Origin of the sequence: Aquimarina sp. 2-A2 (assembly GCF_045505135.1) — a bacterium.
GTDB classification, from domain to species: Bacteria; Bacteroidota; Bacteroidia; order Flavobacteriales; family Flavobacteriaceae; genus Aquimarina; species Aquimarina intermedia.
Map to the genome: position 1 here is coordinate 1 of NZ_JBJKFI010000007.1, position 57,671 is coordinate 57,671.

Here is a 57,671-nt window from a genome sequence, read left to right on the forward strand (position 1 = left end):
ACTATTAACGGGGATGTCGCTGGAACTGGACTTGTACAAAATATAACTACCGGTGCTTTAGAAGTGGATCCTACTGCCTTTAATGGGGATGGTAACATTACTTCCGGTGATTTAACTGTAGGTGGTGATGCCAATGCATTACTTGGAGATGTAACGCTTGAGATCGCGGCTGGTGCTGTAGGGAATACCGAGCTTGCTGCCAATGCAGTAACCACTGATAAGATTCTTGATGGAACCATTGCTTCTGCGGATATTGCTGCTGATGCAGTTAATGCTGCAACTATTAACGGGGATGTCGCTGGAACTGGACTTGTACAAAATATAACTACCGGTGCTTTAGAAGTGGATCCTACTGCTTTTAATGGGGATGGAAATATTACTTCCGGGGATTTAACTGTAGGTGGTGATGCCAATGCATTACTTGGAGATGTTACGCTTGAGATCGCAGCTGGTGCTGTAGGGAATACCGAGCTTGCTGCCAATGCAGTAACCACTGATAAGATTCTTGATGGAACCATTGCTTCTGCGGATATTGCTGCTGATGCAGTTAATGCTGCAACTATTAACGGGGATGTCGCTGGAACTGGACTTGTACAAAATATAACTACCGGTGCTTTAGAAGTGGATCCTACTGCCTTTAATGGGGATGGAAATATTACTTCCGGAGATTTAACTGTAGGTGGTGATGCCAATGCACTACTTGGAGATGTAACGCTTGAGATCGCAGCTGGTGCTGTAGGAACTGCTGAACTTGCAGATGGTGCAGTTACAAATATTAAACTTGCTGCTAATGCAGTAACTACTGATAAAATTCTTGATGGAACCATTGCTTCTGCGGATATTGCTGCTGATGCAGTTAATGCTGCAACTATTAATGGTGATGTAGCTGGAACTGGACTTGTACAAAATATAACTACCGGTGCTTTAGAAGTGGATCCTACTGCTTTTAATGGGGATGGTAACATTACTTCCGGGGATTTAACTGTAGGTGGTGATGCCAATGCATTACTTGGAGATGTAACGCTTGAGATCGCAGCTGGTGCTGTAGGAACTGCTGAACTTGCAGATGGTGCAGTTACAAATATTAAACTTGCTGCCAATGCAGTAACCACTGATAAGATTCTTGATGGAACAATCGCTTCTGCGGATATCGCTGCTGATGCAGTTAATGCTGCAACTATTAATGGTGATGTAGCTGGAACTGGACTTGTACAAAATATAACTACCGGTGCTTTAGAAGTGGATCCTACTGCTTTTAATGGGGATGGTAACATTACTTCCGGGGATTTAACTGTAGGTGGTGATGCCAATGCATTACTTGGAGATGTAACGCTTGAGATCGCAGCTGGTGCTGTAGGAACTGCTGAACTTGCAGATGGTGCAGTTACAAATATTAAACTTGCTGCTAATGCAGTAACCACTGATAAGATTCTTGATGGAACCATTGCTTCTGCGGATATCGCTGCTGATGCAGTTAATGCTGCAACTATTAATGGTGATGTAGCTGGAACTGGACTTGTACAAAATATAACTACCGGTGCTTTAGAAGTGGATCCTACTGCTTTTAATGGGGATGGTAACATTACTTCCGGGGATTTAACTGTAGGTGGTGATGTCAATGCACTACTTGGAGATGTTACGCTTGAGATTGCAGCTGGTGCTGTAGGAACTGCTGAACTTGCAGATGGTGCAGTTACAAATATTAAACTTGCTGCCAATGCAGTAACCACTGATAAGATTCTTGATGGAACAATCGCTTCTGCGGATATTGCTGCTGATGCAGTTAATGCTGCAACTATTAATGGTGATGTAGCTGGAACTGGACTTGTACAAAATATAACTACCGGTGCTTTAGAAGTGGATCCTACTGCTTTTAATGGGGATGGAAATATTACTTCCGGGGATTTAACTGTAGGTGGTGATGCCAATGCATTACTTGGAGATGTTACGCTTGAGATCGCAGCTGGTGCTGTAGGGAATACCGAGCTTGCTGCCAATGCAGTAACTACTGATAAAATTCTTGATGGAACAATCGCTTCTGCGGATATTGCTTCTGGTGGAAACGATAAAGTTTTAACAACAAGTGCTACAGGTGTAGTTACTTGGGAAGATAAAACTGCTCTAGACACAGACGCAACTAACGAAATTCAAACATTAAGCAAAACAGGTACGACCATTTCGTTGTCAAATGGTGGAGGATCAGTTAACGAGACTGTGACAACGCTTACTCAAAATGATGTAAGCCCTACCGGAGAAATAACCTATACTAATGAGGCTGGAACTGCTACTACTGCGCAAGTTGTAAGTGCTAACGCTGGTAATCAAGTAACAGCAGGTACAGATGGAGGAGCATTTTTTGCAAGTCCGGTGAAAGCTATTGGTAAAGTTTTAGGAACAGGAGTAGCTGCAAAAATTAGAAATGCTACAGTTACAAGACTTGATGAAGGAGATTATCAAATTACTTTTGCAAGCGCTATGCCTGATGCTCATTATATCATTCAATTGTCAATATTAGATTGTGGTGGAGATTGCCCAGGTAACTCAACGTCTAATTATGATGATCCAGGTATTTCGTACTATGCACAAACGACAACTGGTTTTAGAGTAAATATTGGCGATAGTGATAACGGTACGAACCAAAAAGATGATATCGATTTAGAGTTTATGTTTACTGTATTAGATTATTAAAATAAAATTTTATAAAAAATTATCTCTAAAGCCTCAAATAATTTTAGACATACAAAACCTATGAAAAATATACTTATCCTTTTAATTAGTCTTGCTTCTTCTTCGCTAGTTGCACAAATTGACGCAAATTCGGTGATGGGATTGCCAACTGCTACAACTGTAGAAATGACAGGAATTGTCGGACCAGCTATTGGTGCTTCATTATTCAATACGGATGATCAATCCATCTATCGCTATACTACAACAGGTTGGCAACGCAGTACAGATGATCAATTAGATTCTGAAGTCAATCTCACGACTCCAATAGATGTTGATGAAGGTGGTGTAGCAGCACCCACAAACGAGACCAATGTACAAGAGGTAATAAACGCTATCGCTCCAATTACCTCAAAAGCTGCAAGAGTTTTTTATCCACCATCCATTGAAATAGATGCCTCCAGTAATGGTACGTTTACTGTGGATTTGTATGCGCAGTATACAGCACAATTCGCCACTCCCACAGCATCTAGCCCCGCTGCTCCGGCTGCCGTTCCTGTGTATGGAGCGACCGATTTGTATTACTATGTAACGTATGCAGATCCGGCTGTATTTAATACAGGTACCATGTCTATAACAGCGGATGGAAAATTAACCTATACTGTGACCAATCAACCAGTAGACTTTAATTCACTTATTAATGTTGTATTTGTTGTAAAATAATTATTTATGGGGAAGTGTGATGTAGTAAAAAATACAATTAGTCATAAAAGAATATTGTTTTTACTTTTTATGGTAATAAGTGCTGTGAGCTTGTACTCACAAGCAACGGTTACTATAAATGTAAACTGGAGAAGCTATGCCGAAGAAAATTTAATACAAATAAGAGACGCTGGAAATACTATTTTGTACCAACATTGTATTCCTGGTAACTGCTTTGTAAGTAATAATGCAAATATTCAAAATTATACTAACAGTGACAATATTGTTTTAGGTTATGGAGAGTACACAGTTGTGGTGGCCGACAGGTTTCCAGACAGCTGGAATGGATTCGGCTCCAATGCCACTATTTTGGTAGATGGTGTTCAAGTTTTGAACGTAACAAAATCAAATGATGGTGGATTTACAGAAACATTTACTTTTAAAATAACAGACCCTAGCATCCCAGAAGATGTTCCTCTCACTTTATTTGATCAGTTTGATGGTAACTTTGATTATGCTGTAGCCGGTGGTTCTTTTAGAACCAATAATAACACTGTAGATCCATGTTCTATTGCAGCTACATCAAGTGGTAACTTGACAAGTCCTATTCCGGCCGGTGCGACCATCGAAAAAGCGTATTTAATGTGGGCACATTCTAATCCTAACGTTGATACTCAAGTAACTTTTGAAAACACACCCGTCACTGCTGATATATCTAGTCAATATGTCCAGGGTGGTGTATTTTATGGTTTGGTTAGTGATGTCACCTCTATAGTACAGGGTATCGCATCCCCATCAACAAATGTATATGATGTCACTGATTTAACTATTGACACATCGAACAATTACTGTGCACCGAACACTGTCTTAGGTGGCTGGAGTTTGATGATTTTCTATTCTGATCCCTCCTTACCCGCTACCAGTATCAATTTATACAATGGTTTTGATGGACAAAGTGATAACACTACAAGCTATACGCTAACCAATTTTTATGCGAACGCTATTAACGGATCCAAAACTACGGTTTTGTCTTGGGAAGGAGATCAAACCCTCGCCAATAATGAAGTGCTAACAGTTACCAACGGATTAGGTGTTACCTTTGAACTTACCGGAGATGGTGATAACGATGGGACAACAGTTGACAATCCCTTTAACTCTACTATTTTTGACAATACTGTAGTCCCTAATGTAAATAATACTACTAGTTATGGAGTAGATTTAGATACCTATGACCTATCAGCTTACATAGGTATTGGAGAATCTTCTATTACCACCAACGTTCAGGTTGGCCAGGATCTAGTCATGCTGAATTCTGTTATTTTAAGTGTACCCAGTAATTTAATAACAGGAACTGTTTTTGAGGACACTAATTATGGTGGTGGCGCCGGACGGGATCGTACTACAGCTTCAGGTACTCCGGTAGTGGGTGCTACGCTTGAATTATATAACAATCTAAATACACTGGAACAAACAGTTACCACGGATGCTTCAGGAAAATTCACCTTTGGCGGTATGGCCAACGGAGATTATAAAATTAGAGTTGTTAATTCAACTGTTAAATCTAATCGTGGTGGCGGAGCGGCATGTACCACATGTTTTCCTATTCAAACCTTTAGAAGAGATTATAGTGGGGGAACTTTTACAGATATCACTCAGGAAATTGGTGGCGCTGCACCTTCTCAACAAGATGGTGGCACAGGTTCTATTGTGGGAGCACAAACCATTGCCTCCATCACAGTCGCAGATGAAGGTATTACAGATGTTGATTTTGGTTTTAACTTTAATACAATTGTAAATACTAATAGTGCGGGACAAGGATCTTTAGAGCAATTCATTCTCAACAGCAACGCGCTCGATAATGCTGGCTTGGATATAGAACCAAATAGTATTTTTGATCCTGCAATAGGAGAAGATACCTCAATTTTTATGATACCTCCTACGGCAGATCCACTAGGAAGACCAGCGGATCCAAATTACGCCACAGGGTATTTCAATATTTTTGTTACAGGATTTGGGGTGGATCTTTCTCCTATAACTGGTGATGCTACTTTTATTGATGGAAGAACACAAACGGCGTACTCTGGAGATTCGAATGCAGGTACTATTGGTGCAGGTGGCGGCTCAGTAGGAACGACTGGCTTTTTATTATCTACTTATTCCCTTCCGGAAATTCAGGTACACCGAGATGCTGGTGATGTTTTTATTATTCAGGCTGCAAACACTACGATACGTAATTTAGCTGTCTTTGCAGATAATAATGCCGGGATCAGACAGGACTCAGGTGCTAATTCTCTGATTACAGAAAATTTATTAGGTGTTAATGCCGCTGGCACAGCCTCAGGAAATATAGATCAAGGTTTTGAAATTACGGGAGGAACTTCAATTATTTCAAGCAATTATATTTCAGGAAATGGCGCTGCAGGAATCTTGGTAAATGGAGGGACGAGTACACTAATCGAACAAAATCATATTTCCAATAATGGAATAACAACCTGTAGTAATAACATCAGGTTGCAAAGTGGTTCTGGTATAACAATACAGAATAATCTATTGGACAATGCGACCGGAGTAGGAATAAATGGCGATGGTATTGGTGGTAACGTTTCTTTAACCAATAATACAATTACTACTTCTGGCACACGTGCAGCTTGTACAGATAAAGAAGGATTACTTCTAACAGGTAATAATTCTTCTATTACAAACAATATCATACATACCAATGGTAGTACAGGAGTTGCAATTACGGGAACAAACTCAGGAAATCTTATTTCACAAAACTCTATTTATAACAATGGTACTGCCGAAGATGCACTTGGTATTGATCTATACAATCCAGTAGTTTTAACAAATCCTAAAGGTAACGGAGTAACAACAAACGATACTGGCGATACCGATACCGGGCCTAATGGAAATTTAAATTTTCCAATTTTGGAATCTGCCGCTGTATCTGGTAATTCTTTGAAGGTCGTAGGCTGGGCCAGACCGGGATCAATTATTGAAATTTTTCTTACTGACATTGATCAAGGTACTGCTGTTGCAGGAGCTAATCAACTAGGACAAACTCTGGACTATGGTGAAGGACAAATTTACTTAACAACTGCTACTGAAGGAAGTGGTACAGATCTGGATGCTACAAGTTCTGCATATGCAGTGGATGGTAATACGGACAATACCGCGCGTTTTAATTTTACGTTTACTTTGTCAAGTCCTATCCCTGTTGGTAGTAGCGTGACAGCTACTGCTACCTTAAGCAACAGTACCTCTGAATTTTCAAGCACCTATACTCTGGGCGCAAAATCAGTGATCACTAACCGTAGAATAACGCATCGTGTTAAAAAGAATTAAAATGAAAGCACTTACACATACAATAGCAGTACTGGCTACCTGTTTCTTTTCATCGGTTACGGGACAAGAAGCTTTTCATAATTTTGGAAACGTTCAAATTCATGAGCAGGGCGCTATGGGTTTTCATCTGGATGTAATCAATGACGGTACATTTAACCAAAACTTAGGTTTAGCAGGATTCTATAATTATGATGGAAGATTAACGGTTAGCGGCACTGAAAAGCCGGTTTTCTATGACCTGGAAATCGATGTGGATGATGATTTATATCTTGAAGTCGCTGTGGGCAGCACAAATTTTCAAGAGTTTATTAATGGACGAGTGATTACTCCCAGAGATCAAATCATGATTTCCCTTGACTATGATAATGACACACCTTATCTTGGAGCAAATGACGATCGTCACGTTGATGGATATTCCGCGGTAACTGGAGATTTGGATTTTAGATTTCCGGTAGGTGATGATTTTAGATTACGACCTATGGCTGTCGAACGTCAAGCCGCAACCAACACTGCTAGAGGGGCCTATTTCTTTGAAGACCCTAACAATCCTAACTTTTTTCCTAAAGGTTTTGACACGGCTACTTTTGAACCTAATCTTTATGGAGTAAGTATTTTTGAGTTTTGGGATTTAAACGGTGCTATAGAAACAAGAGTTACTCTTACTTGGGATGATAATAGTAACCTACCAACGCTCGTTGAGAATCTGGAAGATCTGCGAGTAGTAGGCTGGGATACAGAACAGAATATTTGGGTAAATTTAGGTAATACAGGAACGATAGGTGATCTGGATGATGGTGAAATTATTTCAGCTCCCTTTACCCCTGATGCATATACCATCATAACTTTTGGTTCATCAAGTGAACTATTAGATGGTGAATTTGAAATTTTTAATGCGGTATCACCTAATGGGGACGGTATCAACGATACTTTTGTTATTCAGGGATTAACTGCGTATCCTGATAACACAGTCGAAATTTTTAATCGATGGGGTGTAAAGGTCTACGAAAAAAGTGAGTACCATAAAGTGCAGGAAACCTCTGCAGGTTTTGCGGGTAGATCCAATGGTAGAGCTACCATAATGCAGGATAATGAACTTCCTGTTGGGACTTACTTTTATGTTGTTAAAATAAGTGGAAGAAAAAGTTTATCCGGTTATTTATATATAAACCGTTAAAAATATACCCCACAAAAAACTACAACTTTTTGAAGAAGTGATGTGCCCATATCTCATACCCTTCATTTAGGTAAAACTTATGTGATGGATAATTAGAAACATAGCTATTTAATTCGCAGCTTTCGCATCCTTTTTCTTTGGCATACGCATAAATCCAGGTAAAAACTTTTTTTCCAATACCTTGTCCTTGATACCCTTCATCAATAAATACATGATCCGGTTCGCAGGATCTCCCGGCATAATGCCGCGTCATAAACCACATTCCAAATACTCCTATGAGTTTATTATCTAAATAGATCCCCCTACATTCATAATTCTGATCAAACATTTCTCCAAATCGTTGAAGTAAGGTTTCGTCAGGAAATTGATTTTTCATCAATTTTTGAATGAGCGGAAGTACCTCTGGGAAGTCTGCCTTTAAAATCTTGTTAAATGCCAGATTCATTTCGTGATTTTTTGCTAAAATAATTATACTTTTACTTTTTGTCACACTCTTTTTCTGTATAAATTAGTGTAGCAACACATTTTGTTTTGTTCAAATGTATAAGAACTTATAATCTCTCTCTGAAAGAGAACAATTTAAATTATATGAAAAATAAACCAGGTAAGATACAAGATCTAATCGAACATAAATTTTTAGAAGAACGCAGTGTTTTTTTATGGAGTCAGGTTGATGATAAATCTGCTAAACATGTGATCGATCGTTTGATGTATCTTGATATGATTAATGACAAGGAAATTAAATTATACATTAACAGTCCTGGAGGGTATGTCACTTCCGGATTCGCAATATATGATACTATTAAAGCATTAAAAAGTCCGGTATCTACCATTTGTACAGGTCTTGCAGCTTCAATGGGCTCGATCCTGCTAAGTGTAGGTGAAAAAGGAAAGCGTTTTATCCAGCCTCATGCAAAAGTTATGATTCATCAACCTAGCGGTGGTGCAAGAGGACAGGCATCGAACATAGAAATACAGGCGACCGAGATACTAAAAACCAAAGAATTGAGTGCTCGAATTTTAGCAGAAAACTGTGGTCAAGATTTTGAAAAGGTGCTCAAGGATTTCAATAGAGATTATTGGATGGATGCGCAAGAATCTCTGGAATATGGGATTGTAGATGGTATTTTGTCTTAATTTATATTGTAAAAGTTATCCAGCCGACAATTTAAAAGTTGTCGGCTTTTTTTTATGTTATATTTATAAAATTTTCATTACAATTATTCGTTTAAGATATACGACTATTATCAAAAAATCCCTTTTAAATGGCAGCAATAAAATCTTATATCAAAATTAGATTCCTGTTTTTACTAACACTATTACTTACAGCCATGAGTTCTGCGCAAGAAGTTTTTAAGAAAGAGGACCTAATGGGAAAAAGTGATATCTCTTTTTATGGTGATGGGACCTATCAGTTACGCAAAGAAGCATATGAAGCATTTTTAAAAATGAAGAAAAGTGCGGCCACAGCAGGAATAGAGATCAAAGTTGTCTCCAGTTATCGAAGCTTTGAACATCAAAACAGCATTTGGACACGTAAATATAATCGCTTTACAGCAGCCGGCATGTCCCCGACTAACGCTATTAACAAGATTATTGAATATTCGACAATACCAGGAACCTCTAGGCATCATTGGGGTACAGATCTCGATGTAGTAGATGGAAAACCTAAACAACCAAAGGATGTTTTATTAAGCAGACATTTTGAAGGAAACGGTCCCTATTGTAAATTTAAAGAATGGATGGATCAAAACGCTGCTTCCTTTGGCTTTTATTTAGTTTATACAAATAATCCTGAAAGAAAAGGTTTTAAATATGAGCCTTGGCATTACTCTTATGCTCCGCTATCAAAACCTATGCTTACAGCGTATCAAAAAATCAATCTCAAAGAAGCTTTAGCACAACTTGACCTTATTGGAGCTAAACATATAGATGCCAACTTTATCGAAAAATACGTTAACTTTAATATTTTGGATATCAATCCCGAACTAAAAAACTAGTCGTTTAAAACCCCCAAGAATCATGAAAATTTATGTAAAACAATTCCTTTTATTATTTGTAACAATTACTATTCTCTCTTGCTCTAAAGATAACGATGATCAAATTGACGAAAATACTAAAACCCAAGAATCTGAAATTTCTGTTGAATCTGAAATTTTGAGATTGGTTAATGAACATCGAATTAGTTTAGATTTACCTGTATTGGAAATAACCTCGATAGCCAATACCTTAGCCAAAGAACATACTACCTACATGATTGAAAAATCCGCAATAAGTCATGACAATTTTGACGCGAGGTTTACAAAGCTTCGTTCTGAAGTAAACGCTACTAACGCAGCAGAAAATGTAGCTAGTTTTCAACCTACAGCTCAAAGCGTAGTAACAGCGTGGTTAAACAGCTCCGGACACCGTAAAAATATTGAAGGAAATTTTGTGTTTACCGGCATTTCTGCAGTTAAAGATAGTGAGGGACGCTATTACTACACCCAAATATTTCACAATTGAAAATTGAGATCCAAAGAAATTAGTATCTTGAACGTATAATTTTTACAAATTTTATTTTCAATGAGACGTGGGGGTTTAACGATCAGAATTTTGATAGGGCTAGCAATTGTTGCTTTTGCATTTTTTAAAAAATGTAATAATAAAACAGTAAACCCTTACACGGATCGTGTTCAAAATATTAGTATGACAACGGATCAAGAAATTTCTATTGGACTACAAAGTGCTCCAGAAATTGCTCAACAACACGGCGGACTCTATCCGGATCAAAAACTACAGACATATATTGATATGGTTGGAGGTAAATTGGTGAATTCAACTATGGCCAGAGAAACACCGTATCGTTATGAATTTCATCTTCTGGCTGACGAGAATACGATCAATGCCTTTGCGTTGCCGGGAGGTCAGATTTTTATAACCTATGCCCTACTCTCAAAGTTACAGAGCGAAGATCAAGTAGCAGGAGTACTAGGTCATGAAATCGGACACGTTTTGGGCAGGCACTCTGCAGAGCGTATTGCTGAGCATGAATTTTGGAAAACTATATCCACCGGAGCATCAGTAGGAGCGGATGCTGGGAATTTGGTAAATAGTATCGGGCAAAATGTATTGCTAAAGAATGGTCGAGAAGATGAGCTAGAAAGCGATGAATTAGGGGTGCAATTTATGATTAAAGCCGGCTATAATCCTGAAGAAATGATTGAGGTAATGAAAATTTTGAAAGAGGCTGCTGGAACTAACCGTACCCCGGAATTCCAAAGTACGCATCCCGATCCAGAAAATCGAATTGAAAAAATTCGGGAAGCAATAAAAACCTATAAGCAAAATTAAACCTTCAATCATAGTGATTAGCTATGATGAAGGTTTCTTTACTAAAAAAATCAACGTTTTACGCTTTTTTACTCAATAGTTCTACTGCTTCTTGTGCGTTAGAATGCTTGGCAAATTGAAGAGCCGTATTACCCTTATCATCTTTTGCTTTTACATTGGCTCCATGCTGTTTTAAAAGCTTAATAATTTCTACACGATTATAACGCGCAGCATACATTAAAGGGGTCATGCCTTCAGACGATTCATTGACATCAGAACCTAAAGCAATCATTTTTTTTACCATATCTATATCGCCCTTGACAATTGCCATGCAAAAAGGATCAACTTTTGCCTTAGAAGTTACTACTTCGTTCTCCTCATACGTATTGAGCGCATGGATGTTATCTACTAATCCTATCGAAAAGCAAATAACTAAACCTAAAATTAAACCAGTTCGTTTCATATTATTGATTGTTTGAATGTTATACGTATATAAGACCTGATGAGACAGGAGATTGTTACATTGTAAATTACTAAATAACAATTGTTTAACTTTTCTATAACATTTCAGCATTAAACTGGAAAAATATATAGTAACGATAATATTTTCCAAAATCTTTAAGTGACAATAAAGTTCTTTAAGATAAAGAAGCATTAGTTCGTTGTAAAGCTTAAATTGAAATTGTAATTTTACTTTTTTAACCACATTGTGAATTCACATTTTTATACTAACCAAGTAACTAAAAGCTAACTACCACATGACTAAAAAAGTAATCCTTATGATCCTCGATGGCTGGGGAACTTCTCCCGATCCAAAAGTTTCTGCTATCGATCATGCAAACACTCCATTTATAGACAGTTTATACACCAAATACCCCGTCGCTGCACTGCGTACAGATGGCTTACACGTGGGATTACCAGAAGGTCAAATGGGAAATAGTGAAGTAGGACACATGAACCTTGGTGCTGGGCGTATTGTTTATCAGGACTTAGCCAAAATTAATCTCGCGATTAAAAGTGACACCTTAAAAAATGAAAAAACATTGGTAGATGCCTTCAATTACGCAAAAACCAATAACAAAAAAGTACACTTACTGGGACTTTTAAGTAATGGTGGTGTACATTCTCACATAAATCACGTAAAGGGATTATTGAGCGCTGCGCACACATATGGATTACAAGATGTATTTTTACATGCTTTTACGGATGGTAGAGATGTGGATCCTAAATCGGGTATCTATCACATCGAGGATATTGAAAACCATATGCAGAAAACAACCGGTAAGCTTGCATCAGTTATAGGTCGATACTACGCTATGGATCGTGATAATAGATGGGACCGAGTAAAACTGGCTTATGATCTTCTGGTGCACGGACAGGGAGAGAGAACGCAGGACATTAAAGCATACTTAGAAGCAAGCTATGAGCAAAATGTCACTGATGAATTTATTAAACCCGTAGTTGTATCTGATACTGCCGAGCCGACGGCTGTTATTGATGAAGATGATGTTGTTTTATTCTTCAATTTTAGAACTGATCGCGGGAGAGAACTCACATCGATGTTATCACAACAAGATATGCATGAATACAATACCCATAGGATTCCGTTGTATTATGTTACAATGACTAATTATGACGAAACTTTTAAAGGTATCAATGTTATCTACACTAAAGATAACATTACCCAAACCTTAGGCGAAATTATATCGAATGCTGGCAAAAGACAAATTCGTATTGCGGAAACTGAAAAGTACCCACACGTAACTTTTTTCTTTTCCGGAGGACGAGAAGAGCCTTTTCCTGGTGAATCTAGAATATTGAAGAGCTCCCCAAAAGTTGCTACCTACGATCTTAAGCCCGAGATGAGTGCATTTGAACTACGAGATGCGTTACTACCAGAATTAAGAAAAGGTGAGGTGGATTTTGTCTGTCTTAATTTTGCTAACGGAGATATGGTTGGACACACAGGTGTTATGGAAGCTGCAATACTAGCGTGTGAAGCAGTTGATGCCTGTGTTCGTGACGTAGTAAATGCTGGTTTAGAAAACGGATACGCTACCCTATTAATTGCTGATCATGGAAATTGTGAAACAATGATAAATCCGGATGGCACCCCGAATACAGCTCATACCACCAATCCGGTTCCTTTTATACTTATAGACAACGAATCAATTCCAATCAAAAATGGTGTTTTAGGTGATATTGCCCCTACTATTTTAGAATTGATGCAAATTGATAAACCAGAAGTTATGACAGGACATTCCCTTTTGGCAAAATAAACGAGGATGACAACCTGTGTCTTAAAGGCACGAAAATTGCACCTTATATCGCGAATAAATAGCTCAACCCATCTAATTAACAGTAAACCGTAGATTTCTAATGAAATTAATTTTAAATTCTTTGCTATTATTAGCACTAGTAGCTTGTAAAAGTAGCAGTATTACTCCGCAAAAAGATTCAACACTTGATGTTCTGGATACGGCCGAAAAACAAGCGACTACCAGTCAAAACGAAACTTCAAATCCTACTGGGATGTTGTTAGGTATTCAAGATAGAGCTGCCTTAGAGCGCGAACCTCATGATTATTGGTTTAATGATAATTATGATAGTTATGAAATGGACACAGAAGCAGTTGCTCAATTACAACCCTTATTAGAGGATGTTAAAATAAAAGCTTTTATGGGAACTTGGTGTGGTGATAGTCAATACGGCGTACCCGCTTTTTATAAAATTATGGATGAAGCTAAGTTTGATTATAATAATCTAACGCTTATTACCGTAACCCGCAATAAGGATACCCCTGAAAAACTCGAAGAAGGCTTAAATATCATTCGCGTACCTACCTTTATTTTTTATAAAGATGGAAAAGAATTAGGGCGATATGTCGAGTATGCACGTGAGTCTTTAGAGAAAGATATGATCACCATTTTGTCCGGAGAGCCTTATAAGCACTCCTACGAAGATTAGGAGTTGCGAATATTGAAGATCCTTTTATTCTTTGTAAATTTGTCGCCTGCATAAAGTAACAAGCACATGATTATAGTAAAAACACGAGAAGAAATAGAATTAATGCGAGAAAGCGCATTAATAGTGTCTAAAACTTTAGGTATGTTAGCTTCAGAGGTAAAACCGGGAGTGACAACACTTGAGTTAGATACTTTAGCAGAGACTTTCATTCGAGATCATGGTGCAGTTCCGGGTTTTTTGGGCTTGTACGATTTTCCAAATACATTATGTATGAGTCCTAATGCGCAAGTTGTGCATGGAATCCCTAATAAAACTCCATTACAAGAGGGTGATATTATATCTATTGATTGTGGTGCTATAAAGAATGAATTTTATGGGGATCATGCCTATACATTTGCGGTTGGAGAAATTTCCGAAGAGGTAAAGCGACTATTAGATGTCACCAAAAAATCTCTCTATGTCGGTATTGAGCAGTTTAAAGTAGGTAATCGTGTAGGGGATGTTGGTTATGCTATTCAGAAATTTACCGAAGATGCCGGATATGGAGTGGTACGAGAACTTGTAGGTCACGGTTTAGGTCGAACCATGCATGAAGATCCCGAAATGCCTAATTATGGAAGACGAGGTCGTGGTAAGAAGTTTATTGAAGGTATGGTGGTGGCGATCGAGCCTATGACAAATATGGGTACACATCGTATCAAACAGCTTCGTGATGGTTGGACTATTCTCACTGACGACGGCAAACCTAGTGCGCATTTTGAACATGATGTTGCTATCATTGATGGTAAACCTGAGATTCTTTCTACCTTTAAATATATCAATGAAGCTTTAGGCATTGTTACCAATGAAGAAGATGCTTTTAGGCAAGAACTACTTACCGTATAATTATCGCTTACGCGAACTATGAAAAAACTATTTAAATTTGTTTTAAACACTGTTCCAAGACCATTTCTAATACGATTAAGTTATATAGTACGACCTTTAGTAGCTTGGTTTTTGAGAGGATCAAGATATACTGATCCTATCGATGGTAAGCAATTCTCTAAATTTTTACCGTATGGTTATGTGACACCCAGAGAAAATGTCCTCTCTCCTTCTACGCTATCGCTGGAAAGACATCGTCTATTATGGTTATATCTGAAAAACGAAACTGACTTTTTCACCGCCACGTACAAGGTTTTACATTTTGCTCCTGAACAGGCTTTTTTTAAACGTTTCAGGAAGTTGAATAATCTGGAGTATACAACTACGGATTTAAACTCTCCTTTGGCGGACATAAAAGCGGATATATGTGACCTACCTTTTAAGGATAATAGTTATGATATAATTTTATGTAATCATGTATTAGAGCATATCCCTAACGACACAAAGGCAATGCAAGAATTGTTTAGAGTATTAAAACCTGGCGGAATGGCAATATTACAGATCCCACAGGATTTAAACAGATCGGTGACATTTACGGATGACAGTATTACAGATGCAACTGAACGCGCAAGAATATTTGGTCAATATGATCATGTAAGAATCTATGGACGCGATTATTTTGATAAACTACGTGCAATTGGGTTTAAAGTTGAAGAAATCAACTACTCCGAAAAATTAACCCCTGAGAAAATTGATGAATATCGATTAGCTCCGGGAGAAGTTTTACCGGTTTGTTTTAAGCCTTAACTTTCAGGAAAATCATTTACGGACAGCGTTCTTAACAGGCCATTGGTACTCTCATAGATAAAAAAAGCTTTCAAGTCTTTATTAGACTTCAAATAGTTTTTTGATCGATAAAGTCCCATTGACATAAAAGCCGTTGCATAGGCATCTGCCTCCATGCAGGTGTCAGCAATAACAGATACACTTAATAGATTTGACTTGAGCGGATAGCCAGTGTTAGCGTTTATGATATGAGCATATCGATTACCATCACTATCCAATTTAAATTTACGATAACTCCCTGAAGTTGCCATAGCTTGATTAGTAAGCGGAATCACTTTACTATATGACTGTGTATAATCAAAATTAGGATCTTCTACACCAATGGTCCAGGGCTTATTCTTATAGACATTGCGTCCCTTGACTCTAATCTCTCCACCAATCTCCACTAAAAAATTATCAAGCTTAAGTGACTCCATATAATTCGCAAAAACATCAACTGCGTATCCTTTTGCCAACGCATTAAAATCTAAAAAAGTGTTTTTGAATCTTTTCTGAACTTTATTATCAACTAGCTCCACATTTTCCAAGCCCACTAACTGTAATAAACTGTCTATTTTTAAACTATCAAGTGAAACAACACTTCCAGAAGGCCCAAAATCCCAAGCATTCACCAAGATTCCGATAGTAGGATCAAAAGCTCCGTTAGTTTGCTCATGTATAGTTTTTGCAGTCTCAAAAACTTTCTGAAAATGAGCATCTACCACCACCGTAGAATCACCAGCGTTAATTTTAGATATATCAGAATCCGTTTGATAAGTAGACATCGATATATTGATTTGCTCGACGATACTGTCCAGACAAGAGGCAACATTATATTGTTGATTATCAATAAACTTCACAGAATAAGTAGTACCAAACGCTTCACCAATCGTAGTATTCACAAACAATTCGTTACCCTTGTTTTTACATCCAATCAAATAAAACACAGCTATAAACAGCCATAAATATTTAGTATACCGCATATTAGTTATAATGAGTTTCTATAGTTTGTAAACCGGCATAATTTAATAAATAATCTTCATTTAAGAGCAATGGATCCATAGGATTTACTGCATTCTGCAGCCCAACTCCCGCATAGAGTACTTTTGCATTTTTTGTAGAGGCATGTTTTTTAAAAGTTTCCATCCAAACCATGTCGTAATTATTTGGATTATCCGGATAGTTCACCACCTTTACTAATACAAAATAATAGGTTTTGGTTGTATCAATACAAACAAACTGGGGATGCTTTCCTAATTTACTGTTTACAGCAACAAATTCGTAACCAAGTTCCTCCAGTTCCTTTCCAACAATGTTCATTGCTAAATTATGAAGTTCTTGTTTTGTCAATTCTCTAGACATACCAAAAGTAATTAGGTTTATGTTTTAAAGTTCAACATATAAAAAAATGAGCATATAAAAAAACCGACATTAAGATGCCGGTTTTTAATAATATAATTGAAGATTATCCTCCAAAATCATCAAATCTGATATTCTCATCAGGAATTCCGAAGTCTTCTCCCATCTTTTGAACAGCTTTATTCATCAATGGCGGTCCACAGAAATATAACTCTATATCCTCTGGCGATTCATGATGATTTAAATAATTATCAATAACCACGTTATGAACAAAACCTACAAACCCGTCTCCCTCTGTGTCGTTGATATCCTTTTTAACTTTCCAGTTATCAACTTCCAACGGTTCTGACAGTGCCAAATAAAATTTGAAATTAGGGAATGTCTTTTCTAATTGATAAAAATGATCTAAGTAGAAAAGTTCTCTTTTAGATCTACCACCATACCAAAACGTAACAGTACGTCCTGTTTCTAAGGTTTTGAAAAGATGATATAAATGTGATCGCATTGGTGCCATACCTGCTCCTCCACCTACATATAACATCTCAGCTTCGGTCTCATTGATAAAGAACTCTCCATAAGGCCCTGAGATAATAACTTTATCTCCAGGTTTTCTAGAAAATATATATGAAGATGCAACTCCAGGATTCACATCCATCCATCCGTTCTTAGCGCGATCCCATGGCGGGGTAGCAATTCGAACATTCAACATAATGTCTCGACCTTCAGCAGGATAAGAAGCCATCGAATAAGCTCTCTCAACAGTTTCATTATTCTTCATCACTAATGGCCACAAATTGAATTTGTCCCATTCCTCTTGAAATTTATCCGGAGTTTCATGCTCTTCTGGGTGAGCAGTGATATCCATATCTGCAAACTTTACTTCACATTGAGGAATTTCAATCTGGATATATCCTCCTGCCTTATAGTTCATATCTTCTGGAATACGAACTACAAATTCTTTAATAAAAGAAGCGACGTTATAATTACGCACAACTTCTGCCTCCCATTTTTTGATACCAAAAACTTCTTCAGGAATCTCTATATTCATATCCTGCTTCACTTTTACCTGGCAAGCTAAACGAGCACCGTGCTGCAGTTCCTTACGTGAAAAATGTGGTGTTTCAGTAGGCAAAGCCTCACCTCCACCTTCTAAAACATGACACTCGCACTGAATACAAGTCCCACCACCACCACAAGCAGATGGTAAGAATATTTTTTGCGCTCCTAATGTAGATAACAAGCTACCTCCAGAAGCTACTTCTATTTCTTTTTCACCGTTAATCGTTATTTTAACAGGACCTGACGGCAGTAATTTATCTTTTGCAAATAACAAAATCCCAACCAATACCAATGTCAACACCAAAAAGGCGATTACGGTAATTACGATGGTTCCAACTGTTGACGCTAAAAATATCATATTATTTAAGTATTGTAACGTTTGTATTATCAGCTACTTTTTTGGTAGCATTTTCTTCTTTTACTTCCACCTGAACACTCTCAGCTGCTTTTACATCTTCTTCATCGTCCCCTCCGGTAAGCATTCCACCAAAACTCATGAATCCAATAGCCATTAAACCTGTTAAAATAAAGGTGATACCTAAACCTCTAAGCGGTGCAGGAACATTTGAGTACCTGATTTTTTCACGAATAGCTGCTATAGCTAATATCGCCAAAAACCAACCAATTCCCGATCCTATACCGTATACTGCGGCGTGAGAAATTGCAGGAAATTCTTTTTGTTGCATAAATAAAGACCCTCCCAAGATGGCGCAGTTTACTGCAATCAATGGTAAGAAAATACCTAAAGAATTATATAAAGATGGTGAGAACTTTTCAACTATAATCTCTACCAATTGCACCATCGTTGCGATAGTTGCAATAAATAGAATAAAGGTAAGAAAACTTAAATCATAGCTTGCATACTCTGGCCCAAGCCAAGCTAGAGCACCATCCTGTAACAAATACTTATCAAGTAAAAAGTTAAGAGGTACTGTTATGGCCAAAACGAAAATAACTGCTGCTCCAAGACCTACGGCGGTTGATACTTTTTTAGATACTGCAAGGTATGAACACATTCCCAAAAAGAATGCGAATACCATGTTATCTATAAATATTGCTTTTAAAAACAATTCTAAATATTCCATTTTATATTGCGTTTATATTAGTATTACTTTTATTAGGGATTATGACATGCAACATACTCCCTGGTTTCAGTAATTATAACTTTTTAATGATCTTCGATTAAAGCTTTATTTTTACTACGCTGTACCCATATTATGATTCCTACTGTAATTAAAGCCATAGGTGCCAGTACCATAAAACCATTGTTTTCATATCCAAACGCGTACAATCCCGTTTTTTCAATTGGATCACCCAAAACTTTAAATCCGAATAGCGTACCAGAACCTAAAAGTTCTCTAAAAAAGGCAACAATTATCAATAATAGTCCATATCCAGCTGCATTACCTACACCATCCAAGAAAGATTTCCAAGGACCATTACCCAAGGCAAAAGCTTCAAAACGTCCCATAATTATACAGTTAGTAATAATCAAACCAATAAAAACGGATAATTGCTTACTCAGTTCATAGGCAAAAGCCTTTAATACCTGATCAACGATAATAACCAAAGCGGCTACCACTACTAATTGAACAATAATTCTAATTTTGGATGGTATCACATTTCGCATCAACGAAATAACAACATTACCGATACCAAGTACAAAGACAACCGATATTGCCATCACAATCGATGGTTTAAGTTGTGCTGTGATCGCAAGTGCAGAACATATCCCTAGTACCTGAATGGTAATCGGATTATTATCTGCTAAAGGATCGGTTAGCAACTTTTTGTTTTTCTTTGAAAATAAAGGCTCCTTCGGCTCTTTTACTTTAACTTCTTCTGTAGTTACTTCAGCCATTATCTATTTTTTTAAAGTTTCAAAATAAGGTAAATACATCTTAATCCCTTTTTTAACCATGGCAGTTACACCATCACCTGTAATCGTAGCTCCAGCTAAGGCATCTACAGCGTTATCATCTTTACGATTATTTTTTGGATCAGAATTTCCCTTTTTCACCTCAATACCACGATAATTACCATCAGCATCTAGAATCTTTTCACCAAGAAAATCTTCTCTAAAATACGCTTCGGTAATATTAGCTCCTAAACCGGGAGTTTCACCCTTATGATCAAAGAAAGCTCCTTTTACTGTGTCAAAATTGTCATTAAGCGCGACATAACCCCAGATAGCATCCCATAATCCATTTCCTCGAACAGGAATGATATAGAATTTTTCTCCATCCTTTTCCCCTATAAATAGCGGCAATCTTCTTTTGTAATCAGCATCTTGTTTTACCTTATCTGCTTCTTTTTTAATGTCAATTTCAAAGGCATCAGTAGTTTTAGTAGCATTTCCATCTACAATAACAAATTGCTCACCTCCAACATACTGATCAAACAGCACCTGTGCTTTATCTGCAGGCACGAAGGCATTAGGATCCTTATCATCTGTTACATTCATAGCAAACAAAATATTTTGTTGCTTCTCTTTCTTTTTATTGATTGCTATATCTGGCTTAAGTACCGAAGATACACCAGCCAATAAAGCTCCTACAACAAACACCATTATCACAGAGAAAATGATCGTGTAGTTATTTTTATCTGTATTCATCGCCATGATTACGCTGTTTTTAATTTTAAACGTTTCATTCTCTTCTTTATATTTCCTTGAACAACATAGTGATCAATTGTCGGAGCAAAAACATTCATTAAAAGAATTGCTAAAAATACTCCTTCTGGATATGCAGGGTTAAAGACACGAATAAGAATTGAAATAAATCCAATTAAAAATCCATATATCCATTTCCCTTTATTGGTTTGTGATCCGGAAACAGGATCTGTAGCCATAAAAACAACTCCAAATGCAATACTACCAATTATTAAGTGCTGCCAGAATGGTGTACTCATTAATCCATAGAATTTACTGGATTCTGAAATCCATCCTGCATCTACAACTCCATTGAATAAAAGTCCCATAAGTGCTGCACCTACAAAACCACTCAAAATTATTCTCCAACTCGCTACTTTGGTAAAGATCAAAATTGCCGCTCCGATCAAAATCAATAAAGTAGAAGTTTCTCCTACGGATCCAGGAATGTATCCGTAAAACATATCTGATATAGAAAACTGCACAGGATTACTTTGCGCCAATGTACCAAGAATAGTTTCTCCTGATATTGCATCTGCTGTACCCGCTCTTTCAACAGCCTCATGTACCCATACTTTATCGCCTGACATCCAGGTTGGATAGGCAAAGAATAAAAATGCTCTGATCGTCAAGGCAGGATTAAGAATATTCATCCCTGTACCTCCAAAAACTTCTTTTCCGATCACAACTCCAAAAACAACTGCTACCGCAAGCATCCATAATGGTATATCTATCGGTACGATTAAGGGAACTAACATCCCCGTAACCAAATATCCTTCCTCTACTTCATGTCCTTTAATAACGGCAAACAAAAACTCTACAGCCAATCCTACCCCGTAGGATACAATTACTAGCGGCAAAACCGTCCATGCCCCTAAAACAAAATTCTCCCAGTTAATAAAATGATCAAAAAGAGAAAAATCAGCAGGAAAACCATTAATTGCAGAATAATGTTGATATCCAGCATTAAAAATACCAAAAAGCAAACAAGGTACTAACGCCAAAATCACGGTGTTCATAGTACGCTTTAAATCATCTGCAGCTCTAACGTGTCCTCCAGAATGTGTGGTCTCGTTAGGCAAATACAAAAAAGTATGGAGTGCATTAAATGCAGGCGCCATCTTTTTATCCTTATACTTAAGTTTTAATTGATGTAATTTATTTTTTAAGCTCATAGCTACCCAATTTCTTTTAACATTAAATCTAAACCTTCTCTAACAATTTGTTGATGCGGCTGCTTTGACACACACACAAACTCAGTAAGCGCAAAATCCTCAGGAGCTATCTCATACATTCCCAACTGTTCCATCGCATCCAGATCGTTAACCACACATGCCTTCAACAATTGTAACGGATAAATATCAAAAGGAAAAACTTCCTCATAATTACCGGTCACCACAAAGGCACGGTGCTCACCATTTGTATTAGTATCTAATTCATATTTTTTATTAGGAAACAACCAAGAAAAGGTTAAAGCTCTAGAAGTAGATATTTTATTAAAAATTGGTTTGTTCCAACCAAAGAATTCATAATCATTGCCTTCAGGAATAACCGTCACAGTGTTATGATAAAACCCGATATGCCCGTCAGGCTTAACATTATCACCGGTTAAAACATCTCCACTGATTACACGAATATTCTCATCCTTAACTCCGGAGTCATATACTAATGTTGAAACCTCTGCTCCAATACGTGTTTTATAATATTTTGGAGTTTTAACAGACGATCCTACTAACGCTATTGTACGTTCTGAGTTAAATTTACCAGTTAGCAATAATTCACCGATAATAACTAAATCCTGAGGCGTAACAACCCAAACAGTCTCTCCTTTGTTGAGCGGATCAATGTTTGCTATCTGAACACTCACATTCCCAGCAGGATGTGGTCCGGATACGCTGTAAAGCTGTATATCAGTAAGTTTAGCAAAAGGCGATGAACTTAAATCCCCCGCAGAAACATGAACACTTCCCGGAGTCATTTTACTAAGCGCAGTAACCGCAGCTTGAAGCGCTGATTCTTTACCTTGTAAAATATAGTCATAAGAAGCCGCCAAAGGAGCTGTGGCATATGCGGAAACATAAATAGCTTTAGGCTCAATACTCGGGTCAGCAATTACATCATATGGACGTTGCTTAATAAAGGGCCAGCATCCAGAAGCAAGTAGATGATCTTTCACCTCTTCACCTGACATGGTTCCTACATTTTTAACTCCAAAATCCTTATACTGCTGTTCCTTATCAGCTAAAATTTTAAAGGCTAAAATCTTACGCTTTGCACCTCTAACAATTTCTACTACCTCTCCACTTACGGGCGAAGGAAAAAGTAATTTGTCATTAGCCTTAGAATGAAAAAGAGGTTCCCCCGCTTTAACTTCTGTGCCTAACTTAGCCATAACCTTGGGCACAATGCCATGAAAATCATCAGGCCTAATCGCGTTGATATTACTTCGAGTGGCCTCGACAGTAATTTTCTCTGCTTCGCCAACAAGCTTAATATCTAAGCCTTTTCTGATACGAATGTCTTTTGACATATTTAAAGTCTATGTTAATTAACTAAAAAAATCGTGCAAATTTACTAATTAAAACATGCAAGTGAAAGGAGGTTGTGTTATAAGATTTTATTTATATTCTTTCTAAATAAATAATTTCTGTTAGTCATGCACTTTAAAGTTTTTAGGTATAACTTTTGATTATCTTTATCCTCAAAACGAACACAAATGTCAAATTATATCTGTAGACATCTAATAATTTTTGTCCTTTTGACCACGTCCAATTTACAAAATATTTTAGCTCAATTACAAACAAATGAAGCTGCATTACCTTCTCACATAAAATCTGTTCAGTTTTTTAGAGCAGCAGACAAAACCGGAATACCCATACTTCAACTAGGCGATCCTTTACGTATGACTTTTGACGACATTAATGGAGATGAGGCCGACTATTACTATAAAATTATTCATTGTGACTTTAATTGGACTCCGTCACAATTATCAAAGAATGAATACTTGGACGGCTTCGATGATATTAGAATCACCAACTACGAAAATTCTTTTAACACCTTACAAATTTATAGTCACTACACGGTAAATATCCCTAATGAAGATACTTATGGATTGAAAGTTAGCGGTAATTATATACTTCAGATTTATGATGATAATGATCAGTTCGTTTTTTCGAGAAAATTTATTGTATATGAAAATATTGCTTCTGTCGGTGTTAAAATAAAAAGATCCAGGACTTTGGCTCACATCAACACGAAGCAAAGCGTACATTTTGAAATCAACCCTGGTAAATCATTTTTTTTTAGAAATCCCGAGCAAACTGTAAAAACATTAATCCTTCAGAATGGTGATCTGCAAACCAGCATCACGAATTTGAAACCCCAGTACACTTCGGCCAATAAACTTGTGTACCGGTATGATAGCGAAGCTAGTTTTTGGGGTGGCAATGAATTTTTATTTTATGATAATAAAGAAATACGCTCTTCTACAGCCAACATCAAACGGGTAGCCTTAGAAGATCTTTATCATCATTACTTATATACGGATGTGGTACGAGCGAATCGTAATTACACCTACAATCCAGATATTAATGGTGGATTTGTGATACGCAACCTGCGCTCCGAAGACAGCGACACTGCTGCAGATTATGTTTGGATGCATTTTACACTTCAGTGTTATGAACCTATAGGAAAAGGCGAACTGTATTTATATGGAGATTTCAACAATTATGAACTAAACCGTAATAACCAACTTGTTTACAATAAAGAATCCGGATTTTTTGAACTAAAAATTCTACTCAAACAAGGTTTTTACAATTATAAATATGTATTACGCACCGAAAGTAATGCTATAGAACCCGGTTTTATCAGCGGAAATTTTGATGAAACCGAAAATATTTACACCGTTATATCGTACTACACCGCTCCGGGAGCCAGATATGATAGAGTTATAGGTATTGGAGAAGCTAATTCCTCATCTATTAGTAATTGATACACAACTAAAACAGCAGTCAATGCAAAATCCGCGGCTAATCACTTACAAACTATTGTTAAATTAGCTAAACGAATTATTGATTATATGTATATTAGCTTAAGTCATCATTCAAGGTCCAAGGAAAAAACCTTTTACTATGGTCGAACAAATTACCAAAGGCATAAAAATTTCAGTTGACACTACGTTTGAAGGTACGTTTATTAAAAATAATCGTGTATTCTATGCTTTCGCTTACATTATATCTATCGAAAATCAAAGTAGCGATGTAGTTCAACTAACATCCCGATTCTGGAAAATCAAGGATGCACTAAACTTTGTGGAAACTGTGGAGGGCGAAGGAGTCATCGGAAAAAAACCAGTTTTACAACCTGGAGAAACCCACACATACAGCAGCGGTTGTTTGCTTCACTCCCCGTTTGGCTCTATGAAAGGTTTTTATAATATGATCAATTTTACTTCTACCGCCAGATTCAAAGTATTTATCCCTAGCTTCAAATTGAGCACTCCTTTTGCACTGAATTAATAAGTACGCTTAATTCGCTGTAATCTATAAATTTCACCCTCTTGTTTTACGTGACAAAATAAACAATTAGAGTCGTGGATTATTTCAAAATCCTTTTGAAAATTAAATCCTTTTTTCTCAAGTATAAACTGACCTTCAAAATCTGTAACACCTTTTTCTGTATACCGTCGAATGGTGTATACCTCCTCATTTTGGGTGTCCTGTATATAAAAATAAGCACTACTACCAATACCGCTTAAAAAAAATAAATATCTGGAATCAAGTTTCAATTCATGAGCTGATTCATCGAGAGATACAGGTATTTTTTTATCAAAATAATTCACTAAATTCTCTCGGATCACTGATCCGGTATAAGATTGTAAACATCCATCGGTAACGGTATAAAGATCTTTTTTTCTAGATGCATACAGCACGTTACCCAATGGACTTGGTGTAAAGATTTTTATTCTCTTTAAGTACAGTTTGATAATTGCATCTGTCGTACTTCGAATAAGGGTATCTGTAACCAAACGAGAACAATTACTTCCTTTTTTACCAAAAGCTCGATATGGCAGGCTACCCTGCTCCTGCATCGACATGAGATACCCATTAGCACTCTCAAAGTTAATTGCATAACATAACGAAGCCACAAGCCGACCTTCACCATGAGTTTTTTCAGGATTTGCCTCAAGCCACACTAAAAACTCTTCTAAGTTATCCAAATTTCCTGCATCGTCAAATTTTGCATCGAACGGAAGCTCCAACTCTACGTCTGTCGCAGCACTACGCACCCTTCCCGTCCCCGGCGGAGTCACGTAACGACCAAAATCATAATAGGAGGCCTTACCCGTAGAATTTTCGATAAGTACTAAAGCCGCATGTCCCGCCTTAATAAACTTATTTTTACCTAAACCCAAATAAGGAAAAACATGTAATGCTGATTCATCAGAATAGCGAACAAAAGTATCAGGAAATGCTAAAACGATAATAGTACCGGTATTCATTTTTTAACTAATTTAATACCTCTCCTATTTAGAAATAACCTCAGGTGAAGCATCTTGCAACGAACAATAGGTTACCAATGAGCTTGTATCAATCAAATCTTCATACCGCATCGATAATTCTTGAGAAGTTTTCATAATTTGAGCAACACTTCGGGTTTTTAAAAATCCACGATCTATTTGCAGTCCAATATTCTTATCCCCTTGACCTGCTGTCTTGTGAAATTCTAAAATCTTCTCAGGACTTGTATCTTTTTGTTTTAAAAAATTTTCAAACCAAAATTCACGTGTTTTTTTTGCATTTTGATCATATAGCGTAGAAGAAGACCATATGTATGTAGAAGCATCTAATGAAGTTATATTTGATTGCACACCATCCCAGACAAGTTCATAAAATTCATGTTCACCTTTCCATTGCGCGGCTACAACCGTGAATGGCTCTATACCTTGATAATTAAAAGATCGTAACCTCTCTAATAAATTTTCAGCGCGTAACAAATCTTTTACCACTACACCTCTACTTAATCTATAAGGAGGCTTGGAAATATGCCTATCATTACCTCCGTTCAAAAGACAAACCATACTATTATTATCACTTATGCCAATCCATGTACCTCCGGCCAACATGTCCTTTGGATAAATCAATTCATGATCATTATCCTTATACCTATTAGGAGCAAGCGTTTGTCGATTAATGGCTTCGTCTCTATTAGACGTGAGAATAAAACCCTTATTAGGCTTTTTAATTAAGGTTACTGTACACATGGGTAGATTTGTCGTTTTAAAGCTACGAAACTTACAAAAAAAAGTTGAGCTCAGCAGGTATTAATAAAAGTTAAACCAAGTATAAGCCTTATTAATTTTCTATCTTTGTCGACCAAGTTACTAACACATAAAAAATATCTTAACATGGGAAAAGGTTTTTTTCAAGTACCTACCGCAATTAACGAGCCGGTAAAATCATATGCTCCTGGAACCCCAGAACGCGAAGAAGTACTTGCTACATATAAAGAAATGTACAACAGCACAGTAGAGGTGCCTTTATATATCAATGGTGAGGAAATAAAGACAGGAGACACGGGAACGATGTCACCTCCTCACGATCATAAACATGTTTTAGGAACCTACCATAAAGCTCAAAAGAAACATGTTCAAGAGGCTATTGATACCGCACTCGAAGCTAGAACAGAATGGGCAGATCTTGTATGGGAACAACGTGCAGCTGTATTTTTGAAAGCTGCCGAGCTTATTGCAGGCCCTTACCGAGCTAAGATTAACGCTGCAACGATGTTGGCGCAATCGAAGAACATTTTTCAGGCAGAAATAGATGCTGCTTGCGAACTAATTGATTTTCTACGTTTTAATGTAGAATTCATGACACAGATTTATAACGATCAACCTGCATCCACCTCGGGCGCTTGGAATCGTTTAGAATATCGCCCGTTAGAAGGGTTCGTTTATGCAATTACTCCATTTAACTTTACTGCTATTGCTGGAAATTTACCAGCTAGTGCTGCATTGATGGGGAATACCGTCATCTGGAAACCTAGTGACAGTCAAATCTATTCTGCAAAAGTGATCATAGATATTTTTAGAGAAGCAGGTGTACCGGAAGGTGTTATCAATGTGGTATATGGTGATCCGGTAATGATTACAGATACGGTATTAGCTAGTCCTGATTTCTCAGGAGTACATTTTACAGGGAGCACGCATGTATTTAAAGATATTTGGTCCAAAATTGGCGCTAACATTAATACATATAAAACATATCCTAGAATCGTTGGTGAAACCGGAGGAAAGGATTTTATTGTTGCGCATCCAAGTGCTAATGCAAAACAAGTTGCTACAGGAATTTCTCGTGGAGCTTTTGAATTTCAAGGTCAGAAATGTAGTGCTGCTTCTAGAGCTTACATACCAAAGAGCATGTGGGAAGATGTTAAAAACTATGTCATTGAAGACGTAAAATCCTTCAAAATGGGATCTCCTGAAGATATGGGTAATTTTATTACCGCTGTAATTCACGAAGGTTCTTTTGATAAGCTTGCAAAATATATAGATCAGGCAAAAACTGATACTGATGCAGAAATTATTGTGGGAGGAAACCATGATAAGTCCAAAGGTTATTTTATAGAACCTACCGTTATTCTTGCTAAAGATCCTAAATATACAACGATGTGTACAGAGCTTTTTGGCCCTGTAATCACTATTTATGTTTATGAAGATAAAGACTGGAACAAAACCTTAAAATTGGTTGACGGAACGAGTGAATATGCTTTAACAGGCGCTATTTTCTCAAGAGATCGTTATGCGGCAGCCGAAGCTACAAAGGCACTTCAAAACGCAGCAGGTAACTTCTATATCAATGATAAACCAACAGGAGCTGTTGTAGGTCAGCAACCGTTTGGAGGCGCGCGCGCATCAGGAACCAATGACAAAGCAGGTTCTTACCTGAATCTGTTACGATGGGTTTCTCCTCGTACAATTAAAGAAACTTTTGTTACTCCGGTGGATTATAGATATCCTTTTTTGGGAGAGTAAAAAAAAGATTTCCTAATATTAACCGCATAATTAGCTCTAATTATGCGGTTTTTTATTTATAAATTTATCTGTATGAAAGAACTACTTATTAGAGAAGCTACACAAAAAGATCTTGAAACGCTACTAGATTTTGAACAAGAGATTATTCGTACCGAAAGACCTATGGACAGAACTTTGATTCAGGATAAGAAAATCAGTTACTATGACATTGCCTCTTACATTGATCAAAAAGATACACAGGTTCTGGTAGCAGAAGCAGAAGGTCAGCTTATAGGGAGTGGTTACGGACAAATAAGAGAAAGAAAGCCATATTTTAAAACCGATCTATTAGGGTATATTGGCTTTATTTATGTAGAAGAAAACTCTAGAGGAAAAGGCGTAAGTCAACAAATTTTAAAAGCTCTTACAGAATGGTTTCAAAATCAAAATATTACTGAAATTAGATTAACGGTGTATTCGGAAAACCCAAGAGCAATAAACGCATACGAAAAAGTTGGGTTCAAAAGTCATATCATAGAAATGCGACTTGATAACTAATTCAACAAACAACTCTTTTTAAGATTACAACCGCACCTCTATACCTACAACTTATATTTCACAGGTAGATACACCACTTTTTTTGTTTCAAAAAATTCTTCCTCAAAATAATCAGATAACTGATATTCTACAGCTTTTGGAAACATGGACAATTCTTCTGTAAGATCTCCACCTTTTAAGTATAAAATACCATTGGCCAGTTCATGTTGATTTTTCTTTTTGATATTTTTACGGATCCATGAGACAAAATCCGGCATATTGGTGACAGCCCTACTCACGATAAAATCAAAACGCTCCTCAAATGTACCCGCTCTGCGTTGTTCAGCCTTTACATTACTCAATCCAAGACTATTGGCTACCTCATTTACAACTTTGATTTTTTTTGCTATGACATCTACAAGATAAAAGCTGGTTTCAGGAAAAAGAATTGCCAATGGTATCCCGGGAAAACCACCACCAGTACCAACATCAAGCACAGAGGTTCCTGGCTTAAACTGAAGAATTTTTGCGATCCCAAGCGAATGCAACACATGTCTGGTATATAAGGTTTCTATATCCTTTCTTGATATTACATTTATCTTCGCATTCCACTCAAAGTACAAAGCTTCTAACCTATTAAATTGATCCTGCTGCTCTTCGGTTATATCCGGAAAATATTTTAAAATCTCGTCCATTGGCCTTTTTATTAGTCGGCAAAAATACATCTTAACATTATAAAATTTATACTTTTAAGAACTTTAAAAAATATAATACTTAAATTTACAAACATTTAATGGTAAACACCGTTATGTCATAAATTTACATCCCATGACTACACCCAACATACACTTTAGCCGAAGTGATTCTGCCAAGTTTTTCAGAACACTCAACAAGCGTGTAAACACCTACTTTAAGGAGAATAATATTAAACGAACTGGTAATTGGAGACTTTATCTGAAAACCATTGTCATGTTCTCATTATTCTTGAGCCCGTATTTCTTAATCCTTACTTTAGACATTTCACAATGGTGGATGCTGCTATTGACTGTGGTTATGGGGATTGGTATGGCAGGAGTTGGTATGAACGTTATGCATGATGGTAATCATGGTTCCTATTCGTCAAAAAAGTGGTTAAACAAACTAATGGGCAGCAGTCTCTATATTTTGGCAGGTAATGTATATAACTGGCAAGTACAGCACAATGTTTTACACCATACCTATACGAACATTCACGGACATGATGAAGATCTTGATGCGGGCAGAATCATTCGATTTACAAAGCATGCTCAATGGAGACGCTTTCATAAATTTCAACAATATTATTCAGTGTTCTTATACGGTCTCCTTACATTTAACTGGGCTTTGACTACTGATTTTAAACAAACTAAGCGATACCTGTCCCGTAAGCTATCCTACGGAAAACTACCCACGGCATGGAAGCAATGGAGCAATGTTGTGATCACTAAAATTATTTATGTTTTAATATGGATTGTAATCCCAATGCTAATCTTATCTATCGCCTGGTGGAAAATTCTTATTGGTTTCTTTATCATGCATTATGTTGCCGGATTAATTCTCAGCATCGTATTTCAGTTAGCGCATATAGTTGAAGCAACGGAGATGCCATTACCTGATAATACAGGGAGCATGAAAAATACTTGGGCTATCCATCAACTATTTACGACAGTAAACTTTTCAACAAAAAACAAAATCGTAAATTGGTTTACCGGTGGTTTAAACCATCAAGTCGAACATCACATTTTTCCTCATATTAGTCATGTTCACTATACCAAGATTTCTAAGATTGTTAAACAAACTGCTTTAGAATTCAATCTACCTTATCACGAGTACAAAAGTACGCGTAAAGCCATAATGGCGCATTTCAGACATTTAAAAGAAATGGGGATGAAACCCGCAATATAATCGCTAACCTTTATTCACCAATCATAATGAGTATACAACTCTCAGACAGAATTAACAATCTGGCTGCATCCGCTACGCTTGCAATGGCAGCAAAAACAAGAGAATTAAAAGCTGAAGGCAAAGACATTATTGGACTCAGCCTTGGAGAACCGGATTTTAATACTCCTGATTACATCAAAGACGCAGCTATACAAGCTGTAAATGACAATTACAATTCCTACACTCCAGTTGATGGGTATGTAGAGTTAAAAGATGCTATCATCACTAAGTTTAACCGTGACAATGGTATCAGCTACGATCGATCACAAGTCGTTGTCTCTACTGGTGCCAAACAGGCGTTGTATAACATAGCACAGGTTTGCATTAATCCTGGGGATGAAGTTATATTGCCATGTCCGTATTGGGTGAGCTATAGTGATATAATTAAACTTGCTGGTGGAATTCCGGTAGAAGTTACCACTTCTATTGATAATGACTTCAAAATGACACCCGCTCAATTAGAGGCGGCCATTACATCAAAAACTAAGATGATTTGGTACAGCTCTCCTTGTAATCCCAGCGGATCCATATACAGTAAACAGGAGCTGAGAGCGCTTGCAGACGTGCTTCAGAAATATCCCGAAATTGTTGTCGTAAGCGATGAGATCTATGAGCACATCAATTATGTTGGTGGACATACATCCATGGCTCAGTTTGAAGACATGTATGAAAGAACAGTGACTGTCAATGGAGTGGCCAAAGCGTTTGCAATGACCGGATGGAGAATTGGTTACATCGGTGCTCCTGCAACAATTGCACGAGCGTGTAATAAAATACAAGGTCAGGTAACCAGTGGCGCGAATTGTATTGCACAACGCGCCGTAATCACCGCCTTAGAATCTCCCGTAAGCAATATAAAGTATATGGTGGATGAGTTTAAAAACAGAAGAGAATTGGTATTAAAATTACTTCGTGACATCGAGGGCTTTGAAAGCAATACTCCGGAAGGAGCATTTTATGTTTTTCCAAATATTTCTTATTTCTTCGGAAAAAATTTAAATGGGACAACTATTAATAATGCCACCGATTTTTCAATGTACTTGTTAGAACACGCAAACGTGGCTACGGTTACCGGAGAAGCTTTTGGTAATCCCCAATGCATTCGTCTGTCTTACGCAGCCAGTCAAGAACAAATTAAGGAAGCTTTAGCTCGTATAAAAGCAGCAGTAAGTTAACACTTGATACATCATTCTATTTAAAGCGCTACGAATCGTAAGATTTTTGGCGCTTTTTTAGTAGATAAAAGAGAAGTTTTAAACTTTTTTTATGAATTACAGAATACATTCAATAACTAATTAAAGTATATTTGTATCATACTTTCCCGAATACCCCTTAAATAAACTATTAAAACATTAGTTTATTTTTTAGATTTAAGAAATACGTTGGCTTATCCAAATAAGAAGTGTTATTAACCAAATAAAACACCATGTTATGGATATTAAAGAAAAAGAACGCATCGTACAAACCAACGTGCTACACATTTTTAAGGAAAATTTTAAGGTTCGAAAGACGGATTCAGAAATTTTAGACATCAGTCCGGAAAAAGAATTTGACAAGAATTTTATCAAATACTATCAATCCATTTTAGACATTTTCTTTATCGAACAGGAACACCTTGGAAAAATCACAGGCAAAGTAAAGGATACTGTAAAAAAGGTTGCTCGTTTATGGCAAACTAACCCACACTCCTACAGCCCTTTTGAAATGCAGTAAACATTATAAAATTATCTGTTTCTCCAAAAGAACGGAGTCAGAAGTATCAGCACGGTAAACAATTCTAATCTACCGATAAGCATTAGGAAGGAACACCACCATTTTCCGAATGCCGGCAAGACATCAAAATTGTTTACCGGGCTTAATTTTCCAAACGCGGGCCCCACATTACCCAATGAAGAGGCTGCTCCACCAATTGCAGTTTCAAAATCTAACCCTAAAGCTCCTAAAACCAATGAACCAATGATAAAGGCCAACATGTAAAGTATAAAAAAGGCTAGGATATTAAACACAATTTCTTTGGATACAGACTTTTTATTATAACGTACCGGGATGATAGCATTGGGATGTAGTGTACGTTTGAACTCCATCACCCCATTTCGTATTGTTATAAGATGTCTTACTACTTTCATCCCACCCGCTGTAGAGCCGGCAGATCCTCCTAAAAACATTAATCCAAAGAAAAAAACTTTTAGAAACGGCGACCACAAGGTAAAATCAGCGCTTACAAATCCGGTCGTGGTAACGACAGCAAGCACTTGAAACAATGCGTGGCGAAAAGCACTTTCTGCCTCTCCCCAAACCATAGGATGATCTATCAATGATAAGGAAACATCTGCTTTATAATATATAATTACTGCCGAAATCAAGGAAAATATTACAATAAAAAACGAATAGAGCTTAAACTCTTCATCCTTAATAATTTTTTGAACTTTACCCTTAAATCCAAAATAACTAAGTACAAAATTGGCGCCCGCCAAAAACATAAATAATATAATAATATATTGTATCAAAGGCTGGTCATTCCAATACGCTACGCTTGTATTCTTTGTAGAGAATCCACCAGTCGACAGCGTACTTAAGGAGTGATTGATCGCATCAAAAAAGCTCATTCCTGCTAATTTTAGCAATACAGTTTCAGCGGCAGTATACCCAACATATATATACCATAAACGTTTTGCTGTATCCGTAATTCTCGGATGTAGCTTATCAGCATTAGGTCCGGGTGCTTCGGCAGCAAATAACTGCATTCCACCAATACCTAAAAGAGGTAGTATTGCTATAGCCAACACGATAATACCCATTCCGCCGATCCAATGCGTTAAACTTCTCCAGAATAAAACACCTTTAGGTATGATCTCTATGTCATTGAGAATTGAAGCTCCGGTTGTTGTATACCCTGACATTGTCTCAAAAAATGCATTGGTAAAATTAGGAATCGCACCAGAAAAGATATAAGGTAAAGTTCCACTAAGAGACATCAGTATCCAGCCAAATGTTACTACAATATAACCCTCGCGTTTATTTATTTTCTTTTGATGATCCCTCGTCAAGAACATAAGCACAATGCCCACAAACATGGTTGCAAGTGAGGCGAGCATGATCTCTGTAGTTACCCCATCATCACAGATCAGACTTACAATTGTAGCAATAAGCATAAACCCACCATTACAAAGCAACAATAGCCCCATAATATGTGATATTATTTGATAGTTAAGTTTGGACATGCCTATAGAAAGAGTTTTTCAATTTTCTTAATTGATTTAGGCAAACAACACACTACCACCCTGTCTCCCGCTTTGATATAGAAGTCTCCTAAAGGAATAACTCCCTTCCCATCCCTAATTACACCTGCAATTACAGCAGAACGGGGAAAATCTAAGTCCTTAATAAGATTGTCACTAACCTCTGAGGTAGGCTTTACTATAAATTCCAACAACTCTGCATTCATGTTGTTAAGCTTTGTCATAGCAACCACGTCACCTTTTCTAATAAATCTGAAAATATTATTTGCAGCTAACAACTTTTTGTTAATAAGCGTATCGATCCCGATGGAATGTGATAACTGAAAATAATCCATGTTTTCAACCAAAGCTATCGTTTTACGAACTCCTTTCGATTTTGCCACCAAACATGACATAATATTAGTTTCAGAGTTTCCGGTAACTGCTATAAAAGCATCCATCTCACCAATGCCTTCTTCTTCTAAAAGCTCCACGTTTCTCCCATCACCATTAATGATCAAGGCATTAGGACAATCATCTGCCAAATCAAAAGCCTTCTCCTTATCATTTTCGATCAATTTTACTCTAAACTTATGATCACACAGATCTTGAGTAGTCTTAAGACCAATCTTACTACCGCCCAAAATCATTACATTACGTATCTGTTCTTTGAACTTGCCTGTCAGTTTATACAACTCATCAACACCACCGAGAGAAGTTACAAAATAGACTTGGTCTCCTTCTTTAAAAACAGTATCACCTCTAGGAATCAACGTATATTGCGTCCCATAACGCTGTATTGCGATAGGCATAAAATGTAATTCCTGAAAAATCTCAGCAGCTTGACTTACGGTTTTCCCAACGATTAACGCTTTATCTGATAAACTTGTACCAACCATTGTGAGTGCACCATTCTCAAACTCATAACTATCATTGAAAGCAGATTGATTTAACAATAACTCAATTTCACTGGCAGCCAAAGCTTCCGGCGAAATTAATTCATCGATTCCAAATCTAAAGAAACCAACCTCTTCTTTATTCTCTATAAACTCTGTATTTGAGATACGTGCTATCGTTCGCTTCGCGCCCAATTGTTTAGCAAGCACACAAATAGTAATATTAGTAGTTTCACTTTCGGTAACCCCTATAACCATATCTGCCTCATCAACCTTTGCTTCTTTTAAGATAGCAATAGACGTTGCGTCTCCCTTAATAACCCGAATATCCAAATGCGTATCCGCATAACTCAGACTATCTTTATTGGTATCGATTAAGGTAATATTTTGAGATTCAAAAGAGAGTAACTTAGCCAAATGAAATCCAACCTCACCAGCACCGGCAATTAAAATTTTCATTTGTTTTGTTTCAGGTTTATCATAGATAAATTTATTTCAATTTAAGATACACCTAGCAATCAAAAAGAGAGAGCATCGTTGCATTTTAAAAATAAAGAAATACAAAGATAACAGAAATTAAATTAGTTCTAAAATATTACGTAAATGATCTAAAATGTTCTTATTTAGTATCAAATTAGTAAAAGCTAACATGCCATATAAAGTTACAAAAGTCCTAACCTACGAAGTGGAAATCCATAACAAATACCAACTGCTTATCATCCAAAACTGTATATTTGCAAAAATTTAATGAGATGTCAGAAAAGATAACACCTTATAACGATACTTCACGAAGCAAAAAAGAGCAGGTGACCGAAATGTTTGATACTATTTCTGGTAATTACGACGGTCTCAATCGTGTTATATCGCTTGGAATTGATATCAAATGGAGAAAACGACTGGTATCATTGATCGCAAAAGCTAAACCGCAACGTATTTTGGATGTAGCAACAGGAACGGGGGATCTCGCTATCAATTTGGCAGAAACCGGGGCTTCTGAAATAATAGGCCTTGATATCTCATCAGGAATGTTAGAAATTGGAAAGAAAAAGGTTTCCATCAAAAAACTTGACAGTACGATAACTATGGTACAAGGTGATAGCGAAGCTTTACCTTATGAAGATAATTATTTTGATGCAATTACTGTGGCGTTTGGTGTTCGTAATTTTGAAAATTTAGAAAAAGGACTCTCTGAAATATTTCGTGTGTTGAAGCCTGGCGGAATTTTTGCGGTTTTAGAAACTTCGGTCCCTACAAAACCACCCTATAAACAAGGGTATAATTTTTATACAACAAAGATTCTACCGGTTATTGGTCGATTGTTCTCAAAAGACAGATCTGCTTATGCATATTTGAGTGAAAGTGCTGCCGCTTTTCCTTATGGGGATGCTTTCAACAATATTTTAAAGAAAATTGGGTTTATAAATATTGAGGATCTACCTCAAACTTTTGGAGTTTCAACAATTTATAAAGCAACGAAGTAAATTCTAACCATTGTTTCAATCAGAATTATTTTATTACTTTAACCCAATCATTGCACGCTAGTGCTTTAGTAACTTTGTAATACATGAAAAGACTTTGTTTCGCGATTATACTCTTAACTTTTACACAACATGTGAGTGCTCAGCTATTTAGCAAAGAGCGGGTTCAAAATTTAGAAAACTTTGACAAACCCAGATTTAGCTGGGGTTACATCCTAGGCTTTAATAGCTATGATTATAATTTTGACTATAATGAATTTGCAGAGGACACTGATATCGTTGTAGAAAAAGGCGGCATAGGCTTCAACGTTGGTCTTTTAGGAAATATGCGTATCAATGAATACCTGGACTTAAGACTAGAGCCCATGGTAGCTTTTACCAAGCGCAATCTCATTTACTCTGGAAGACAATTTAATTCTGAAGCCGAAGCACTGCGAGAGATCAACTCAACGTATGTTCATATTCCATTACTTTTAAAAATATCCACAAAGCGTCTCAATAATTTTAAACCTTTTATTGTGGGTGGAATTTCAACCTCTCTAAATCTATCCAGTAACGAAAATAATCCTGATGATAATAATGCCGGACAGTTTAGAACTAAAACCAATACCAATTACTATGAAATTGGCTTTGGTATCGATTTCTATCTTTATTATTTCAAATTCACCCCTTCTATTCGAGGAGTTTTTGCGATGAGTGATGAATTAGTTAGAGACAATGATCCTAATAGTCCGTACACTTCGACAATTGACAAAATGTCAAGTCGCGGAGTTTTTATTAATTTTACTTTTCAATAAAGCATATTTATCTTCTTAAAAACTCACTCAGTATAATTGCTGTAGCTGTTGCCACGTTGAGACTTTCAGTTTTTTGACCTTGACCGAATTGTGGAATTGCCAAACGCTTAGTAACCAACGCTTCAATTTCGGCCGAAATACCATTCGCCTCATTTCCCATTACTATTATTCCTTGAGACGGAAGAGTCGTTTTATACACTGATGCTCCGTCCATGAATGTGCCATAAGATGCTATGCCTGCTGAGCTTTTTACTTCAAGAAACTCGTGAAGGTTCACATAGGTCACATTCACTCTGGTAATAGATCCCATGGTTGCTTGTATTACTTTAGGATTATAGCAATCCACCGTCTGATCTGAGCAAACCAAGTCCGTTACGCCAAACCAATCACATAATCTGATGATCGTTCCTAGGTTACCGGGATCTCTAACATCATCTAAGGCAAGTATCAATCCATTATCTGTTGTATCTAACGCGGTAGGAATATGAAAAATACCCAAAGCATTTTGCGGCGTGGTAAGAAAAGTAATCTGTTGTAACTCCGTCGCAGTCACAGAAAAAAGCAAGGAGGGTTCTACTTCAAAAAAAGATGTATCTTGGGCAAAAAGTGAATGCATCGTTAAACCCGCATCTATAAGCTCTTTTATAACTTTCTTTCCTTCGGCAACAAATAAATTATGCTGCTTTCTATACTTTTTTTGTTTTAAACTTTTTATTAGCTTCTTTTGGTTTTTGCTAACCATACAAATAGTGTATTTTTGGTCCTATAATACTGTTGAATTGAAACACTTGTTGACAAAAATATCATTTATTGCCGTAATCACGGTACTAATCTTATCATGTAATGCAGTAAAAAGAGTTCCCGATGGTGAATTTTTACTTACAAAAAATGAAATCTACGTAGATAGTGTTAAAACAAATGATATAAAACTTGAAAATCAATTGTATCAAAAACCTAATATTAAATTATTAGGTATCCCCATTCGTTTACATATTTATAATCTAGCAAAGGCTGAACCGGATTCAGCGTACCAAAATTGGCTAAAGAAGACCCCAAAGCGAGAAGAACGCTTAGTCAACTTCTTGTCAAAAAAACAGGTAGATCGTTTAGGAACGGCCTATGTAGCGTTTAATGAGTGGATCAAAACTACAGGTGAGGCTCCGGTGGTTATTGAAGAATCCCGCGCAAAAAGATCTGCCCAACGACTTAAAGCATATTATTGGAATAATGGTTGGTTTAATGTGGAAACAGCCTATAATATTGAAAAAGGTGAAGATAAAAGAGGTGAAATTAAGTTTTACACACAACCTCACCAACCATATTTTATAGATTCTCTGCAACTAAAAATTGAATCCGCTATAGCAGATTCAATATATCGCAAGAACAGAGAAGAATCGACTATCGTATCAGGCAAACAATACAAGACACTAGATATCGAATCCGAGAGAGATCGAATTACTACTGTGTATCGCAACTCAGGCCTCTATCACTTTGAAAAAGAATATATAAAATTCGACGCAGACACAGTCAATACAGATCATAAAGTAAACTTGAATTTACTTATTAACAACCGTCAAGTGACCGAAGGAGATTCTACTTCCAAGGTAGCTTTTAAGGTACATAAGATTAGTAAAGTTAACGTGTTCACAGATTATAAGTACGAATACAGAAATGAAGTGCCTAAGGATAGTTTTTACTATAAAGGGTATAACATTTATAGTTTTGATAAACTTAAGTATAACCGTAAGGCAATCACCAATGCCATACTAGTTACTCCCGGTGAAATTTATAGAGATAGAGACAGAACGCTTACATATAACCAGATAAGCAACCTTAGAACCTTTAAATACCCGAATATTCAATATGAACTGGATCCGAACGATAGCACTTCAAGTAGTTTGATCGCGAATGTTTTGTTAACTCCAAGAAAAAAATACAGCGCCAACTTTGAATTTGATTTGACTACGTCCGAAATTCAGGCTTTTGGTGTTGGTTTTGGTGGCTCTTTGCTAATAAGAAACATTTTTAGAGGCGCCGAGATTTTAGAAATCTCTGGGCGCGGTAGTGTAGGATCTTCAAAGGATGCAGCCATTGCTAGTGGTAGCGATAGTTTTTTTAATATCTCTGAAATAGGAGCAGATATAAAACTGAGTTTTCCCAGAATATTATTTCCATTAAACACCTCCAGGATCATCCCTAAGTACATGTCTCCTACCTCGAATCTTGTGTTTGGTATGAATGTGCAACAAAACATAGGTTTAGATAAACAAAATGCTTCCGGAACTTTTAATTATATCTGGAAGCCTTCCAACAAGCTAACGCATCAAATAGATCTCGTCAATATTCAATATGTCAGAAATTTAAATACTAAAAATTATTTTAACATTTATGAGACCTCCTTTAATCGCGTTAATGAGATTGCCCGTAACGTCCTGGATCCCAACTCTACGTTATTCGAACAGGAATCATCCAGCCCGATTACGAGTGAAAACGCAAGATTAACTATACCAAATGGTACTAATAATTTTATATCCCAATCTCTGGGCGAGAGTCCGGATCCTGATCTAAACACTGATCAAATAAATGAAATAAAAAACATTCAAGAACGTAGAAACAGATTGACCGAGGACAATCTAATAGTTGCATCCAATTACACTTTTCTAAGAAACACCAGAGAAAATCTCTATGATGAAAATTTTTCACGCTTAAGAGCAAAAATCGAATTAGCAGGAAACGTCTTAAGCACTGTAGCGAGTTTGGCGGGATTATCTCAAAACTCCAATGACCGCTATACAATCTTTGGAGTTGAGTTCTCTCAATATGTCAAAACAGAAATTGGTTATATCAAACACTGGAATTTAGGTCGACGCAATGTCCTTGCATTACGCGCATTTGGCGGAATTGCAATTCCCTATGGTAATGCAAACAGTATTCCCTTTGCCCGAAGTTTTTTTGGAGGTGGTCCCAATGACAATAGAGCTTGGCTAGCCTATGATTTGGGCCCGGGTAGCACGGGTGGTCGTAATGAATTTAACGAAGCGAATATGAAAATTGCAACAAATATAGAATATCGATATAATATTCTTGGTGCACTTAACGGCGCTTTTTTTATAGATGCTGGTAATATTTGGAATGTCCTTGATAATGTCGAGGAAGAAGAAGCAGTATTTTCGGGTGCTGAGGATTTACAAGAAATAGCTGTTGGAACCGGACTTGGACTTCGTTATGATTTTGATTTCTTTGTCTTAAGACTTGATGTAGGTTTTAAAACTTTTAATCCTGCCAATGATGAAGATCAGCGCTGGTTCAAGGGATACAATTTTACAGAAGCAGTATATAACGTAGGTATTAATTATCCATTTTAAATTTTATCACAGCTAGTTTAAATAATTGAAATTCAGAAAAGTGAGTTTTCCCTTGTCTATTATCAATCCTTTCCGTTTTAATTTATTAATTTTGTAAGCTTATAAACCAAAACTAAATTATGAAGCACAACATCAAACCAGGGGTGGCTACAGGAGACGAAGTACAAGCAATTTTTGCTTATGCTAAAGAAAATAACTTTGCCTTACCAGCAGTAAATGTTATTGGATCAAACTCTATTAACGCAGTTTTAGAAACTGCAGCCGAATTAAATTCACCAGTGATTATTCAATTTTCGAATGGTGGTGCTCAATTCAATGCCGGAAAAGGCCTATCTAATGAAGATCAAAAATCTGCTATCGCAGGTGGAGTTGCGGGAGCAAAGCATGTTCACTTGTTGGCAGAAGCCTATGGAGTACCTGTTATTTTGCACACTGACCACTGTGCAAAAAAATTATTACCATGGATTGATGGCTTATTAGATGCAGGGGAACAATTTTATAAAGAGACGGGTAAACCATTGTACAGCTCTCACATGATTGATTTATCTGAAGAGCCAATCGAAGAAAATATTGAAATTTGCAAGCAATATTTAACCCGCATGAGTAAGATGGGAATGACCCTCGAAATCGAGCTTGGTATCACAGGTGGAGAAGAAGATGGAGTAGATAATAGTGATGTTGACGACTCTAAGCTTTATACGCAACCAGAAGAAGTTGCTTATGCTTATGAAGAATTAAGCAAAGTAAGCGATAAGTTCACTATCGCTGCTGCTTTTGGAAACGTCCATGGAGTATATAAGCCCGGGAACGTAAAATTGACTCCAAAGATCCTGAAAAACTCTCAAGAATTTGTTTCAAAAAAATTCAATGTCGAGCCTAACCACATCGATTTTGTATTTCATGGAGGAAGTGGATCTACACTAGAAGAGATCAGAGAAGCTATTGGCTATGGGGTAATCAAAATGAATATCGATACAGATTTGCAGTTTGCATTTAATGAAGGAATTCGGGATTACATGGTAAATAACATTGAGTATTTAAAAACTCAAATTGGAAATCCTAAGGGCTCCGAAGAACCGAATAAAAAATATTACGATCCAAGAAAATGGTTACGAGAAGGTGAAATCACCTTTAAAAACCGTCTAAAAAAAGCTTTCGAAGATCTTAATAATGTTAATACATTATAACAATTAAATACCGAGCTGAAAACTTAATTTAAAGTATAGTTTTCAGCTTTTTTAATACAACTACTTATGGCTTGGTTTAAAAGAACCCAAAAAGGTATACAAACAGCTACCGAGGACAAAAAAGATGTTCCCAAAGGCTTGTGGTACAAATCTCCAACAGGAAAAATTGTCGACGCAGAACAGTTAGAAAAAAACTTTTATGTAAGTCCCGAAGATGGGTACCATGTACGTATCGGAAGTGCTGAGTATTTTAAAATTCTGTTTGATAACGATTTTAAAGAACTTGATAAAAATCTAACTTCTAAGGATCCTCTTAAATTCGAAGACAAGAAAAAGTATGTGGATCGACTCAAAGATGCACACGAGAAGACTAATCTTAATGACGCCGTGCGTACCGCAGTTGGTAAATCGGGAGGACATGACTTGGTAATTGCATGTATGGATTTTGCATTTATCGGCGGATCAATGGGTAGTGTTGTTGGTGAAAAAATTGCCAGAGCCGCCAATTATTCCTTGGAGCATAAAATTCCTTTGATGATTATATCCAAATCAGGAGGTGCCCGAATGATGGAAGCTGCTTTATCATTAATGCAACTTGCCAAAACCTCTGCAAAATTAGCACAATTAGCAGACGCCGGTATTCCGTATATTTCTTTATGTACAGATCCAACTACCGGAGGTACTACTGCTTCTTTTGCTATGCTTGGAGACATCAATATTGCAGAACCAGGCGCTTTGATCGGTTTCGCTGGGCCTAGAGTAGTAAGAGACACAACCGGTAAAGAGTTACCTGAAGGTTTTCAAACCTCAGAATTTTTATTAGAACACGGTTTCTTGGACTTTATCACCCCAAGACATGAATTAAAAAACAGAGTAAATCTTTATCTTAATTTGATTCTTAATCGTTCGATAGCGAATTAAATTGAGGATTTTATATATAAAAAACTCCAGATATCAGATGATATCGGGAGTTTTTGTTTTACTAATAGTGTGTTTTGCTTATAATGTTATTTCAACAACCGCACCTTGGGTTGTGGTAAACGTAGCAGCATTGTCACAAGTTCCATCCCCATAATCAAGCACACCTTGATATGTTGATCGGATGAGTTCGATTTGTCCACTTACAAAATAGCGACAGCTCAATTCTCTTCGTAAAGCAACCTTCACTTCGCTTGAATGTATGTTTCCATTAGGAAAGATAGTTTCCCAATTTCCGGTTATCAAGTATACATTGTCTCCCCAATTACCGTTAAAGACACCTTCAATCCATTCACGCACATAAAGTCCTTTACGTTTGATCTCTGCATCATTAATAATCACAGCGCCATCCACCATAACAGTTAACTCAGGATTACCATTTTGATTTTTCAAAACCCAGGTAGCAGTTCGCTTTCCTGTAAAACTAATATCGTTGATAGAAAAATTCTGAAGGTCATAATCAATTATCACAGATGTAAAATCCGGTTCAACTGTATAGTTCATTACTATTTTACCTTTAAAAACATAACGGTCATTAATAGTACAGCCATCAACACCAAAATCTAAAATGACTTGTTTTTGATTGGCATTCAACTCCACCAAAATGCTAGCACATTGGGGAAGAAATGAACGATTCGACGATTTGTTTAAATTTTCTTCTTCGGTAAAACTCTGGAAGACCAAATCGTTGAGTACACTATCACTGTCATCTATTACTGCCATCTGTTTTACCTCTTCAACTGCAGTAGTTTGATCCTGTTGATCCTCAGTATCGTCACTTTGACATCCTACAAAAAGAAAGAAAGAAAACAGTACACTTGCTAATTTTAAAACATTGTTCATCATATTGATTAAATTAGGATTAGTAATATATAAGACTAAAGTTTTATACAAAAGTTTAATCTATAACGATTTTTAAGGTATAAAAAGTATTTCTATCTAAAAAATACTATATTTGCACGCTAATAACATAGCGTTATTTATACATAAAAATCATTTAAAATAATATTGGAATGTATTTAGCAAAAGAAGTTAAAGAAGAAATTTTTGCAAAGCACGGTAAAGGTAAAAACGATACCGGTTCTGCTGAAGGTCAAATCGCGTTATTTACGCACAGAATTGCTCACTTAACAGAGCACCTTAAAAAGAATCGTAAGGATTATAACACCGAGCGTGCGCTAGTAATGCTAGTTGGTAAGCGTAGAGATCTTCTTGATTACTTAAAGAAGAAAGATATTTTAAGATATCGTGCTATCGTAAAAGAATTAGGATTAAGAAAATAATCGAAAAAGAGAGGCTGCGCGCCTCTCTTTTTAATTATACCCAAGTATAGTTAAAAAACCATAGCTTGTATAAAGTTATGTATGCCTTAGTTTTTCATTGGTCGCACACAACTACAACAACACAACCTTGTCCGCCCGAGTAAGACGGAAACCAATGTTTAATTACATCTTTAAAACATTTTTTAAAGATATTAAGAATCAAAAATAATATGATTCCAAAAGTTTACAAAGAGGTCATTGACCTGGGTGACGGTAGAGAGATTTCTATTGAAACCGGAAAATTAGCTAAGCAAGCACACGGATCTGTAGTTGTACAGTCCGGAAACTGCATGATGCTATGTACAGTAGTATCCAATTACAAACAGAGCGACGTCGATTTTTTACCCCTTACGGTAGATTATCGTGAAAAATTTGCAGCATCAGGTCGTTATCCGGGTGGTTTCTTCAAAAGAGAAGCAAGACCAAGTGATGGCGAAGTATTAACGATGCGTTTAGTAGATAGAGTATTACGCCCGCTATTTCCAAAGGATTATCACGCTGAGACTCAAGTAATGATCCAGTTAATGTCTCACGATGAAAATGTAATGCCTGATGCTATGGCCGGTTTGGCTGCATCTGCCGCAATTCAATTATCAGACTTTCCTTTTGAATGTGCTATCTCAGAAGCTCGTGTAGGTCGTATCGATGGTAAATTTATTATCAATCCAACACGCGCACAATTATTAGAATCAGATATCGATATGATGATCGGTGCATCGGCAGATTCTGTAATGATGGTTGAGGGAGAGATGGATGAAATCTCTGAAGAAGAGATGGTTGAAGCTATAAAATTTGCACACGAAGCTATTAAAGTTCAATGTGCGGCACAAATACGTCTAGCAGAAGCATTCGGAAAGAAAGAGACTCGAGAGTATGAGTCGGAGCGTGAAGACGACAGCCTAGCTAAAAAAATTCACGATCTAGCGTATGATAAAGTATATGCCGTTGCAAAAGCTGGTTCATCCAAAAAAGAAAGAAGTACTTCTTTTTCTGAAATTAAAGAAGAGATAAAAGCTACTTTTTCTGAAGAAGAATTAGAAGATTTTGGGGATTTAGTCTCTAAATATTATGCAAAAGCTGAAAAAGCTGCGATACGTGACTTAACCTTAAATGAAGGTTTACGTCTTGATGGTCGTAAAACAGACGAGATTAGACCTATCTGGTGTGAAGTAGACTACCTACCATCAACACATGGTTCTGCTATCTTTACAAGAGGAGAAACTCAAGCCTTGGCAACAGTTACTCTAGGTACGTCCAGAGAGGCTAATCAAATTGATATGCCATCTTATGAAGGCGAAGAAACATTTTATCTTCATTATAACTTCCCTCCTTTCTCCACCGGAGAAGCGCGCCCGATTAGAGGTACGTCACGAAGAGAAGTAGGACATGGTAATTTAGCTCAAAGAGCACTTAAAGGAATGATTCCTGCTGACTGCCCGTATACAGTGCGTGTAGTATCAGAAGTATTAGAATCAAATGGTTCTTCTTCGATGGCAACTGTTTGTTCAGGTACCATGGCATTAATGGATGCCGGTATTCAACTTAAAAAGCCTGTTTCCGGAATCGCAATGGGACTTATATCCGATGGTGAAACTGGTAAATACGCCGTTTTATCTGATATCTTAGGAGATGAAGATCACTTAGGAGATATGGATTTTAAAGTAACCGGTACTGCAGACGGTATCACTGCTTGTCAAATGGACATTAAAGTTAAGGGACTTTCTTACGAAATCTTGGTAAATGCATTAAAGCAGGCAGCCAACGGACGTATTCATATCCTTGGTAAGCTGACCGACACCATTGAAACTCCTAATACTGACGTTAAGGCACATGCCCCAAAAATGGTTACCAGAACAATTCCTGGAGATTATATTGGAGCATTAATTGGTCCTGGAGGTAAAGTAATTCAAGAATTACAGAAAGCTACAGGAACTACTATTGTAATCAACGAGGTTGATGAACAAGGTGAGGTTGAAATTTTGGGAACAAGTCAAGAAGGTATTGATGCAGTCCTTGCAAAAATTGATTCTTTATTATTTAAGCCACAAGTGGGAAGTGTATACGAAGTAAAAGTTATCAAAATGTTAGATTTTGGAGCTGTTGTAGAGTATATGGATGCCCCTGGAAACGAAGTATTGCTACACGTATCAGAATTAGCATGGGAACGCACAGAAAATGTTAGCGATGTTGTAAACATGGGTGATGTTTTTGATGTGAAGTATTTTGGAGTGGATCCACGTACACGTAAGGAGAAAGTGTCGCGCAAAGCGTTACTACCAAGACCTCCTAGACCAGAAGGTTCTGAGAAACCAAGAGGTGACAGAAAACCTCGTCAAGACAGAGATCGTAAAGACAATAAATAATACTATTTTCTTTTATAAAAGTAAAAATGCCGCTGAAATAGCGGCATTTTTTGTTTTAAAATAACCATCTAATAAACAGATAATTAATGGTGTTTTTTTATTTATTCTTAAATTTAATTTAAGTTTTTGTAACATTTTCTGTACTCTTTACGTATAACTAAGCAAAAGCCCTAATATTCACAATATTAAATTTCGAGGAGAAGATAGATGAGACAACTTAAGATTACGAAGCAGGTAACGAATCGTGAAACTGCTTCGCTGGACAAGTATTTGCAAGAAATAGGAAAAGTAGATCTTATTACGGCAGATGAAGAGGTAGAATTAGCACAGCGAATTAAGGCGGGTGATGAGAGAGCTCTTGAAAAATTAACTAAAGCAAATTTACGTTTTGTTGTTTCGGTTGCAAAGCAATATCAGAATCAAGGTCTTACGCTTCCGGATTTAATTAATGAAGGTAATTTAGGTTTGATCAAAGCAGCAAAACGTTTTGATGAAACACGAGGATTTAAGTTTATCTCCTATGCCGTATGGTGGATTCGTCAATCTATATTGCAAGCATTGGCTGAGCAATCTCGTATTGTAAGACTCCCTTTGAATAAAATTGGGTCTATTAATAAGATCAATAAAACATATGCCTTTCTGGAACAATCTCATGAGCGCCCACCAAGCGCAGAGGAAATTGCTAAAGAATTAGACATGACTATCAATGATGTGAAGGAGTCAATGAAAAATTCCGGACGTCACGTAAGTATGGATGCGCCATTAGTTGAAGGTGAAGATTCAAACCTTTATGATGTACTTAACTCTGGAGAATCACCAAATCCTGATAGAACATTATTACATGAGTCTTTACGTACAGAAATAGAGCGAGCACTTGAAACCTTAACACCCAGAGAAGCTGACGTCATCCGTTTGTACTTTGGTTTAGGTGATCAACACCCGATGACTTTAGAAGAAATTGGCGAAACTTTTGATCTTACCCGTGAACGTGTAAGACAGATTAAAGAAAAAGCTATTCGTAGATTAAAACATACATCAAGAAGTAAAATCTTGAAAACTTATTTGGGATAATACCCAGTACCGTTAACAAACAGTTCATAACATAACTGTTCGTTTTTTGATTGATGAATGACCTCCGGCTGATTACCGGAGGTTTTTTCTTTTAAATAATGTTTAAGGCTATTTTTGAGCTCTAATTAGTCAATTTGCTAACTATCTTTTCCTTTATCCTAACATAAATCCTATTTTTGCAAAAAACAACACAACACACATGGATTCAAAATTAATTGCCCCTTCAGTTCTTGCAGCGGACTTTGCTAACTTACAACGAGACGTAGAAATGATCAATGAGAGTGAAGCTGACTGGTTTCATATTGATATAATGGATGGTGTATTTGTGCCAAACATATCCTTTGGAATGCCTGTTTTACGTGATATTGTAAAACATGCTAAGAAAACTATTGACGTTCATTTGATGATTGTTGATCCGGATCGTTATATCAAAACTTTTGCTGACCTGGGAAGTGATATTCTAACTGTGCATTATGAAGCTTGTACACATCTGCATCGTACATTGCAAGCGATCAAAGCCGAAGGGATGAAAGCTGGCGTCGCGATCAACCCTCATACAAATGTAAGCTTGCTGGAAGATACAATTAAAGATATTGATCTGGTATGCATCATGAGCGTTAATCCAGGATTTGGCGGACAATCTTTTATAGAAAATACCTATAAGAAGGTTAAACAATTAAAAGAGATTATTACGAAAAATAATGCGGCTACAAGGATTGAAATTGATGGAGGTGTGACTGATAAAAATGCTAAAAAACTCATAGATGCCGGAGCTGATGTACTGGTGGCCGGTAGTTTTGTTTTTAAAAGTGATGATCCAAAACAAACCATCCGCAATTTAAAAAATAGTATTCTATAATGACTGATGAGACGCCTCATGATATCATTATAGTTGGAGGTGGCCCTATTGGTATCGCCTGTGCTTTGGAAGCACAAAAACACGGAATGAGCTATTTGATCCTGGAAAAAGGCCCCATTGTCAATTCCTTATTCAATTACCCAATTAATATGCAGTTTTTCTCCTCTTCAGAAAAATTGGAGATTGGGAGTGTACCCTTTATTAGCAAAGAAGCTAAACCAAAAAGGGATGAAGCTCTGGAGTACTATAGAAGGATTGTTACTTCTAATGATTTAAACATCCATCTTTTTGAAGAGGTTGAACATGTTCAAAAAAAAGCAACATTATTTCAAGTAAAAACTAGCAAAGCTGCTTACCAAGCTAAAAATATTATTGTTGCCACAGGTTTTTATGATATTCCTAATTCAATGAACGTTCCCGGAGAGGAATTGCCAAAAGTTACGCATTACTATAAAGATCCGCATTTTTATGCCAAGCAAAAAGTTGCGGTTATTGGTGCCAGTAATTCCTCGGTGGATGCAGCTCTAGAATGTTATCGTAAAGGAGCAGATGTTACCATGATTATACGAGGAAGTGGTATTGGAGAGCGCGTTAAATACTGGGTAAAGCCTGATATTGAGAATAGAATTAAAGAAGGTAGTATCAAAGCATTCTACAATGCCGAGGTAGTTGAGATCACTCTTGATTCAATATCATTTAAAATTGGTGATACATTGCATTCATTAGAAAATGACTATGTGCTGGCACTTACAGGCTATAAACCCAATTTTGAATTTCTGAAGCGCATCGGTATACAACTTTCAGATGATGAGAAGCTGCATCCTGTCTATAATGAGGACACCATGGAATCTAATGTTGAGAATTTATACCTGGCAGGTGTAATTTGTGGTGGTATGGATACGCATTTGTGGTTTATTGAAAACTCCAGAATTCATGCCGATCTTATCATTCAAGATATACTCAAAAAGATATAAATGATAAAGGCGCAAACATAAGTTTGCGCCTTTGTTTTTTCTACATACCGTAATACTAATCACCACTAAGACGAGTTAGAATACTCAAAATATACCAAAATAATAACATGAGTGAAGCGAACAGCCCCAAAGAGGCACCTACATACTGATCTTCAGTATAACGGTTCATCATATTCGAAGTTTGATATAAAATTGATCCCGAGGCTAAAACCACCATACCAACACTAAACCATAATCCTAAATTAAAACCGAATATCATCCCCGCCACGATAAGACCAATCGCTATAAAAAAACCAATGGTTAAAATAGATTTCAGAAAAGAAAAATCCTTTTTAGTTAATAATACAATCGCAGACAGACCGGTAAAAAGAGATAAAGTTAAAATTGCCGCTTGGTTGAGGATTGCTCCTCCTCCATTCTCTGCAACCATCATTGCAATAAATATCAACGGAATGAAAATAAAAGCTTCAGCGACTACATACACTAATAAAGCTAAATACTGATGTCCTTTATTATGACTCTGAATAGCCATTTTTTCAGCATAGGTAGTGACTAACATGAATCCACCTAGTAACAATAACCAAGACCAACCTTGCGTTAATGATAAAGCAAATTCTCTGATCACAGGAATCTGAAGAAATGCAGATTCAACGATTATAAAAAGCAGAACTGCCATTGCCAAATGTGTATATGTCTTCTTATAAAACGCAACGCGTCTATCTTCTGTCAATGCACTTATTGGCACTATTTGTTTATATTCTTCCATAAAAAATTAAAAATTTATTAGTGTAGTAAAGATACGATTATGTGTAGAATCGAATCTATTATTTGTCAAAATATCTAAAATTAAGCATGCGCATAACGTAAGCGTAAATTTCAGGAAAATGTTCTTTAAGCCTGTTCGGTGTTTCCATAAAAACCTCAACCAAAACCGCTATAAACTCAAATTTATTGGTGAAAGCATAGGGTCTCAATACTTGAGATTTGACAATCATAGTTCGTATTTTTTCAGAAGATAAATACGCTTCCAATTCTAAGAAGGTATCATAAAACAACTCCGAGTTTATATCACTATTCCTAATCGCATTATAATGGATAACATGAGTGAGTTCGTGGATACCCAAATGAATTCCGTTATGTTTATCCGAACGACTTTTTTCAAATTGATTCCACGACATAACCAGTGCTTTAGAATGCGGGTTGAATTCACCATAGTTTTCGGTTCGGTTTAAAACCGAATAAAAAGAGTCGGGATACAAAATAATAGTTTGTAGATGCTCTAGCATATAATTACGCATTCCAAAAGTCATTTGTACTGCCAACATTGCAATTTGCATACGAATATAGCTGGTAATAGCAAGTCCGTCACGCTCTACAAAGGTGGTTTTCTCCAAAAAATTAGCAACTCTATGCTCAAAATAACGTTTCTTTCTGTCGCTCAAAATTCGATAGATATCATGCGCTTCAAGCAGTGCTTTTTCTTTGCTTGGTAATTTTTTAATCTTGAAGTAAAAATGTGTATAAAAAGGTTGCTTGTAATATTTTACATAAACGGTTTCTAGGTACCTCAGGACATAATATATACAAATAGAAACAATTAGAACCGTAACGAACACTCCCAAAATCGGTGCTATAGGTGTATTCGTTTCTTCTTTTTGCTGATCTATTATTTGAACTAAAAATAAAGTCAATGGGGTGTATTTATCTTACAAAATACAGTTTTTATTCTGAATACTATTAATAATTTGTAAAGCTTACTAAAAATCTATTGTCAAAAATCCGTAATAAAAAAGGGGCGCTAGTATCAGCACCCCTCATTCCTTTAAAAACAATAAAACTTACTGTTTGATAAACTTACCCTGAATCTTCTGATTTCCAGAAGAGATCGTATAAAAATATAATCCCATTTTAAGAATTGAAACATCAAATGCATGCTGTAAGCTACCGGTTTGAGTCCTTACTTCATTCATAACGCTAATACCATTTAGTGTAAAAGCCTGAAATCTAAAGTCCGCATTAGAAGACATTCCCTTAAGACTCAAATACAACATGTTATCCTTGATAGGATTAGGAAATATACTAGCTTCAATTTTTTGATTGAGAACTATACTACCCTGGCGAAGTAGTGGGCTACTGTCTAAACCGTCAAGGTAGGCTCTATGAGGGTTAGAAAATCCGAATCCGCTTGCCTTATCCCAATTGATAGACCAAGTCATCAATCCTCTGAAATTGGCATAACCTGATGGGTTACGTAATGTATATCTGCCTCCAAAAGACTGTCCCTTGATAATGTAATCCAAGGCTTTATGTACTTCTGCTGGTGTTGTGTATCCACTTCCCGCAGCAGACCCTGTGGCCGGTAATCCAATGGCAACCTGATCAGGTCTTAATGCCGGGAACTGTTGACCTCCAGCTACAGGAAACCCTTGTAATAGCATGTCTGCCATAGCAACATGAAAATCAGCATTTGCCGAACTATAGCACAATCCGTCTAATCCTAACATACAACCTGTATTATAATGTTGTACATGAATGTAATCCATGTCATTTCGTAATGCATAAATGATAGGAAGATAAGCACCTGCAGGGCCACCATAAGAACTAAAACCACCTTGAACAAATAAGGTTTCTGGTGCCATAGAAAGCACAAAATCAGAACCAAATTGAGATAATATCGTTCTAAAAGCACTGATCAGGTTTACGACCTTAGGAGATGTAGGGTTTTTAAAATCAGTATCGCCTCCGACAAGAGAAATAGACTGTCCTTCAAAATCTATATCCATGCCATCAAAACCATATTCTCTTATAATATTAATCATCGAGGTACTAAATGCTTGAGCATCAGCTGGTGTATTAACACCTACAACACCTGTCTCACCTCCCATAGAAATTAATACTTTTTTACCTTTACTCTGTAAACGTGCTACATCATTCTTAAATTCTTGCACACTCGAATAAATAGCAGGATCTGGTGTAAAAGTCATTGTTGAGCCTACAAGAACAGTCGGTACCGCAAAAGCAATGTTAACCACATCCCACTTATCAGAAACCTCACTTAGTTTCATCGGGCCGGCAGGATTAATAAAGTTATGCCAGTATCCTACTAACAACCTTTTAGGAAGATCTCCTCCTGGATTTGGCGGATTGGTTGATCCTACTGAGATATTGACAGTTATGGACTCTCCAATTGCATTATCATCATCGATAGCTTTGGCAATTAATGAATAACTACCAGATGAAGCATTATTCCAAGTAAAACTGTAAGGACTGTTTGTATCTTCTCCTATTTTAGTTCCATTTCTATAAAACTCTACTTTAGTAACATTTCCATCACTATCTGAGGCAGAAGCATTGATAGTAATCGAACTTCCAACAGTAAAAGACTGTCCGTTTACAGGTTGTGTTATAGAAACGGTAGGAGCTTGATTTCCTCCAGGAGGATTTCCGCCGCTACAATCACCAAGCTCTTTCCATGCATCAGGCCAAGCCCATCCATTTGGATCACCAGGAGCATAAGGACCACCAACAGTACACCATCCTCCTACAATACATTCGTATTCTTTACCAAAGTTTTGAACTTTATCACCAGTGTTATATGGAGATCCATCTACATACTGCTGGGCATTACAACCGCTGCCACCAGTGTCATTTTGAACAGTAATATTAATTACTGCCGAAGTAGTGTTCGCATTATCATCATCGGTCGCAATTGCTGTTAAACTGTGACTACCTACTGTTGAAGTCCAATTTGTTGAATAAGGAGCAGAAGTGTCCTCGCTGATCATGTTGCCGTCAACATAAAACACAACTTTGCTTATGCTCCCGTCTGTATCATTGGCATTTGCGGTAATCGCAACATTTTGTCCTATAGTAAAGGATGCATCATTACCAGGTCCGGTTATTGAAACTGTTGGAGGCTGATTAGTTGTGTCTCCATTTACTGAAATCGAAACCAGAGTGGAAGTTGTTACTGCACCAGCATTATCTGTTGCTCTTGCTGTGATTGCATGATTACCTGAAGTTGCTATCCAGTTTGCTGAATAAGGCGAAGCAATATCCTCACTAATCATATTTCCATCTATGTAAAAAGCAACTTTGGTCACATTCCCATCACTATCTGAAGCATTCGCACTGATACTTACCGTATTTCCGGCCGTAAAGGTAGCTCCGTCCGCCGGAGAAATTACAGCTACCTGTGGAACCACATTTTCTGGACCACAAGGACTACCTGCCACTTGATTTATGGCAGTAAGTAACGAGGTAACCTGACTACCGGTATCGTGAGATAACTCCCACATCATGATACCTCCTCCTCTTTGCTGTGCTAATTCAGTTTTTGCCTTTATTGTAGGAATTCCATTATAGTGAACACCCTGATGCACATCACTGTTTGGATCTGCACCTTCAGCAATTAGTGTAGCATAACTTTTCCAGGAAGGTCTTCCATAGAACGGAACCCCTAATACAGCTTTTGATTTTGGCAATCCTCTACCTAACCAATAATTTAAAGAACTCTCAGCATAACTGTATGGTGAATGACTTGCACCATCTCCCCCATCATATGCCATAAGATTTAAAAAATCTACGTCGTTAAAGACACCGCTCAGAATTCCATTTCCTGCCCATCCTTGTGCCACTACAGCAGCTGTCAATAATTTTCCTCGACTATGTAAGGCTTGTGCGAGTTCGCGCATCAATAATTCATAATTTTGTGGCTCACTACCATTATCGGGATACTCCCAATCCATATCAACGCCATCGAGATTATATTCGTTCACAAAACTGATCATATTGTTTACAAATGCAGTTCTTGTTGAAGCATTAGATGCCAATTGTACAAAACGCGTATCCACTCCGCCCCCATCACCAAGCTCCCATCCACCGACAGCGATCAATACTTTTACTCCTTGAGCATGTCCTAAAGAAACTATTTGACGCAATTTTCCGGCATTTGCCAAAGGTTCCAAACTACCATCACCTCTTGGAATTGCAAACGCATAATTAATATGTGTTAATTTATCATATTGAATGTTATTTGCATCTCCTTGCCAGCTGGGGCTATATCCGACCACTTTGAAACCATCACCTTGGCAACCACTGCCGCCATCAGAGGTAACTGTGACAGTTACAGCTGTGGAGGTGGTAGATTTATTATCATTATCTGTTGCTTTGGCTGTAATCGTATGATTTCCTAAAGTTGCAGTCCAATTCATGGTATACGGAGCAGAAGTGTCTTGCCCAATCATACTACCATCGACATAAAATTCTACCTTAGCAACAGAACCATCTGTATCTGAAGCATTGGCACTAATAGATATAGTAGTCCCCTGAACAAAAGATTGACCAACAGATGGAGATGTAATTGAAACTTGTGGTGCTCCGTTTGGAGGATTTCCTCCACCATCGCATGCTCCCAGATCTTCCCATTCTGAGCTACCTACAGGATTTTGATTGGTCCACCACTTTGCTTTGTATTCGCGACCATCAAGGGATACTACATCGCCGCCGTTATAAGCCTGTCCTGACACCCAGACCGGTGCAGTACATGATCCGGTCGGGGGGTTACCACTTCCATCACATGGTCCAAGATCTTCCCACTCAGAACCCCCAGGAGTTTGTTGTGTCCACCATTTGGCTTTATATTCATGACCTTGATAAGATACTATTTGTCCTCCGGTATATGCCTGACCCGAGACCCAGGCTGGTGCTGTACAGGACCCGCCTCCGGTAACGGTTATTGAAACCGAAGAAGACCCTTCTCCATTTTCATTATCAAACGTTTTAACAGTGATAGTATAGCTTCCTGCTGGTACATTGATCCAATCATAATTATAAGGTGCAGCCGAATCTTCACCCAACATTGTATTACCATTATAAAATTCAACACGGCTTATAGTACCATCTGTGTCTGATGCATTTGCCGAAATCGCAATATTGGAACCAGCTGTAAATGTGGCACCCTCAGCTGGGCTTGTAATTGAAACTGTGGGTAACTCGTTACCACCGATCCCTGTAACCGATACATTTACAGTCGAAGTGGCACTAGCACCTTCATTATCATAAGCTTTGGCTATAATCGTATAACTACCTGCGGGTATATTTGCCCAATTATACGAATATGGCGCATTTAAATCCTCTCCCAATAAAGCAAATCCATTATAAAATTCAACACGTGCTACGCTAATATTATCACTTGCATTTGCAGTAATACTGATATTTGCTCCGGCAGTAAATGTTGCTCCTTGCGCAGGAGAAGTAATTGAAACTGTAGGTGGTGGATTACCGGTACCCCCTGAAGCAAATACTTCATTCATTTTATTAACTAATGGTGATTTTACATTGGACCATCTCTTTAACTTTGGCCCAAAGGATTGAGAGGATCCACTAAATTCAAGATCACCAAACACCGTCCAAACTATTGTCCCTGCAAGATTATTAGTATTGATAAATTTAGCTTTTTCAGCTATAGACTCTTCATCATCATAACTTAAAAAGAAATTTCCTTTGGTCATATAAGGCACTTTTGCCTGATTATCCCATTGCCTTGTCCAACCACTGCCTGAACCTGTTTTTTGTTTTATAAAAAAATGATTCGGTGTACCATCATAAGCTGTCCAATTTGTATAATCGGCACAGGTACTTACGGGTCCATCAGGTTGTATAGTTACATTTCTTTTAACGGTGGGCGCATTTAGAGCTGCTGCTCCATCCGTTACCACTCCTCTCCCATAAAATGGAGCACCAAAATTAATTTTATTAGCAGGTACTCCCATGCCTTTCATCTTATTCAATAACGTTTGCCAATTAAAATCAGGAGCTTCTGCACCATCATAAGGATATACTGGTGCATTATGCCCGGCAATGTTCGACCAACCTCCATTAAAATCATAGGTCATCATATTAAAATAATCCATAGTGGTCGCTAATTTTGACCAATTGAATCCTTCTATCTTTTTGTAATCAGCAGCCATTGCCTCTGTAATCAATTTATTCGGACCTATGGCATTTCTAATTTCTTGTACTAAATTTTCAAAATTTGCATAATCGGCATTGGTTCCTGTGAAGTTCATACCTGGGAAAGGTCCTGGATACTCCCAATCTAAATCGATTCCATCAAAACCTATATCAATCAGTCTTTTACAATCTGCTATAAACCTTGCTCTTTTTACTGGGTCTGCTGCCATTTCAGGAAAATGTTTACACATACTCCATCCACCAATAGATGCCATTACTTTAACTCCTTGTTGATGTGCCAATTCTAGCAATCCCGGAGCACCACCTTCTTTGTGTAATGGTAAAGGTAAAGTACCGCTCAATCCCAAACCAGGGTGCGTCCAGGCATTTCCTCCTACAGTGACCTGAAAACCTTGAGCTTCTGCTCGTTGTTTAACGGCTTCACTTATGTACTGAATAGATTCCGTTTCTCCGAACAAAATATGCCAATCCCAACTATCAGTTAAAATTGTATGAATAAGATCGTTGGGCTGTTGTACAGCACCTGGTTCGTAGATTTGCTTATTGCGATGATCCCCGCTATGTAAAGAACCATCTACGGCTACTCCAAAAAAGGAAAAATTTAAGATTGAATATTTAGAATAATCAATATTTAAATGAGTCAATGCTCCTGCAGAAGGTACTCCTGCACTAGCACTTTTCCAGGCATCCCAATTGGTAATATATCCAATAACTTGTTTATTATGATTGGAAGTAGTTGCACTACCTCCTGTAC

General features: G+C 37.1%; 49 protein-coding genes (1 of these 49 running past the window's edge). 29 read left to right on the top strand and 20 right to left on the bottom strand.

The annotated features are described in order from the left end of the window. From ACJRPK_RS14930 to ACJRPK_RS14945, 4 genes are all read left to right on the top strand, one after another. On the top strand, positions 1-2,688 hold a 2,688-nt coding region (locus ACJRPK_RS14930), incomplete at its 5' end, for a beta strand repeat-containing protein (RefSeq protein ID WP_407141139.1). A gap of 60 nt (positions 2,689-2,748) precedes the next feature. Continuing rightward, the gene (locus ACJRPK_RS14935; RefSeq protein WP_407141141.1) at positions 2,749-3,387 is read left to right on the top strand and encodes a hypothetical protein; all 639 of its coding nucleotides are present in this window, start codon (positions 2,749-2,751) and stop codon (positions 3,385-3,387) included. A 6-nt stretch (positions 3,388-3,393) separates the two neighbouring features. Next, positions 3,394-6,711 carry a beta strand repeat-containing protein gene (locus tag ACJRPK_RS14940; RefSeq protein ID WP_407141143.1) on the top strand — a complete coding sequence of 1,106 codons (3,318 nt, stop codon included), beginning with the start codon at positions 3,394-3,396 and terminating at the stop codon, positions 6,709-6,711. 1 nt (position 6,712) lies between these two features. Next, on the top strand, positions 6,713-7,885 hold the full coding sequence (locus tag ACJRPK_RS14945; protein WP_407141144.1) for a gliding motility-associated C-terminal domain-containing protein: 1,173 nt from the start codon (positions 6,713-6,715) through the stop codon (positions 7,883-7,885). 19 nt (positions 7,886-7,904) lie between these two features. On the opposite strand, the gene ACJRPK_RS14950 is transcribed toward ACJRPK_RS14945, so the two are convergent. After that, positions 7,905-8,330 carry a GNAT family N-acetyltransferase gene (locus tag ACJRPK_RS14950; RefSeq protein WP_407141146.1) on the bottom strand — a complete coding sequence of 142 codons (426 nt, stop codon included), beginning with the start codon at positions 8,328-8,330 and terminating at the stop codon, positions 7,905-7,907. A 143-nt stretch (positions 8,331-8,473) separates the two neighbouring features. Here ACJRPK_RS14950 and ACJRPK_RS14955 point away from each other — a divergent pair, with 143 nt between their 5' ends. The 4 genes from ACJRPK_RS14955 (at position 8,474) to ACJRPK_RS14970 (ending at position 11,218) form a co-directional block, all read left to right on the top strand. After that, a complete protein-coding gene (locus ACJRPK_RS14955; RefSeq protein ID WP_148783883.1) occupies positions 8,474-9,022 on the top strand; it encodes a ClpP family protease in 549 nt (182 codons plus the stop codon). Between the two features lie 128 nt (positions 9,023-9,150). Continuing rightward, positions 9,151-9,885 carry a M15 family metallopeptidase gene (locus tag ACJRPK_RS14960; RefSeq protein ID WP_407141148.1) on the top strand — a complete coding sequence of 245 codons (735 nt, stop codon included), beginning with the start codon at positions 9,151-9,153 and terminating at the stop codon, positions 9,883-9,885. Between the two features lie 22 nt (positions 9,886-9,907). Then, positions 9,908-10,390 (top strand): CAP domain-containing protein, encoded by a 483-nt coding sequence (locus ACJRPK_RS14965; protein WP_407141150.1) that lies wholly within the window; start codon positions 9,908-9,910, stop codon positions 10,388-10,390. Positions 10,391-10,450: 60 nt separating this feature from the next. Continuing rightward, the gene (locus ACJRPK_RS14970; protein ID WP_407141152.1) at positions 10,451-11,218 is read left to right on the top strand and encodes a M48 family metalloprotease; all 768 of its coding nucleotides are present in this window, start codon (positions 10,451-10,453) and stop codon (positions 11,216-11,218) included. Positions 11,219-11,276: 58 nt separating this feature from the next. Here the strand turns inward: ACJRPK_RS14970 and ACJRPK_RS14975 are convergent, their stop codons facing one another. Beyond that, complete coding sequence (locus ACJRPK_RS14975) at positions 11,277-11,660, bottom strand: ankyrin repeat domain-containing protein (RefSeq protein ID WP_407141154.1); 384 nt, start codon at positions 11,658-11,660, stop codon at positions 11,277-11,279. Between the two features lie 295 nt (positions 11,661-11,955). Between ACJRPK_RS14975 and gpmI the strand changes: the two genes are divergently transcribed. The 4 genes from gpmI to ACJRPK_RS14995 all read left to right on the top strand — a co-directional run bounded on the left by gpmI (position 11,956) and on the right by ACJRPK_RS14995 (position 15,835). After that, complete coding sequence (gene gpmI, locus ACJRPK_RS14980; protein ID WP_407141156.1) at positions 11,956-13,476, top strand: 2,3-bisphosphoglycerate-independent phosphoglycerate mutase; 1,521 nt, start codon at positions 11,956-11,958, stop codon at positions 13,474-13,476. Positions 13,477-13,576: 100 nt separating this feature from the next. Further along, entirely contained in the window at positions 13,577-14,164 is a 588-nt protein-coding gene (locus ACJRPK_RS14985; RefSeq protein ID WP_407141158.1) for a thioredoxin family protein, read from the top strand. Positions 14,165-14,230: 66 nt separating this feature from the next. After that, positions 14,231-15,049, top strand: coding sequence for a type I methionyl aminopeptidase (gene map, locus ACJRPK_RS14990; RefSeq protein WP_407141160.1), 819 nt, complete (start codon positions 14,231-14,233; stop codon positions 15,047-15,049). Between the two features lie 18 nt (positions 15,050-15,067). Continuing rightward, positions 15,068-15,835 (top strand): class I SAM-dependent methyltransferase, encoded by a 768-nt coding sequence (locus ACJRPK_RS14995; RefSeq protein ID WP_407141162.1) that lies wholly within the window; start codon positions 15,068-15,070, stop codon positions 15,833-15,835. Here ACJRPK_RS14995 and ACJRPK_RS15000 read toward each other — a convergent pair. The 8 genes from ACJRPK_RS15000 to ACJRPK_RS15035 form a co-directional block, all read right to left on the bottom strand. Next, positions 15,832-16,836: an FAD:protein FMN transferase gene (locus ACJRPK_RS15000; protein WP_407141164.1), complete on the bottom strand. Its 1,005-nt coding sequence runs from the start codon at positions 16,834-16,836 to the stop codon at positions 15,832-15,834. The two genes, ACJRPK_RS14995 and ACJRPK_RS15000, sit on opposite strands and share 4 nt — an antisense overlap. 1 nt (position 16,837) lies before the next feature. Continuing rightward, on the bottom strand, positions 16,838-17,215 hold the full coding sequence (locus tag ACJRPK_RS15005) for a Na(+)-translocating NADH-quinone reductase subunit F (RefSeq protein ID WP_148783873.1): 378 nt from the start codon (positions 17,213-17,215) through the stop codon (positions 16,838-16,840). Positions 17,216-17,318: 103 nt separating this feature from the next. After that, the gene (nqrF, locus tag ACJRPK_RS15010; protein WP_148781440.1) at positions 17,319-18,629 is read right to left on the bottom strand and encodes an NADH:ubiquinone reductase (Na(+)-transporting) subunit F; all 1,311 of its coding nucleotides are present in this window, start codon (positions 18,627-18,629) and stop codon (positions 17,319-17,321) included. A gap of 1 nt (position 18,630) precedes the next feature. Then, a complete protein-coding gene (gene nqrE / locus ACJRPK_RS15015) occupies positions 18,631-19,356 on the bottom strand; it encodes an NADH:ubiquinone reductase (Na(+)-transporting) subunit E (protein WP_148781441.1) in 726 nt (241 codons plus the stop codon). An 83-nt stretch (positions 19,357-19,439) separates the two neighbouring features. After that, the gene (locus ACJRPK_RS15020; protein ID WP_148781442.1) at positions 19,440-20,132 is read right to left on the bottom strand and encodes an NADH:ubiquinone reductase (Na(+)-transporting) subunit D; all 693 of its coding nucleotides are present in this window, start codon (positions 20,130-20,132) and stop codon (positions 19,440-19,442) included. Positions 20,133-20,135: 3 nt separating this feature from the next. Continuing rightward, entirely contained in the window at positions 20,136-20,891 is a 756-nt protein-coding gene (locus ACJRPK_RS15025) for a Na(+)-translocating NADH-quinone reductase subunit C (protein ID WP_407141167.1), read from the bottom strand. 2 nt (positions 20,892-20,893) lie between these two features. Further along, complete coding sequence (locus ACJRPK_RS15030) at positions 20,894-22,096, bottom strand: NADH:ubiquinone reductase (Na(+)-transporting) subunit B (protein ID WP_407141168.1); 1,203 nt, start codon at positions 22,094-22,096, stop codon at positions 20,894-20,896. A 2-nt stretch (positions 22,097-22,098) separates the two neighbouring features. After that, positions 22,099-23,451 (bottom strand): Na(+)-translocating NADH-quinone reductase subunit A, encoded by a 1,353-nt coding sequence (locus tag ACJRPK_RS15035; protein WP_407141169.1) that lies wholly within the window; start codon positions 23,449-23,451, stop codon positions 22,099-22,101. A gap of 186 nt (positions 23,452-23,637) precedes the next feature. On the opposite strand from ACJRPK_RS15035, the gene ACJRPK_RS15040 reads away from it, so the two are divergent. Then, complete coding sequence (locus tag ACJRPK_RS15040; protein ID WP_407141171.1) at positions 23,638-24,912, top strand: DUF5103 domain-containing protein; 1,275 nt, start codon at positions 23,638-23,640, stop codon at positions 24,910-24,912. A 139-nt stretch (positions 24,913-25,051) separates the two neighbouring features. Next, on the top strand, positions 25,052-25,438 hold the full coding sequence (gene apaG, locus ACJRPK_RS15045) for a Co2+/Mg2+ efflux protein ApaG (protein WP_407141173.1): 387 nt from the start codon (positions 25,052-25,054) through the stop codon (positions 25,436-25,438). Here the strand turns inward: apaG and ACJRPK_RS15050 are convergent. Together ACJRPK_RS15050 and ACJRPK_RS15055 are read right to left on the bottom strand one after the other, a co-directional pair. After that, on the bottom strand, positions 25,435-26,421 hold the full coding sequence (locus tag ACJRPK_RS15050) for a DUF6695 family protein (protein ID WP_407141174.1): 987 nt from the start codon (positions 26,419-26,421) through the stop codon (positions 25,435-25,437). The two genes, apaG and ACJRPK_RS15050, sit on opposite strands and share 4 nt — an antisense overlap. A gap of 24 nt (positions 26,422-26,445) precedes the next feature. Beyond that, positions 26,446-27,183, bottom strand: a complete 738-nt coding sequence (locus tag ACJRPK_RS15055) for an NRDE family protein (RefSeq protein ID WP_407141175.1) — start codon at positions 27,181-27,183, stop codon at positions 26,446-26,448. 144 nt (positions 27,184-27,327) lie between these two features. Between ACJRPK_RS15055 and pruA the strand changes: the two genes are divergently transcribed. Together pruA and ACJRPK_RS15065 are read left to right on the top strand one after the other, a co-directional pair. After that, on the top strand, positions 27,328-28,956 hold the full coding sequence (gene pruA / locus ACJRPK_RS15060) for an L-glutamate gamma-semialdehyde dehydrogenase (RefSeq protein ID WP_407141177.1): 1,629 nt from the start codon (positions 27,328-27,330) through the stop codon (positions 28,954-28,956). Positions 28,957-29,028: 72 nt separating this feature from the next. Next, a complete protein-coding gene (locus ACJRPK_RS15065) occupies positions 29,029-29,493 on the top strand; it encodes a GNAT family N-acetyltransferase (protein ID WP_407141178.1) in 465 nt (154 codons plus the stop codon). 44 nt (positions 29,494-29,537) lie between these two features. Here the strand turns inward: ACJRPK_RS15065 and rsmG are convergent, their stop codons facing one another. After that, complete coding sequence (gene rsmG / locus ACJRPK_RS15070) at positions 29,538-30,167, bottom strand: 16S rRNA (guanine(527)-N(7))-methyltransferase RsmG (RefSeq protein WP_407141180.1); 630 nt, start codon at positions 30,165-30,167, stop codon at positions 29,538-29,540. 133 nt (positions 30,168-30,300) lie between these two features. On the opposite strand from rsmG, the gene ACJRPK_RS15075 reads away from it, so the two are divergent. The 3 genes from ACJRPK_RS15075 (at position 30,301) to ACJRPK_RS15085 (ending at position 33,147) form a co-directional block, all read left to right on the top strand. Next, on the top strand, positions 30,301-31,395 hold the full coding sequence (locus tag ACJRPK_RS15075; RefSeq protein ID WP_148781453.1) for an acyl-CoA desaturase: 1,095 nt from the start codon (positions 30,301-30,303) through the stop codon (positions 31,393-31,395). Positions 31,396-31,421: 26 nt separating this feature from the next. Then, positions 31,422-32,609, top strand: a complete 1,188-nt coding sequence (locus ACJRPK_RS15080) for a pyridoxal phosphate-dependent aminotransferase (protein WP_407141182.1) — start codon at positions 31,422-31,424, stop codon at positions 32,607-32,609. Positions 32,610-32,865: 256 nt separating this feature from the next. Beyond that, positions 32,866-33,147, top strand: coding sequence for a hypothetical protein (locus ACJRPK_RS15085; RefSeq protein ID WP_407141184.1), 282 nt, complete (start codon positions 32,866-32,868; stop codon positions 33,145-33,147). An 11-nt stretch (positions 33,148-33,158) separates the two neighbouring features. Here the strand turns inward: ACJRPK_RS15085 and ACJRPK_RS15090 are convergent, their stop codons facing one another. Beyond that, a complete protein-coding gene (locus ACJRPK_RS15090; protein WP_407141186.1) occupies positions 33,159-34,655 on the bottom strand; it encodes a TrkH family potassium uptake protein in 1,497 nt (498 codons plus the stop codon). Positions 34,656-34,657: 2 nt separating this feature from the next. Continuing rightward, positions 34,658-36,007 (bottom strand): Trk system potassium transporter TrkA, encoded by a 1,350-nt coding sequence (trkA, locus tag ACJRPK_RS15095; protein WP_148781457.1) that lies wholly within the window; start codon positions 36,005-36,007, stop codon positions 34,658-34,660. Positions 36,008-36,300: 293 nt separating this feature from the next. On the opposite strand from trkA, the gene ubiE reads away from it, so the two are divergent. After that, entirely contained in the window at positions 36,301-37,029 is a 729-nt protein-coding gene (gene ubiE, locus ACJRPK_RS15100) for a bifunctional demethylmenaquinone methyltransferase/2-methoxy-6-polyprenyl-1,4-benzoquinol methylase UbiE (protein WP_407141188.1), read from the top strand. A gap of 83 nt (positions 37,030-37,112) precedes the next feature. Then, entirely contained in the window at positions 37,113-37,823 is a 711-nt protein-coding gene (locus tag ACJRPK_RS15105; protein ID WP_148781459.1) for a porin family protein, read from the top strand. Between the two features lie 7 nt (positions 37,824-37,830). Here ACJRPK_RS15105 and ACJRPK_RS15110 read toward each other — a convergent pair whose 3' ends face one another. Further along, positions 37,831-38,565, bottom strand: coding sequence for a TrmH family RNA methyltransferase (locus ACJRPK_RS15110; protein ID WP_407141190.1), 735 nt, complete (start codon positions 38,563-38,565; stop codon positions 37,831-37,833). Between the two features lie 49 nt (positions 38,566-38,614). Between ACJRPK_RS15110 and ACJRPK_RS15115 the strand changes: the two genes are divergently transcribed. From ACJRPK_RS15115 to accD, 3 genes are all read left to right on the top strand, one after another. Further along, a complete protein-coding gene (locus ACJRPK_RS15115; protein WP_407141191.1) occupies positions 38,615-41,188 on the top strand; it encodes a BamA/TamA family outer membrane protein in 2,574 nt (857 codons plus the stop codon). 119 nt (positions 41,189-41,307) lie between these two features. Then, positions 41,308-42,375, top strand: coding sequence for a class II fructose-bisphosphate aldolase (fbaA, locus tag ACJRPK_RS15120; protein WP_407141193.1), 1,068 nt, complete (start codon positions 41,308-41,310; stop codon positions 42,373-42,375). Between the two features lie 66 nt (positions 42,376-42,441). Beyond that, the gene (gene accD, locus ACJRPK_RS15125) at positions 42,442-43,296 is read left to right on the top strand and encodes an acetyl-CoA carboxylase, carboxyltransferase subunit beta (RefSeq protein ID WP_148781463.1); all 855 of its coding nucleotides are present in this window, start codon (positions 42,442-42,444) and stop codon (positions 43,294-43,296) included. Between the two features lie 78 nt (positions 43,297-43,374). On the opposite strand, the gene ACJRPK_RS15130 is transcribed toward accD, so the two are convergent. After that, entirely contained in the window at positions 43,375-44,199 is an 825-nt protein-coding gene (locus tag ACJRPK_RS15130) for a hypothetical protein (protein WP_407141194.1), read from the bottom strand. Between the two features lie 167 nt (positions 44,200-44,366). Here ACJRPK_RS15130 and rpsO point away from each other — a divergent pair, with 167 nt between their 5' ends. The 5 genes from rpsO (at position 44,367) to ACJRPK_RS15155 (ending at position 49,942) form a co-directional block, all read left to right on the top strand. Then, entirely contained in the window at positions 44,367-44,636 is a 270-nt protein-coding gene (gene rpsO / locus ACJRPK_RS15135) for a 30S ribosomal protein S15 (protein ID WP_148781465.1), read from the top strand. A 209-nt stretch (positions 44,637-44,845) separates the two neighbouring features. Further along, positions 44,846-47,038, top strand: coding sequence for a polyribonucleotide nucleotidyltransferase (locus ACJRPK_RS15140; protein WP_407141196.1), 2,193 nt, complete (start codon positions 44,846-44,848; stop codon positions 47,036-47,038). 207 nt (positions 47,039-47,245) lie between these two features. After that, positions 47,246-48,109 carry an RNA polymerase sigma factor RpoD/SigA gene (locus ACJRPK_RS15145; RefSeq protein ID WP_024772554.1) on the top strand — a complete coding sequence of 288 codons (864 nt, stop codon included), beginning with the start codon at positions 47,246-47,248 and terminating at the stop codon, positions 48,107-48,109. A 199-nt stretch (positions 48,110-48,308) separates the two neighbouring features. Then, complete coding sequence (gene rpe / locus ACJRPK_RS15150; RefSeq protein WP_407141197.1) at positions 48,309-48,968, top strand: ribulose-phosphate 3-epimerase; 660 nt, start codon at positions 48,309-48,311, stop codon at positions 48,966-48,968. After that, positions 48,968-49,942, top strand: a complete 975-nt coding sequence (locus tag ACJRPK_RS15155) for a YpdA family putative bacillithiol disulfide reductase (protein WP_407141199.1) — start codon at positions 48,968-48,970, stop codon at positions 49,940-49,942. Before rpe ends, ACJRPK_RS15155 begins: the two co-directional genes overlap by 1 nt. A gap of 55 nt (positions 49,943-49,997) precedes the next feature. Here ACJRPK_RS15155 and ACJRPK_RS15160 read toward each other — a convergent pair whose 3' ends face one another. The 3 genes from ACJRPK_RS15160 to ACJRPK_RS15170 form a co-directional block, all read right to left on the bottom strand. Continuing rightward, positions 49,998-50,708, bottom strand: a complete 711-nt coding sequence (locus ACJRPK_RS15160; protein ID WP_407141200.1) for a Bax inhibitor-1 family protein — start codon at positions 50,706-50,708, stop codon at positions 49,998-50,000. A 58-nt stretch (positions 50,709-50,766) separates the two neighbouring features. Continuing rightward, positions 50,767-51,633 carry a zinc-dependent peptidase gene (locus ACJRPK_RS15165; RefSeq protein ID WP_407141201.1) on the bottom strand — a complete coding sequence of 289 codons (867 nt, stop codon included), beginning with the start codon at positions 51,631-51,633 and terminating at the stop codon, positions 50,767-50,769. 147 nt (positions 51,634-51,780) lie between these two features. Next, positions 51,781-57,671, bottom strand: partial view of an Ig-like domain-containing protein gene (locus tag ACJRPK_RS15170; RefSeq protein ID WP_407141203.1) — the 3' portion only. The gene runs 115 nt beyond the window's last position; 5,891 of the gene's 6,006 nt are visible here — the last part of the coding sequence; its start codon lies beyond the right edge, outside the window — the gene reads right to left on this strand; it ends in the stop codon at positions 51,781-51,783.

Coding starts and splice junctions, on each gene's coding strand:
- ACJRPK_RS14960 (WP_407141148.1), top strand. CDS start 9,151: ATGGCAGCAATAAAATCTTATATCAAAATTAGATTCCTGTTTTTACTA.
- ACJRPK_RS15020 (WP_148781442.1), bottom strand. CDS start 20,132: ATGGCTGAAGTAACTACAGAAGAAGTTAAAGTAAAAGAGCCGAAGGAG.
- rpsO (WP_148781465.1), top strand. CDS start 44,367: ATGTATTTAGCAAAAGAAGTTAAAGAAGAAATTTTTGCAAAGCACGGT.
- ACJRPK_RS14970 (WP_407141152.1), top strand. CDS start 10,451: ATGAGACGTGGGGGTTTAACGATCAGAATTTTGATAGGGCTAGCAATT.
- ACJRPK_RS14945 (WP_407141144.1), top strand. CDS start 6,713: ATGAAAGCACTTACACATACAATAGCAGTACTGGCTACCTGTTTCTTT.
- ACJRPK_RS15030 (WP_407141168.1), bottom strand. CDS start 22,096: ATGAGCTTAAAAAATAAATTACATCAATTAAAACTTAAGTATAAGGAT.
- rpe (WP_407141197.1), top strand. CDS start 48,309: ATGGATTCAAAATTAATTGCCCCTTCAGTTCTTGCAGCGGACTTTGCT.
- ACJRPK_RS15005 (WP_148783873.1), bottom strand. CDS start 17,215: ATGTCTAGAGAATTGACAAAACAAGAACTTCATAATTTAGCAATGAAC.
- ACJRPK_RS15160 (WP_407141200.1), bottom strand. CDS start 50,708: ATGGAAGAATATAAACAAATAGTGCCAATAAGTGCATTGACAGAAGAT.
- ACJRPK_RS15110 (WP_407141190.1), bottom strand. CDS start 38,565: ATGGTTAGCAAAAACCAAAAGAAGCTAATAAAAAGTTTAAAACAAAAA.
- ACJRPK_RS15130 (WP_407141194.1), bottom strand. CDS start 44,199: ATGATGAACAATGTTTTAAAATTAGCAAGTGTACTGTTTTCTTTCTTT.
- ACJRPK_RS15075 (WP_148781453.1), top strand. CDS start 30,301: ATGACTACACCCAACATACACTTTAGCCGAAGTGATTCTGCCAAGTTT.
- ACJRPK_RS14935 (WP_407141141.1), top strand. CDS start 2,749: ATGAAAAATATACTTATCCTTTTAATTAGTCTTGCTTCTTCTTCGCTA.
- apaG (WP_407141173.1), top strand. CDS start 25,052: ATGGTCGAACAAATTACCAAAGGCATAAAAATTTCAGTTGACACTACG.
- pruA (WP_407141177.1), top strand. CDS start 27,328: ATGGGAAAAGGTTTTTTTCAAGTACCTACCGCAATTAACGAGCCGGTA.
- ACJRPK_RS15025 (WP_407141167.1), bottom strand. CDS start 20,891: ATGGCGATGAATACAGATAAAAATAACTACACGATCATTTTCTCTGTG.
- nqrE (WP_148781441.1), bottom strand. CDS start 19,356: ATGGAATATTTAGAATTGTTTTTAAAAGCAATATTTATAGATAACATG.
- nqrF (WP_148781440.1), bottom strand. CDS start 18,629: ATGATATTTTTAGCGTCAACAGTTGGAACCATCGTAATTACCGTAATC.
- ACJRPK_RS15105 (WP_148781459.1), top strand. CDS start 37,113: ATGAAAAGACTTTGTTTCGCGATTATACTCTTAACTTTTACACAACAT.
- trkA (WP_148781457.1), bottom strand. CDS start 36,007: ATGAAAATTTTAATTGCCGGTGCTGGTGAGGTTGGATTTCATTTGGCT.
- ACJRPK_RS15080 (WP_407141182.1), top strand. CDS start 31,422: ATGAGTATACAACTCTCAGACAGAATTAACAATCTGGCTGCATCCGCT.
- ACJRPK_RS14940 (WP_407141143.1), top strand. CDS start 3,394: ATGGGGAAGTGTGATGTAGTAAAAAATACAATTAGTCATAAAAGAATA.
- ACJRPK_RS14965 (WP_407141150.1), top strand. CDS start 9,908: ATGAAAATTTATGTAAAACAATTCCTTTTATTATTTGTAACAATTACT.
- ubiE (WP_407141188.1), top strand. CDS start 36,301: ATGTCAGAAAAGATAACACCTTATAACGATACTTCACGAAGCAAAAAA.
- ACJRPK_RS14975 (WP_407141154.1), bottom strand. CDS start 11,660: ATGAAACGAACTGGTTTAATTTTAGGTTTAGTTATTTGCTTTTCGATA.
- ACJRPK_RS15145 (WP_024772554.1), top strand. CDS start 47,246: ATGAGACAACTTAAGATTACGAAGCAGGTAACGAATCGTGAAACTGCT.
- ACJRPK_RS15050 (WP_407141174.1), bottom strand. CDS start 26,421: ATGAATACCGGTACTATTATCGTTTTAGCATTTCCTGATACTTTTGTT.
- ACJRPK_RS15090 (WP_407141186.1), bottom strand. CDS start 34,655: ATGTCCAAACTTAACTATCAAATAATATCACATATTATGGGGCTATTG.
- ACJRPK_RS14955 (WP_148783883.1), top strand. CDS start 8,474: ATGAAAAATAAACCAGGTAAGATACAAGATCTAATCGAACATAAATTT.
- ACJRPK_RS15040 (WP_407141171.1), top strand. CDS start 23,638: ATGTCAAATTATATCTGTAGACATCTAATAATTTTTGTCCTTTTGACC.
- ACJRPK_RS14995 (WP_407141162.1), top strand. CDS start 15,068: ATGAAAAAACTATTTAAATTTGTTTTAAACACTGTTCCAAGACCATTT.
- gpmI (WP_407141156.1), top strand. CDS start 11,956: ATGACTAAAAAAGTAATCCTTATGATCCTCGATGGCTGGGGAACTTCT.
- rsmG (WP_407141180.1), bottom strand. CDS start 30,167: ATGGACGAGATTTTAAAATATTTTCCGGATATAACCGAAGAGCAGCAG.
- ACJRPK_RS15155 (WP_407141199.1), top strand. CDS start 48,968: ATGACTGATGAGACGCCTCATGATATCATTATAGTTGGAGGTGGCCCT.
- ACJRPK_RS14950 (WP_407141146.1), bottom strand. CDS start 8,330: ATGAATCTGGCATTTAACAAGATTTTAAAGGCAGACTTCCCAGAGGTA.
- ACJRPK_RS15140 (WP_407141196.1), top strand. CDS start 44,846: ATGATTCCAAAAGTTTACAAAGAGGTCATTGACCTGGGTGACGGTAGA.
- accD (WP_148781463.1), top strand. CDS start 42,442: ATGGCTTGGTTTAAAAGAACCCAAAAAGGTATACAAACAGCTACCGAG.
- ACJRPK_RS15035 (WP_407141169.1), bottom strand. CDS start 23,451: ATGTCAAAAGACATTCGTATCAGAAAAGGCTTAGATATTAAGCTTGTT.
- ACJRPK_RS15000 (WP_407141164.1), bottom strand. CDS start 16,836: ATGCGGTATACTAAATATTTATGGCTGTTTATAGCTGTGTTTTATTTG.
- ACJRPK_RS15065 (WP_407141178.1), top strand. CDS start 29,029: ATGAAAGAACTACTTATTAGAGAAGCTACACAAAAAGATCTTGAAACG.
- ACJRPK_RS14985 (WP_407141158.1), top strand. CDS start 13,577: ATGAAATTAATTTTAAATTCTTTGCTATTATTAGCACTAGTAGCTTGT.
- fbaA (WP_407141193.1), top strand. CDS start 41,308: ATGAAGCACAACATCAAACCAGGGGTGGCTACAGGAGACGAAGTACAA.
- ACJRPK_RS15055 (WP_407141175.1), bottom strand. CDS start 27,183: ATGTGTACAGTAACCTTAATTAAAAAGCCTAATAAGGGTTTTATTCTC.
- ACJRPK_RS15085 (WP_407141184.1), top strand. CDS start 32,866: ATGGATATTAAAGAAAAAGAACGCATCGTACAAACCAACGTGCTACAC.
- map (WP_407141160.1), top strand. CDS start 14,231: ATGATTATAGTAAAAACACGAGAAGAAATAGAATTAATGCGAGAAAGC.